Consider the following 47,240-nt stretch of genomic DNA (forward strand, 5'->3'; position numbering starts at 1 on the left):
CGTCGTGCCACACTAGTCATTCTGGCTTATCTCCTTATGCAGGTTGGGAACCTACACACAAACCATTAGACACTCTCGATCCGGGCAACCATGAGATCAACGGCGGCAACGGCTAGCAAAAAATACGAAATTTTTGTGTAACCGAATAAAGCAAAGACCCCTGAAACCACAAGCACCGCAATCCCAGCAAAGCCAATCAAACGACTCATCAGAAAAACACTCCACAATATGGTTTGCCAGTAAACTTCTCCTTAATTCTATCCGAACGCTGAGGGGTCAAGTCCAGTATGCTCGGCAGGAACCACGCGCCCTCTACAATGGCCACCATGGATGAACAGAAACTGCACGACCTGCAACGCTACGGCACTTGGGAGCGAATGACCGGTGGGCAGTGGCACCTGCCGGGCATGGGGGACATCGATAAGGAGCACCAGCGCACCTTTGGGTTGATTGGGCAGTTCAACGATCTGCACAACACCGATAAGGAGCAGGCGCAGGCAATCTTGCGGGAGATCCTTCCGGAGGAATCACACGTGCCGGGGGCGCACGCGCCGCTGAATATGGAATACGGCTGCAATATCGTCTGTGGGGAAGGCGTCTTCATCAACTTTGGCAGCAGCATTTTGGCCCAGGCCAAGGTCACATTCGGTGACCGCGTGCTGATTGGGCCCAACTGCTCGTTCATTACGGTGGGCCACCCCGTCAATGATCACGCGATGCGCGAGGGCGGGTGGGAAATCGCCCACCCCATCACCGTGGGGCGCAATACCTGGTTTGGGGCCAATGCCACCGTCATGCCGGGGGTTACCATTGGTGAAAACTGCGTTATTGGTGCCGGCACGCTGGTGACCAAGGATATTCCGGATAACTCGCTAGTCCTCGGCACGCCCGGCCGCGTGGTGCGCACCCTGGACGACGATGAGGATTCGTGGGAGCGCAAAGATTTGGACGGCCCCGTGGAAGGTTTTGGGGCCGCCAACTAAATGTTCGATCTCGCCAGCATCGGCGCGGGGCTGCCCGTAGCCGAGACCATCGATTCGCTGCCTCGCACCGGAAACGTCGTCATTCAGGCACCGCCCGGCACGGGTAAAACCACGCTCGTGCCACCAGCACTAGCCAATCATTCCGCAGGGCGCGGCAAGGTCATCGTCACCGCCCCGCGCCGCGTGGCCGTGCGCGCGGCCGCCCAGCGCTTGAGCACTTTCAGCGGCACCCCGGAGAAGGTCGGTTTCGCCATCCGCGGCGAATCCCGCACGGGAAGCGAGGTCGAATTCGTCACCCCGGGCGTGCTGCTGCGCCGCCTGCTAAAGGATCCGGAGCTCGAGGGCGTGGCCGCCGTAGCCATCGATGAGGTCCACGAGCGCCAGCTGGATACGGATCTGGTGCTCGGCATGTGCCTAGAACTGGCCGAGCTGCGCGAGGACTTCCGCGTCATCGCCATGTCCGCCACGGTAGACGCACAGCGCTTTTCCCAGCTCATGGGCGCGCCCGTCCACACCACCGAGGCGGTGACCTATCCCCTGGATATCCAGTACGCGCCGCAGCCGGGGCGCGCGGCGGGATCGCGGGAGTTTTACGGGGGCATCGCCAAGCAAGCGGCCCGCCAACACGAATCCACGCTGGTCTTCGTGCCCGGCGTGCGCGAGGTCAACCTGGTGTGCGAGGAGCTGCAGGGCCATAATGTTTTCCCGCTGCACGGCAAGCAGACCACCGCGGAGCAGGATGCCGCGCTTTATACCGATGAGCAGCGCATTGTGGTGGCGACATCCATCGCAGAGTCTTCGCTGACGGTGCCTGGCGTGCGCGTGGTGGTAGATGCGGGGCTGGCCCGCGTTCCCCGGCGCGATGCGCAGCGCGGTATGTCCGGTTTGGTAACGGTCTCCACGTCGAAGTCGAGCGCGGACCAGCGCGCGGGCCGTGCCGGGCGTGAGGCGCCAGGTACGGTCATTCGTTGCTATTCCCAGGACGATTACCAACACTTTTCCCCGCACACCACTCCGGAGATCCTGTCCGCGGATCTCACGCAGGCTGCGCTGTTTTTGGATTGTTGGGGCGCGGGCCCGGATTTCCCGCTGCTCGATCCGCCGCCCGCCCAGGCCCTTGCGGCCGCGCGCGCCACCCTCGAGCGCATTGGCGCGACGCAGGAGCTCGCCCTCCTGCCCACCGATCCCCGCCTCGGCGCGGCCCTTATCCGGCACGGCAGCCAGGCGGCGCCCACCATCGCCGCGCTTGCCGATGCCCCCACCAATACCACCGATCTCACCCGCCGCCCCGCACCGCAGAAGGAAGTCAAGCGCCTGTCCCGCCTGGTGGAGGATCTCGGCCCCGCAGACCCCGGCGAGGTCGTCGCCACCGCCTATCCCGAGCAGGTGGCCAAGCGCGTGGGTGAAGACTATCTGCTGGCCAGCGGCACTCGCGCCCGGCTGCTGGATAACTCCGGGCTGGCAGGCTCGCCGTGGCTCGCCATCGCGGAGGTCACCCTCTCCAATGCCGGAAACCCCATCATCCGCACCGCCGCGCGCATCGCAGAATCCGCCGCGCTGGATGCCATCGGCGTGACCGAAGAAACTCGCGCCTTCCTGCGTGGGGGCCGCGTGCGCGGGGTCAAGGTCCGGGCGGCCGGGGCGATTGTGTTGTCCGAAACCCCGGTCAAGGTCACTGGCGATGCCGCTGCGCAAGCCCTAGCCGCCGGCATCCGCGAAGAGGGCCTGGGCTTATTTACCTTCAGCGAGAAGGCCCAGAGCTTAAAAGATAGGCTCCGCCACCTGCACGCGCACTACGGCGATCCGTGGCCGGATGTCGATACCGCCGATCCCGCCGAGTGGCTCGGGCCCGAGCTGCACCAGATTGCCGCGGGAACCCCCACCGCCAAGATAGACATGTACCCCGCCCTGCAGCGCCTGCTCCCCTGGCCCGAAGCCACCCGCTTAGACGAGCTCGCACCTCAGCGCCTCCCAGTGCCCTCCGGCCGCGATGCCAAAATCGACTGGTCGGGCGAGCGCCCCGTGGTCCACATCAAGTTGCAGGAGTGCTTCGGCCTGGCCGAATCTCCGGAGTACTGCGGCAACCGCGTGCAATTTCACTTGCTCTCCCCCGCCGGCCGCCCGCTGGCGGTCACCGATGATCTTGCTAGCTTCTGGTCCGGCCCCTACGCCGGGGTGCGCGCCGATATGCGCGGACGCTACCCCAAGCACCCGTGGCCCGAGGATCCGTGGAATGCCATCGCCACCGCGCGGACCAAGAACCGGATGTAGCCTAACCCCACTGCTGCCAGGATAAATAGCAGCTCATGACCACTACCAAGGTAAGCAGGGCATAGCGGATAAACTTCGTCCCGCCGCTGAGCACCGTCCGCGCGCCCACCTGGGCGCCGAGGATATTGGCGGCGGCCAACGCGATACCAAGGGTCCACCACACGTGGCCGCCAAGGATAAAGGTCACCAGCGCGCCAAGGTTCGTGGCGGTATTGACCACCTTGGCCATCGCCGCGGATTTTAAGAAGTTCTGGGAGAAGATAAAGGTAAAGGCCATGATCAGGAACATGCCGGTTCCCGGGCCAAAGATGCCGTCATAAAAGGAGATGGCCGCGACCGCCACAAGCCCCGCCCAGGTGCGCCATCCGCCGCGGATGCCGGGTGACTCGGTGGTGCCGAAGCTCGGCTTAAAGGTCACGAAGACGCCCACCACCACTAACAGCACGATAATGAGCGGGCGCATGATGTCGCTATTTAGATTCGCCGCCACACTCGCGCCCAGCCCGGCGCACACGAGGGCGATGAGGGCGTAGCGAACGAGCTCTCCTGCCGGCGGGCCCACCCTGCGCGCCAAGGTCACGGCCGCCGATGCCGTGCCCGATACCGCCGCGAGCTTGTTGGTGGCCAGCGCCGTTGCCGGTGCCAGCCCCGGCACGACGGCAAGCAATAGCGGAATAAGCACGAGGCCTCCCCCGCCAATGACCGCGTCGATCCAGCCTGCCCCCGCCGCTCCCATAAGGAGCACCGCCCACTGCGCCACGTCGATATCCATGAGGAGATCATAAACCCCGCGGCGGGGAGGTCTAGACTCGATCGAGGACGAGCAGAAGATGGGAGAATACGTGGCTAAACGGCACTGGGGAATAAGCGTAGACACCCACACCATCCTGCGGTGGGGCATCGTCGTCCCCGTCTCCATCCTCTTGGGCTGGCTTTTTAGCATGTGGCACGTGCCGGCCGCGTGGATTTTGGCCGCGATCATCGCCTCTGGAGCCATGGCCCTTATCACCGGCGAAGACCTCAAGGTCAACCGCAAATTTTATGGTCTATCGCGCGGATTCATCGGCATCATGGCCGCGCTGCCGCTAACGGTGGTCTCCTTTGGCCAATTGGTGGGATACCTGCCGGCGGCCATAACCATGTCCTTTGTCACCATCGCGCTGGGCATCTTCTGCGGCGTCATGCTGCACCGCCAGCAGCCACGGGACGTCTCCTCCGAAACCGGCATCCTGTCCATGCTCCCCGGGGGTGCCTCGCTCATGCCCGCGCTTGCCGATGAACTCGGTGCCGACTACCGCTACGTCGCGCTCACCCAATACCTGCGGTTATTGATCGTTTCCGTATCCCTTCCCGCCGTCGTGACCTTCCTCGATACGCCTGCAGGAAGGGGCGGTGACTTAAGGCTGGAGGCGGAAACCACCTGGTGGATCATCGCACTAGTGCTCGTTATCGCGCTGGTCGGCGAAAGCCTTGGCAAATTCCTGCACCTGCCCGCCGCTGCGGTCCTCGGCCCGCTGATCTTGACGGTGCTGGCCTCGTTCTTCCTGCCGGAGGGCCATACGTTAGAGCCGATCTATGCCTTTAAGGTCATCGCCTTTTTATCCATCGGTTGGGTCTGCGGCGGCGGGCTGTCTCTCCCATCGCTCAAGGCCTTTGCTAAGCAGCTTCCCGCGACGATTCTTTTTATCGCCGCGGTCCTCGGCCTGTGTGCGGCCACGGCGTGGCCGCTGATGCACTGGCTCAATATCAGCTACTTCGAGGCCTACCTAGCTACTAGCCCCGGCGCGCTAGAGACCGTGCTCGCGCTCTCCGCGGAAGGCGGGGCTGGCCCCGTGGTTATCGCGGTGCAGCTTACCCGCCTCATCGCGGTGCTGGTCATTGCGGGGTACCTGCCGCAGCTCATTAGGGCCGTCGGCAAGTTTGCTAAAAGGCGCTAGCCGGCGCGTTTAGTTATTTAGCACGGCCTCGCGCAGCACCGACATGGGCACCGAGCCAAGAGCCAAGGCCTCGGAGTGGAATTCGCGGGCGCTCATGTCCTGCTCCTCGGCGGCGGCGCGGGTTTCTTGCCACAGGCGCTGGCCCAAGGCATAGGACGGGGCCTGGCCCGGCCAACCCAGGTAGCGGTTGACCTCAAAGTTGAGGTTCGCATCATCCATGGCGGTGTTTTCGCGCATGTAGGTCTTCACGTGGGCCTTATCCCACGCGCCGGATACGGTGCAGTCCGGTAGCTTCTTGCCCAGGTGCAATCCGATGTCCACCACGACGCGGGCCGCGCGCAGGCGCTGGGCATCGAGCAGCCCCATCCGCACGCCAGGATCGTCCATGTAACCCAGCTCGGCCATGAGCTGCTCGGCGTATAGGGCCCAGCCCTCGCCGTGGCCGGAGTTCCAGGTCACCGCGCGGCGCCACAGGTTCAGATCCTCTTGTACCAGGGCAGAACCCAGCTGCAGGTGGTGGCCCGGTACGCCCTCATGGTGCACGGTGGTCAGCTCCTGCCAGGTGTGGAAGGTGTCTTGGCCCTCCGGCACGGACCACCACATGCGGCCCGGGCGCGAGAAGTCATCGCTCGGCGGGGTGTAGAAGATGCCACCGGTACCCGCTGGGTCGATGCGGCACTCGATCTCTTCGACTTCTTCCGGAATGTCGAATTCCTTGCCGTTGAGCTCGGCGATGACCGCATCGGCCTTGCTCTGCATCCACTCCACCAAGGCATCAGTACCGCGCAGGGTATAGCGCTCCTCGTGGTTCAGCTTGCGCATGGCAGAGCGCACCGAGCACTCCGGGCCATAAAGCTCGTGCGCGATCTTTTCCTGTTCCCCGCGCAGGTAGCGCACCTGGTCAAGGCCCCATTCATAGGCCTCGTCCAAGTCCACGGAATCGCCAACGAAAAGCTTGGAAAAGCGCTCGTAGCGCTCGCGGCCCACCGCGTCCTTATTAGAGGACTGCGGCTGCAGATCATTAGACAGCCAATCCGAGAACTCGCCAAAGGCCTCCTTGGCATTCTTCACCTCGGCGGAGTCGGGGGCGAGGCCGAGGCCCTCGAGCATGGAATCGGCATCGGCAAGCCGCTCGCACTGCACAATGACCTCAGAGATCTGGCGGTGCGGTGCCACCATGCCGTGGGAGGCCGCTTCCTTCAGGGACTCGCGGTAGCCATCGAGGGAGCCCTTGACCTTGGACAGACGGGAGCGAATGGCCTCGCGGTCCTCCTGGGCCTCCTGCGGCATAAGCAGCAGGGAATCCCGGATGGTCTGCACGGGCGAGGCAATATTATTAAGGCTGCGAATATCCTCGCCGTGGTGGTGCAAATCCAGATCTAAGCAGAGACGATCCCGCAAGACGGCGGCGGTGACATAATCCACGTCATCAAAGTCATCCTCATCATCGGATTCATCGGTGGTGTCATCCAAGGCATCCAGATCCGCAACCATATCGCGGGTGCGATCAGCGACAGCCTCAAAATAATCGGGGGAAAAATCCTGCAATTCGCCTTCAAAACCGTCAATGCCCCACGCGGTTGCATCTGTTGGGGATAGTTCGGCTAGGTCGTGAACGAAGTTATCGCACGAAGCGTCCAGTAGAGAGGGCTGGCGCTTAGCGGTCTGCTCAGAACTCATAAGAGGGAAGTCTAACCCTTTATCTTGTTGATAGGCCACCCAGCCCCACCCAAATGTTGCAAACTTGTTAGCTAATCGTTGTTCCACTTCGTGCCTGGGTAGTGCCACTGGGCAAAACCATCCAGCACGGCCGCGGGATTTTCCTCTATGACCAGCGCTTTTACAAAGCGGGGCAGGATGAAGCCCGCCTCGGCCATGGCGGCATACATGTCATAAAAGGGCTGCCAAAAGCCCTCCACGTCAACCAAGCCAACGGGCCCGCGAATGCTGCCCAGCTGTTGTTGGGTCAGTACCTCTGTTACTTCCTCCAACGTGCCCACGCCGCCGGGCAAACAGATAAAGGCGTCCGCCAGCTGCTCCATCCGGGTTTTCCGCTCGGCCATAGAATCCACTACCTCGAGGCGGGTCAAACCTGGATGGGAAATCTCTAAATCCACCAAGGATTGCGGCATGACGCCAGTGACGGTGCCGCCAGCCTGCAGGCAGGAATTGGCCACCTCGCGCATGAGGCCGATATTTCCGCCGCCATAGACCAAGTTCAGCCCGCGACGGGCAAGCTCGCCGCCCAAGTGTTGTGCCGCTGCGCTATAGGCGGGCGAATTGCCCACGGCAGAGCCGCAATAAACCGCTACTGATCTCATGCGCCCCAGCATAGGGAATTTTTGGCCTACCTCCACCTTTAGACCATTCGGTACATACACCTATGAATAGATTAGACAAAGCAGTCTGTGACACATATACTTTCTTTCATGATCAAACCTGGCCCCGTGTTCACCCGCCCCCGTACACCGGCTGCTAAGTGCCTTCACCTGGTGCGCCTGAACCCGATCATTACCCGTAGTGAGCTGGTAGAAGCCACCGGACTCTCCCAGCCCACCATTACCCGCGCTACCACCGCGCTCCTCAACGCAGGACTCATCCAAGAGCGCACCGACCTCACCCAATCCCAGGGCCGAGGCCGCCCTACGGTCCCCCTCGAGGCCGCGGATAATAACTGGGTGCTCGGCGGCATCGCCGTCGGCACCTCCGAGACCTATATCGGCCTCTATGACATCAAGGGCCGCACCATTTCGGAGGAAGAGATTGCCACTCCTGTCGCCCGCCTGACGGAGGAAGACTTTCTTGAACACATCATGGCCGGCATCAACCGCATGATGACGGGCCTGGATCGCCGCCTCGTGGCCTTGGGGATTACCACCTCGGGCACTGTGGACGAAGAGGGCCTGGTCACGGCGGATAATCTGGGATGGCACGGCGTGGATATCGCGGAGCGCTTGCGCTTCCAATTTAGCGTTCCCGTGGTGGTTACCTCCGCCATTTCCGCCATTTTGGGCTCGGAGACGCAGGCCGCCGAGATTGGTACGAACGAGCGCGTGCTCCTGCTCTTCGCGGATGATTCTTTAGGATCGGCGCTATCCGCCGATGACGAGGTAAATTCCATCATCCCACTGCCACAAACCCGCTCTGACCTACTGGGGCACGGCGCTTCCGAACACCTCTTGGCCACCCAGTCCATCCTGGAGGCCGTGCGCCGGCACGGCATCGAGGTCAACACCCTGCCCGAGGTCGCGACCATCGCCGAATCCAATTCAGCCGTGCGCGCCATTTTGGATGAGCGCGCCCGCCAGCTGGGCCAGATTACGGCGGAGATGGTCCGCGAATACTCGCCGAAAACCGTGGTCATTGCCGGCGGGGCCTTTACCGGCGATTCCCGCGCGCCCCAGCTTTTTGCCTCCACCGTCCGCGATTCCACCTCGGATGAACTGGAACTGCGCATGATCCCAAGCCACAAAGAAATCGTGCGCGCCGTCGCCCGTACCGTGGCTACCGATCAGCTATTGCGCGAACCATTGGAGCTGGGCCGCTCACTCCAGACCGCGTAAAACCTCGCGCGCGGAGTCGATCCCGGTAAACAGGTGGGCTTGCAACCCGCAATAAGTGGCGCCCTCGATGTAGTCGATGCGGTCATCGAAAAAATGCGTGTCCTTGGGCTGCGCCGCTAGCGCGTCTACCGCCACTCGGTAGGCCTCTGGGTGCGGCTTGGCCACCCCGATATCGCAGCTCAACGTTACCGCCGCGCACTCTGCCAACCACGGGTGCTGCGCGCGCACCTGTTTCGCCAAGGTCGTGGGGATATTGGATAAAATCCCCACGCTAAAGCCCTCCCCGATGAGCCCTCTGACCAGCGCTACCACCTCTGGGTCCGCCTCAAGCAGGTACTGGTTCTCGCAGGCCACGGCCCCAGCGCAGTCAATGGGCCCCATTCCCGCGCGGGCGGCTATCTCATTCCAGTAGTGACTATCACTAAAAATTCCGGCATCGTAATCCGGCCGGAAATAGTTATAGGCCTCCCAGAAGGCCTCCGGGTTCGCAGGCTCGAGGAAGCGCTCTAGTTCAGCGTGCGCTTCCGGCGTGGCGGGGCGCAGCAGCACGCCGTATAGATCAAACAGCAACTTCGGCATAATGCGTCCAGTTTATGCGCGCCTAGTAGCTTGGGTCTGCACGGCCACAATCCCTACCGCGGTGCCGGCGATAAAAATCACCAGCGCCAGCGTCGCCTGCGCCATCGGCAAAACGATGAGCACGGCCAGCGAAGCCAAAATCAGCATTCCACTCAGGGAATATAGGGAGCGGTTGACCAGCCCGCGCTTACCGATGACCCCACACGCCAGCATCACCACCCCCGCAAACGGGCTCAGCATAAGCGCTGCGGTGGTCAAAAAGATGCCGAGGGTGACGTGGCTTGAGATGACCGCAGCCCCAATGATGAGGCTTAATGCCAATACCGCCAGGGTGGCGGAGAGGGTTGTTTTGAGGTGTCCAGACATACGTCAATCCTCCCACAGCAGCGCAGTGCCATGGGAGGATTGATTTAAATCTTGATGTGTTTGTTATTCACAACTTAGGAGTTGCGGTTAGCCAAACGGGAATCGATGCGCAGCAGGCCAGCGCCATCGTTGCCCACCAGCTTGATCTGGTCGATGATCTCAGAAACGGTGTCCTCTTCCTCGATCTGCTCAGCCAAGAACCAGTCAATGAGCTGACGGGAGTCCAGGTCCTGGATGTCAAGGGCAACGCGGGCGATCTCGCGGATCTGCTCGGAGACCTTCTGCTCGTGTGCCAAGGAAGCCTCGAACGCATCCAGCGGGGTGGCAGCCTTGATGGAGCCAACCGGGATATCGTTGAGCTCTACGCGGTAGCCGCGTGCCAAGAGGTGATCCGCAAGCTTCTGTGCGTGAACGCGCTCTTCGCCAGCCTGAGCCATGAACCAATCGCGCATGCCCGGGAAGGACAGGTTGTCCATCTCGTAGGCCAGCTGGGTGTAGACCATAGCGGCGCCGTGCTCGTTAATGACCTGATTGTTTAGCAGGGTTTGCAGCTTCTCATCCATTGCTAAATCCTTTCTGTAGGAATCAATTAATTGGTTGTAGGCACTACAATACCCAAATAAAATCTCCCGTCTAGCAAGGCATGCTTAATCAAACCCGCACCTCAGGGGCATTTTTCAGATTGGATCACCTAAGTTAGTTAAGACAAAGCTGCTCCACGGCCCGAAGTTAATATCGCCTAATAGTTCGAGGTCATCGCCCTAAACGGCCAACCTCGCCGCGCTAGCCCACTCCATCCGACCCCCTGCAGCCAGTACGCCCCCGCATATCAGATTTGCAATGTGATATTAATCACCCAGTTGCCCACTCAGGCGTTCTAGGCGCTGCGCGCTCGCCCCATCGAGGCCCCGAAACTCCACCTCAATGCCGCGATCCGCGTACTTTTTCTGCACCGCATCCAGCGTCGCCACCGTCGAGGCATCCCAGACCTCGGCATCGGAAAGGTCCACCACCACGAAGTCCGTATCGAGCGTGTAATCGAAGGCGTAGACCAAATCATTCGAGGAGGCGAAGAAGAGCTGGCCATGCACCACGTAGGTATATCCATCTACCAACTCAACCTCCACGAGGTGTGCCACCCGGCGGGCAAAGCCAACCGATGCCGCCACCACGCCTAATACCACACCCACCGCGAGGTTATGCGTAGCCAGCGTGCCCGCGACCGTCAGCAGCATGACGAGGATTTCAGAAAGCGGCATCAACTTCAGCGTGCGCGGGCGGATGGAATGCCAATTCACCGTCGTCGCCGCCACGAGGATCATCACCGCGACCAGCGCGGCCATCGGAATGCGGCCTACGGCCTCGCCAAAAAGCAGGCACAGCACGAGGAGGAAGGCGCCGGCGAGGAACGTCGACAAGCGCGTGCGCGCCTGGGATACCTTGACGCCGATCATCGTCTGGCCAATCATCGCGCACACGCCCATACCGCCAATGGCTGCGGCCAATATATTGCCAATGCCCTGGCCAAAGGACTCGCGGGTCTTATCGGAATGGGTATCCGTGATGTCATCGACAAGCTTTGCCGTTAGCAGCGATTCCATCAGGCCCACCAGCGCCATCCCAAAGGCATAGGGCGCAATTACCTGCAGGGTCTCCAGGTTCCACGGAATATCCGGAATGAAAAGGCCCGGCAGCGTCGTGGGCAGCTCGCCCTGGTCCGCCACATCCGGCACCTTCCACCCCGCCGCGACGGCGATGAGGCTTACCACCACGATGGTCACTAGCGGCGCCGGAATTACCTGGGTAAACCGCGGCAAAACGATCATGATGGCTAGGCCTATAGCCACCAGCACGTAGACCATCCAGGGGACATCGATAAGGTGCGGCAGCTGCGCGGTAAACATCATAATTCCCAGCGCATTGACGAATCCGGTCATCACCGAACGCGGGATAAAGCGCATGAGCTTGGCGATGCCCACCCACGCCAACAGCACCTGGATGATACCGGCCGCAAGCACCGCCGCCACCACGTAATCATGCCCATATTCGTGCGCGAGCGGGGCCACCACCAGGGCTACCGCGCCCGCCGCCGCGGAAATCATGGCGGGCCGCCCGCCGGTAAAGGCGATGGCCATCGCCATAATCACCGAAGAATACAGCCCCACCCGCGGGTCGAGGCCGGCGAGAATGGAAAAGCTTAAAACTTCCGGGATCAAAGCAAGCGCCACCGCCAGTCCGCCAAGGACCTCCTTGCGCAAACGCGCAGGTGAGGAAAATGCAAAGCGGAAACTGGCGATGACGCCGGTGGGTGCAGGCTGCTCGTTAATCACGCCTGCACATATTAGTAGCTACTACGAGCCTTCCTGAAAGGAGCCATCCGCCGTGATCACCGGCAGCACCGACCAGGCAAAGTTGATCCACTTATCCGTCTTCTTCCACGAATAATCCGGCTCAAAGATGGTCTTCGGCTTGGTATAGACCACAGCGGAACGCACCTCATCGGCGGTTTCTTCCAAAAAGTTCACCACTAGATCCAGGGTCTTGCCGGAATCGGCCACGTCATCAACGACGAGCACCTTCTTACCCTTAAGGGAATCCGTATCCAACTGCGGGGACAAGATGATCGGCTCATCCAAGGTCTGGCCAATATCGGTGTAGAACTCCACGTTGATAGCGCCCATGGCCTTGACCCCGATGGCATAACCAATGGCACCGGCTGGGATCAGTCCGCCGCGGGCAACACCCACGATCAAGTCAGGAAACCAACCGGATTCCACGATTTGCTCCGAAAGATTCCGGCTCGCTTCGCCGAAGACTTCCCAGGTGAGGTTCTCCCGGTCCGGGTGGATCCAATTCTCAGTCACGATTGCGCGGCTCCTTTTGCGTCATGGGCTTTCTTTGTAGTTTAACTAGCGATACCTACCAAGGGAAAGCAGCTACCGGAAAGGAACCTCTCCCAACGTGCGCCGCAGCTTGCGCGTGCGCAGGCGCTCCGGGTTTTCTGCCAACTGTTCCACCGCGCGCACCGCGCACATGACGTGGGCTTCCTTGGAGTTGGAATAAAACGCCTGGGCCTGCGCCGGCAGCTTCGGCACGGCGTGCAGTGGCAGATCCGATACGGATAGCAGCGTGCCATAGGGCACGCGGTAGCGGTACCCATTTGCCGCCAAGGCGCACGATTCCATGTCCACCGCCACCGCGGTAGAAGTGCGCAACCACTCCCACAGATCCCGGCTGGTGCGCCACTCCCAATCGCGGTCATCGGTCGATAGCACCGTGCCGGTGCGCATGAGCGAATTATCGCTGCCGTAGACCTCATCCACGGCCGCCTCCAGCATGCGCTGAACCTCTGGAATAGCCGGAATTGGCGTGGAAGAAACCACCTGCCGGTCCAAAATGTGGTCGTGGCGCTCGTAGGCATTGCCCAAGATCAGGTCACCGATGCGCATGCGCCCATCCATGCCGGCGCAGTGACCAATCATGATCCAGGCCTCCGGCCGCAGCACGGCCAAGCAGTCTGTAATGGTCTTCGCATTCGAAGGCCCCACCCCGATATTGATCATCGTGATTCCATCGCCACCTGCGGTAATGAGATCGAACCGGGGCATCTGAAAGCGCGAGGTCAGCGTCAGCCCATCCAGGTCGAGGTCCACCGCATCATTGGGGTGAATGGTCTCCCCATTGGGCAATACGAGCGCCGTATATCGCGAATCTTCCTTGGTCAGCTCGCGCAGGCCAAATTTCACGAATTCCGTGGTGTGCATCGCGTAATTGGTAAACAGGATGTATTTCTGCACCGTATCGACCTCGATGCCGGTGTAGTGCTCAATGCGCGCACAGGCAATATCGAAACGCTGCGCCCCGAAGTGAAAGAGCGGCTTTTCCCCGCCGTGAAAGGCGTCCCACTCGCCATCAATAATCGCATCGTTGACCTCATCCAAGGTCGGGCGCGGGATGGGACCGCGCTCCTGCGGCGCCGCCGGGGCATCCTTGATGTATTCCGGCGGGATGCGCTCATCCGATTGGCCGACGAAGATATCGCACGGATAGTTATTAGTCAGCCGCGTCAGCTGCTCGTGCAAGTACTCCCGGATGATGTGCGGCTTGGAGACGACCGCAGAATACTTGCCAGCCTCGTCCACATAGCCAAAGGGCTCGGAGCGGTCAATCGGCTGCCATTTACGAATCTCCACTGTCACCTTGGGATAGACCACGTGGCGATAATCATCGAGGGTGCCGGAGGCAAGGGCCTCGCGCCCCAACACACACGAGGTTTCATAATGTTCAATTAAGCGAGTCACCGCTTCATCTACGGAGTGGACATGCTGCAGATCGGTCATACCGGCGAGTTTAGCGGGGACCGAGCAGCACGGCAGCGGAGTCTTTTCTACCCTGAATCCTAAACGCCCACTTGGTATCGTTAGCTCTATGCCTGCCACTAATATTGGGGTGGAGCTTTTTGCCGCCACCCGTGAATTTCCCGTTGATCTTCCCATTCCCCCGCATGAGGATGAAGCACCCGCCGCCTGCTTCGACGACTAACCCTCCCGAGGCATAAACGAAGGCCCGCCGACTGCGCATCGGCGGGCCCTCTCCCCATGACTAATCTCTGGCACTTAGCGGCAAGGAGTGGAGCGCCCTACGCCGTAAGCACCGCCCGTGATTAGGCAAGCCTAAGTTTACAAAGATTGTGGCGTGAGGTCAAGGGCTTGCCCATAAATTTCTTCAACTTTTCCAAAGAGGCCATTTACCTGCATTAACGCGTATGATTGGAAGGCATGGCTGTCGAATCTCTTGCAGAGTTGAAAAGCATTATTTCTGAACAACTCCTCAAGTTCGGGCGCGTGAACGAGGAAGATGCACCCGAAGAAAAAGATTCGCCTCGCCTTGGCATCGCCTCCCCGGCCGCGGCCAGTGCTTTGCAGGATGACGTTGCCGATGAGATCGTTGACCGCCTCAAGGCCGAAAAGGATAAGTCCAGTCCCGGCGATTCCGCCCTCGACGCCGATGCCGCTAGGACGCTCCCTCTCGGCGCACGCACGAAGCCGCGCGGCGTTTTCGAAGACGATTGGGGCGCCCGCCCGAGCGACGAGCGCCCCTGGCCGGTCATCCTGGTCCACGGCACCTGCGATACCAAGGGCGTCTGGCAGATTATGGGCAATATCTTGCGCCAAGACGGTTGGGCGGTCTTTGCCCCTGACTACGGTCACCGCGCCACGCAGACCATCCCGGAATCATCCCAGCAGCTTGGCGCGTATATCGATACCGTGCTCGCCGTCACCGGGGCAGAAAAGGTCATCTTAGTAGGCCACTCCCAGGGCGGACTGCTCGCGCGGTACTGGATGCGCATGGACGGCGGCGCCGAAAAGGTCATCCACCTCATGAGCATCAGCGCGCCTAATCATGGGACGACCCACGGGGGCATCGCCAGTCGCCTCATTCGCACCCAACGCCAAGAGGCGGTGATCCGCTCCATTATCGATGGCTGGTTTGGCCCCGCCGGCATGGACCAGGTGGTAGGCAGCGAGGTGCTTCGCGATGTCAACCGCGACGGCGACCTCGAATCCGGCGTGAGCTACACCTGCATCGCCACGCGTTCCGATGCCGTCGTCGTCCCGCCCGAGACCTGCTTCCTCGACCCCGAGGGCGCGCCCGAAGGTGCGGTGCGCAATATCTATATCCAAGATTTTGACCGCCACGCCGTGGTCATGCACGAAGATATGCCCATGGATAAGCGCGTGCACGCCATCGTGCGCACGCTGCTCAGGATGGTCGAGCACACGCCGCGATAATTAAATCTCCAGCTCATCGAGCAGGGCATCAAAGGCCGGGCCCACCTGCGTGCGCCACAGCGTATCCACCTTCTTGTCCCCGCGGCCAGGCCCACCGTTAATAACGGCCACGCGCTTGCCCTGCTTCTTTGCCTCAAGCACAAAGCGATATCCACTCATCACCGCCAGCGAAGAACCGGCCACCAGCAGCGAATTAGCCTCGTTCAAGAGCGCAAAGGCCGCATCCCGCCGCGTGGCTGGCACGGGCTCGCCAAAATACACCACGTCAGGCTTGAGCAACTCCGATCCGCAACGCTCGCAGCCAGCCATTCGAAACGCCGCGACGTCTTTCTCATCCAGCGTCACGTCACCATCCGGGTTAACTTGGTCCCTTTCCACCACTAGGCGCTCCAGGTAGCCCGGGTTCGCGGCAGCCAATCGCGCATCGAAGTGCCCGCGATCCTCATAGTGACCACACAACAGGCAGACCACGGTTTCCATATCGCCGTGCAGCGTGACCAGCCTGTCCGTACCCGCCCGTTTATGCAGACCATCCACGTTCTGGGTCACCACACCATTGACCAGCCCGGCGCGCTCCAACTCCACGAGCGCATAATGCGTGCGATTGGGTGCCGCGGAATCCATCACGCGCCAGCCCACGAAACTGCGCGCCCAATACCTATGGCTAGCGGCCGGGTCGTGGCGAAATTCCTGATACGTCATCGGCCGGTGCCTGCTCAGCGAGCCCCGCGGTCCGCGATAATCCGGCACCCCCGATTCCGTCGATACCCCCGCCCCGGTCAGTACCATCACCGGCCCTTCTCGCAGCTGCTTGGCGATGTCCCCCAAAGCCTGCCCCGCCTCCGTATGCGGAGCTGTCTCCTCCACGACGCGCGCAATCGATCGCAGCGCAGACTGATGTGCGTGGGCTACGGCGGGATCCATACCCACCAATCTAATCAAGCGATTGCGAGTTTTTACCAAATTTCGCAAGTAGGACGTACCAAATCTCTAAAGTAGAGCGCACAAAATTTCGCAAGTAGATTTACCTATCCCCAGCTCACGGGTATTTTTTAATAGGAAAAGGAGCCGCCTGCCTTGCGGCAGCGGCTCCTTATCTTGGTAGTGCTAGCTCTCTGGTAGCTGCTCTACGTATAACCACTCAGAATCTAGCTCCCCGTGGCGCGAGCACTTGGTATGCCAGCCATCGGGGCGCACCTGGGCCACCATGCGGCGGCCGCAGATCTGGCAGTAGCGCGGCACGTCGAGGCCGGCAGCTGCAGCAGGGTGCAGCGTGAAGACCTCTTCGATCGGCTTGCCGGTATTGGGGTGGAAAATTGGCTCGTCCCCGGCCAGGACGGCGGTTGCCAACTCAGAGTTCGGCTCGGACACTACAGAGCCTTGATCGGGAGATCGATGCGGCCCAGCATGTCCACATCCTTTTCGATTTCCTGACCCAGGGTGGTCAAGTAATTGCCGGCAATGATGGCGTTGATGCCGCCGAGCAGACCGCGCTCGGTGCCGTCATCGCCAAGCGAAAGCTCGCGGCCGCCAGCGAAGCGGAGGGTGGTGGAGGGCATCGCCAAGCGGAATGCAGCAACGGCGCGCAGGCCCTCACCCAGCGGAACCAGCGGGCGATCAGCGAATGGGGTGCCCGGGCGAGGGTCGAGGAAGTTCATCGGAACCTCGCACGGATCGATCTCTGCCAGCTGGGCTGCGAACTCGGCGCGCTGCTCCAGGGACTCGCCCATGCCGATGATGCCGCCACAGCAGACTTCCATGCCTACCTCGCGCACGTAGTCCAGGGTCTTCTTGCGCTCTTCCCAGGTGTGGGTGGTGACCACGTTGGGGAAGTAGGAGCGGGAGGTCTCCAGGTTGTGGTTGTAGCGCTGTGCGCCCATGTCCTTCAGGCGCTGTGCCTGCTCGCGGGTCAGGGTGCCCAGGGAGCAGGAAATCTCGATGTCAACGGCATCATTAATGGCGGCGATGGCCTCGCCCACCTGGTCCAGCAGGCGGTCATCCGGGGACTTCACCGCAGCGACGATGCAGAACTCGGTAGCGCCGGTCTTGGCGGTCTTCTGCGCCGCCTCCACCAGCTCAGGGATGTTCAGGCGCACTGCGCGCACTGGGGACTCGAAGAGGCCGGACTGGGAGCAGAAGTGGCAATCTTCTGGGCAACCACCAGTCTTGATGGAGATAATGCCTTCCACCGATACGTCCGGGCCGCACCACTTCAGGCGGGTCTGGTGGGCGATATCAGCAATTTCTTCCAGCTGGGAATCTGGAACCTGCAGTACTTGTAGTAGTTCTTCCTGGTTAAGGCCTTTGCCTTGCTCCAGAGCTTTCTCACGGGCGATGTCGATGATGCTCATGCAGTGAACCATACTTGAACGCCGTTCAACTTTGGCCAAAATCACAAAATTTTTTTCGCGGGATTACCCTAAGGGGCATGACGCTTTACAATGACACCCTCGAACTCCTCCAAGAACTCATCCGCAATGCTTGCGTGAACGACCTCACCCCGGATTCCGGCTTTGAGGTGCGCAATGCCGATACGCTAGAGAACTTTTTTGCCGGCGAAGACGTCTCCATCGAGCGCTTTGAATCCCACCCGGGCCGCGTCTCCATCGTGGTGACCGTCCCCGGCGATCCCGCCAAGGAACCACTCACTCTTATGGGGCATACCGATGTCGTGCCCGTCGACGAACCCAAGTGGACCAAGCCGCCCTTCGAGGCACTCATTGAAGACGGCAAGCTATACGGCCGCGGTTCCGTAGATATGCTCTTTATTACCGCCACCATGGCCGCCGTCACCCGCGAGGTAGCGCGCGCCGGCAACCCCGGCGGAACGCTTGCCTTCGTGGGCATGGCCGATGAAGAGGCCCGCGGTGGCCTGGGCGTGCGGTGGATGGCAGAAAACCACCCCGATGCCTTCTCCTGGAAGAACTGCCTCTCCGAGACCGGCGGTAGCCACCTGCCCGGCGCGGTGGGCTTCAACGTGGGAGAAAAGGGCGCTGGCCAGCGCCGCCTCCACGTCACTGGCGATGCCGGACACGGCTCGACGCCCTACGGCAAGGACTTTGCCATCGTAAAGATTGGCGAGGTCGCCCGCCGCATCGCCGAGGCCGAGCCACCCACAGCCTCCAACGAGATCTGGGAGGGCTTCGTCCGCACCTTCAAGTTCGATCCTGAGACCGAAAAAGAGCTTATCGATGGCACCGGTGACTACACCAAGTTCGGCAACCTCGATGCCTACGCCCACGCCTTTAGCCACACCACCATCGCCGAGACCGTCCTGCGTGCCGGCGGGGCCATCAATGTGCTGCCTTCCCACGCCTACCTTGAGATGGATATCCGCCCCTTCCCTGGGCAAACCCAGGAAGACTTGGACGATTTCCTCCGCAGCGCACTGGGCGATCTTGCCGATGAGGTAGAAATCGAACACCTCATTACCGAAAACGCCACCCAGTCCTCCACCGATACCGAGCTCTGGCGCACCATTGAGGCCACCGCCAAAGAGTTCTTCCCCAATAAAGACGTCGTCCCCGTCCACGCCACCGGTGGTTCCGACCTCCGCTTCGCCCGCCGCAAGGGCGGCAATGCCTATGGCTTTGCGATGCACGCCGAGGGCCGCGATATGGCCAGCGCCAACTCGCAATTACACAGCCACGATGAGCACCTCTACCTCGAGGACCTAGATCTCACCGTGCGCGCCTACCACAGCTTGGTCAACCGCTTTTTGGGTCTGAACCAGTAGCACTCTCCCCTCGCTTTTACGCGGTGACCTGAAAATAGATCCCGGCATGCGCACTGCAGCCGGGATTAAACATATGCCCACACTTCGGGCATGCCTCGACAGAGGAATACAGCCGGTAATCCATCTCGAGGCCACAGGAACCGCAGAGGGCAGCGGGGGCATCGACAAGCATGGGCCCAAACTCATGATCCGTCAGCTCCGCATGGCACAGCGCGCACGCGAAGTACTCGCCGCAGGTCGCGCACTTATTGGCCACCACGTCGAGCGGGGAATGCCAATGCTTGCACCGGCCCTCCGCATCAATCGCGCCGCGAATCTTCATGGTTCTGCCACTCCTTCTTCTTCGCCTCCGACTTCTTTGCATTGCGCACCGCCATCACCCCAAAGGCAATGGCAATAACTATAGGCATCCACACCCTGCTGTAATCCATAAGGAAAACCACCCATTCCGGAGGTACAAAGTGCACCGCAAACTGCGGCGCGGGCAAGGTAATCTGCGGTGGCTCCGGCAGGTTCGGCAAATTTGGCAGCGGAAGGTAAATCTCTGGGAAATCTACATCTGGCAGCTCCCAATCCGGCAGCAAGCGCGAGAGGATGCGGCTAATAATAGGAGCCAAAACAATCATCGCGATGGCCCACCCGGACTTCCCCAGCCCACCGAGCAGTGGATACAGCACGCGCTTGAAGGGGCTTTCTTCCATTGCCCGGCGCCGCTTTTCACCCAAGGAGCCCGGCGGCGGATCAAAGGCCACGGCCTCCTCCCCATCGCGGTAGTAGACATCCTGTATCTCCCCGAAGGGCGTGGCTTGGATATCTACATAAGGCTTAGTCAGCGGCGCACTATTCTCACTGAATGAGAGATCGTTTTCCAGATTCTTCTGCAATGAATAACGGCCGCCACGCGGCTTGTCGTGCCGGCTGCGAACCTCGCCATTGACCACGATCTGCATGCGGGGTGCAGGATTCTTGCGCCAGAGCTGGATGCGGTGGATAAAGGGGGCATCGCCAAGCACCGGCGTAAATTCCTTCGGCTCCTTGGGCCATTCGCCCTGCTCAGCGAACTCGGCATCGTAGCCGCGCTCAACCTCGAGCAGGCCAGCCTCAGGGTGGTCCAACCGCCAGATTTCCATCAGCGCTTCCTCAACTTGGCGCCCAATTTGCTAGCACCCAACGCCAAAAGGACCACTACCGGCAGGTAAATCCATGTCCCCTCGTTGAAGTACATCTCCATGGCCGCGAAATAGGCGATGCCCGCAACCCAGAAGATGGTCCATGAGTAGCGGAATGTGGCGGCATCGATAAGAGCAATAAGCACGGTAAGCCCACCCATGATGCCGAGCAGCGTCGTTCCGGAAACCGCCTGGTAAATCGCCGGCGGGAGCACCAGGAAGTTAGCGATCATCGCCAAAGGCGCCCACCACTGCCACCACGCGCGGCCGGGTTCTTCCTGCGTTTCCTGCTCCTGGCTCATACCCTCCTCAAGCTAGCACATAATTTTGTTTTTTGAGCCGGTTATCCTGACGGAAGAATATGCATTCCTACCTGCGAAAACGCGTTAAAACAGGCGAATGTCCGGCGGGTGTTCTATAGTGTTTTTCGTACACACGTTCACAACACAAATTTAGGTTTTAAGCGCCATGGAAGATCCATACTTTTCCACGACCAACACCAAAGACCCCACTACACGCTTAGCTTTTGAGATGCGAAAATCTGAATACGAGTTCTGGACTGAACAGATCCCCGATCTCGATTCTGATTTCGAATTAGTCACCCAATCCCTTTACCGCACCACCGGAGTTAATCAGGGGCGAATCGGCCATATTCTGATGGCCCTGTATCGCCTAGAAGAGCTCCCGCAGCTGAAAGAGCTGCAGCACCAGCTTTACCACTTAGATTTAGACCGCCTCATTGCCATCAATAAATCCCTTAACCGCCTGGGCAACCCGGCCCCGGAGGTAGTCGCGCGCATCGATGAGCAGCTCACCGCCTACCTCACCCCCACCCGCGCCAACCAGGCCATGCGGACGCAAGCGCAGATTAAAAGGAAGATCAACGAGCTCATCAACCTCGAAGATGACACCCTTGCGGTCAAGAAGGGGCCGACCCAGCCGCGCTACACCATGGAGAATTGGGGAAACAATACCGCAGCAATGACGCTGAGCGCGGATCCCTCGGTGATGGCGTGCGTAGATAAGTGCATCAAGGAGACTGCGCTCAAGCTGGATTGCTCGCTTGCCGATGCCGCCATTTCCCTCCTCACCGGCAATACCGAAGCACCCCAGGTCATCCTGAATGCCTACAAGGCAACCGATGTCCCCAACTCCCCCGCATTCATTGAATCCGTTGGGTGGCTCGACCCGGCGCGCTCCAACGCCCTGCCCTACTCCAAGATCCGGGAACTGAACCCGGATAAAGAGGTAAAGGGATATGTCACCCCGCCGGATATGGCAGCCTACCTCGAAGGATTCGACGGCACCTGCCGCTACCCTGGCTGCAACCGCCCTGCCACGGTGTGCCAGAAGGATCACCGCATCAACCACGCGGATGGCGGGCCGACGACTCCCGCAAACCTTGCGTGCCTGTGCCAACACCACCACAACATAAAGACCGATGGCCGGGCCTTTTACGTCATGGATCCGCACACCCGGGACATTATTTGGTTCTTCGAGGACGGCACCTGGACCGTCACCGAGCCCTCCGGCCCGCTGGCGGAAAAGAATAAGAATTGGGTGCAGACTTTTGCACAAACCATGACCGCCCACCGCGCACGGGCCTACGAAGAGGCCCACGAAGCACAGGAAAAAGAAAAAACCATCCCAAGGAAGGAGGATTAAAAACGCCCACTGCCATACATTGGTTGGCATGATGCAAAAATTATTCACGCTCGACGAGCTGATCATTTCCCAGACCAAGTCCCTCCTCAAGGATCGATTCATGATTTCTGATGTCAACGGGACCCCAGTGGGCACCATCGTGCAATCCACCAGCCTTAAGGAGATGGTGTTTAAACCCTCCCGTAGCTTGGAGGTCGCACTCACGGATGCCGAAGGCAACCCCCAACAAACAGTCATGACGATCTCGGATCCGCCGAATTTTTTGCGGGATACCTACGAGGTACACCTACCGGGAATTGAACAGCCCATGGCCGTTATCACCAAGCGCTTCTCCATGTTCAAAACCAAGATGGAATTAACAATGGGGGGCTTTGCCGACGTCGAAGTGCACGGCGATTTCTGGGATTGGAACCTCACCATCACCTCCCAGGATCGCCAGCTTGCCGATGTCTCCAATAAATGGACCGGCATGGGCAACTACTTCATGGGTAAAAACACGTATCTCCTGCGGATCGCGCCAGGCCTCAACGAGCAACAGCACGCCGCCATCATCGGCGCCGTAATGAGCATGGACATGCTGCGCACGAAGAAAAAGAAAAACAGCAACTAGGTGCGCGCATGGAAATCATTGCAAACGGTGTTTCAGGACTGGCCCTACTGTAAGCACCGAGGTTCCAATTCCGGATACGGCAAGTGCCGCTGCCGGGCCGATGGCACTTACGATAGGCGCCCCGATAATGTATCCGATAAGCATCGCAGAGCTATTTATCGATCCCATCGTAGAAAGGGCTTTGGGCTTCACCCCATCAGGTACGGTTCCCACCACGATGATTCGCAGTGCGGCCACCTGAATGGCATTGCATACTCCGCCAAGGAATGAAGTGCCCCGAGTTTTGTTCCTAGGCATTTGCCTTGATTTCTATTATTGCCTGTGGCGGGTTCTGCTTCCAAAACTCGGTTTCCACCTCGGCTGGGGTTCGGTATCCCAAGCTTTGGTGGAGCCTTACCTCGTTCCACCATGACACCCACTCGAACGTCGCAATTTCTGCCTCGATAACATCATTCCACCTGCGAGTATGGATGAGTTCGTTCTTATGAGGGGCCGTTAACGTTTTCAGCCAGTGCATTGTCATATAAGTCACCACACTTCCGGTGGAAGCAGTGATCCCGTGTTGGGCAAGTCGCTCGTTGTAGACCACGCTGACATACTGCGATCCGTGATCCGAATGGTGAATGAGACCTGTTGTTTCCTCAGCACACACGATCGCCTGCTTAAGAGCTTGCAGCGGCAGTGCTTGAAGTCCGCATCGAATCTGATAACGCCCACCCAACGATCCGTCGGGAGTAAACGTCGGTGACAAACGCGGCATACACAAAGCCTTTCTTCGTGCGCACATACGTAATGTCGGCCACCCACAGCTTATTCGGGCCCCGGGCTTTAAATTCACGCTCGACCAAATCCGGGCGCAGATCCGGCACGTTGAGGTGTACGCGTTGTGATTGGTGATCCGCCTGTGCCTGTGCCAGAAACACCAGCCAGGCGCATCAGCCGAGCGGTTTGTTCACGCCCGATATCAATTCCTTCACGGCGAAGAGCATGCCACATTTTCCGCACGCCGTAAACACCGTAATTATCCCGATGAACAGCACTAATGCGTTCAACCAACGCAGCATCGCGAAGTCGACGAGCACTTAACCCACGGGCCTTGGACTGGCGATACCCACGCGAGGTGATAAACCCACCAGCCCGGTTATTTTTCAACGTCTTACAAATGAACTCGACAGAGAAATAATTCCGGTATTCATCGATGAACCGGATCATAACCGAGGCTTGGGGCCTGGTCATGAGGCGAAAAAGCTGAGGCAGCCTTCAGCAGCTCATTAGTGTCGCGTAGCTGGTGATTTTCACGGCGCAGCCTCGCGTTTTCGGCGGCCAAATCTTCACACACAGGTTCTGGGATGTTTCCCGAACGGCGGGCCTGCTGGGTCCATTGACGAGCCGTGTGCCATGAAACCCCCAACTTTGGAGCTACTGCCTGGCACGCGGGGTGCATCGACATTTTTTCCGCCACGATGCGATCTTCCACGAGACGGACCACACGATCCTTTGCATCCTGGTCAAATTTTCTCGGCACGTTCCAGATTTTCCCATCTACTCAAACGGAACAAAACCTGGGACACTTCACACCAACGCCGTGTCCACTACTCGGGGGACACCCCCGCCCACCTCGGCACTCAACCCTGCTGTGGGGGTTACTCGTAGCGAAGCGAGCTGAACATCCCGGTTTCCAGGTGATAGGCGTTATGGCAGTGAAATGCCCACTCACCGGGGTTGTCAGCGATCAGGTCGGCGATCATGGTTTCACCGTGGCGGAGAAGGACGGTGTCCTTGCGTAGCCCGCCGCTGCCGGGCAGCGCCCACGTGTGGCCGTGGATGTGCATGGGATGGGGCATCATGGTTCTGTTGCGCATGACCATCCGCAGGCGCTGGCCCTCCTGCACGGTCGCGGAGGAGGATTGGCCGTCGGTGAGAATGCTCCATTCATACGGCATCATCTGCCCGCCCAGGTCGATACTGACTTCTCGGTCTGGTGTGTCCTCGGGCAGGAGTGCACGGTCTGCTGGCTTCAGGGAGGACAGAAGCAGTCCGGTGGACGACAACTCGGGGAAGTCGACATCGGGGTGGGGGGCCTGGCCGCCGGCGGTGCGGATGACGGCGAAGGCGCGGTCGTCCTTACCCACCGCCAAAGCCGTGAGCGGGAAGATGCCGTCGCCGAGGATGACCTCGACGTCGACACGCTCGCCCATCGACAGGTAGATCGATTCGGTCTCCCGAGGCTGGACGGGGAAGCCGTCGGTGTGGGTGACGGTCATGCGGTGACCACCGAGGGCCACCTTGAAGATGGTGTCACCGCCGGAGTTGATAAACCGCAGGCGGGCCTTGTCGCCCGGGCGAGCCTCGAAGGTCCGGTGAGCACGGGGGATACGTCCGTTGATGAGGTAGTGCGGATACATCACATCGCCAGCATCCCCGCCCAGTACCCGGTCCGGGGTGCCGTGCATCATCTGGCCGTGACCTCCCATTCCCTTCTTCCCGTTATGGTCGCCTGAACCCATTCCGGTGAGCTTGTCGAGCTCATCGTCGGGAGTGCCCTGAATGCCATCGACCCAGTCGTCGAGCACGATGGTCCACTCGACGTCCTGGTCCTCAGCGTCTTGCGGGTCACGGACGATCAGTGGGGCGTGGAGGCCGCGATCAAGCTGCAGGCCGGAGTGGGAATGGTAGAAGTAGGTGCCACTGTGGGGGACTTCAAAAACATAGGAGAAAGACTCGCCAGGTTCAATGGGGTCCTGGGTCATGCCGGGCACACCGTCGGCTGCGTTGTGGAGTGCGATACCATGCCAGTGGATGGAGGTGCTCTCAGGAAGTTCATTGGTGATATCGACCTGGAGGACGTCGCCGGCGGTGGCCTCAATGGCCGCATCCCCGGTGTCAGAGACGTACCCCCACGTCTTGGCTTCGATGCCGCCGATATCCAGAGAGAGGGGCCGGGCGGTCAGTGTCCGGCGCACCGTCGGCTCACCGAGCGCAGTGGGGGTGGGAGTGGGGCGAAGAGAGGAACCTGGTGCTGAGGCAGCGGGTCCAGGGTCGCTGGTGCAGGCGGCCACGGCCCCGGTGCCGGCGAGGACGAGCCCGCCGAGCAGAAACTGTCGTCGGGAAAAACCGTTCATCATGATTTAACCTTCCTTGGTGTTAGATTTCAGTGACACGGGAGACAGGCGCAGGTGAGGACCCTGCTGAGCCATCACGTCAGGTGCAGGTCTGTGACACAGGTGGCACCATCGTCGGCGGTGGAAAACTCCGCGGTGCCGGTACGCCCCTGGTAGCTGACCTCAATCAGGCCGGTGGCATCATCGGGAAGCCAGAAGCCAATAAACCCGTTGTCGAAGGTGGTTGTCGCCTCGTCCACCAGCACCTCACCGGTCGCCTCATCGGTGATCGTGATCTGGATATCCTCATTGTCGAGTTCCCCCAGGCAGGTCGTGAGGCTGTGGTAGAAGCAGTCGTGGGTGGAGGTGAGATAGGGCGCGATCGAGACATACGTCTGATTGTCGGGAAGATCGACCACGACTTCCTGGTCATCGCTCGAGAGCAGCAGTTCATCGGCACGCACTGAAGCGATCAGATCCGTGGGACGCTCAGTGACCTTCTGCCGGTCGAGGTGATCAATGATCTCCACCGCGTCCATGGCGGCCAGGCCATGGGTAGTCAGGAATGTATCCCGGGACACCGTCCCGTCGGCGGTGGGTTCCGGGTCGGCGGCCGAACACCCCGTGAGGGCGAGGGCAAGGGCGGCGGCTGCGATCGCTGCTCGTTTCACGTCAATCTCCTTGGATCGTGGTAAGACCGTGAGAAGACACCGCCTCAAGGTCGATGTCATACCTTTATCTAGCACGGGTGCCTGACGGACTAGAAATCAAAAGCCCTGCTCACAGCCTTATAACAGGGCGAAAAGGGGGTGGATTCGGTGGGCTGGGTCACCACCGGGACACCACCCCACAGCCGTGGGCGATGTCCTTCTACCCGCCCCGGGTATGCGGTGCAGGCAGTGAAATCCCTGGTGGCGCCTGCTGAACCGACCAGGGGAGGCGATGCCGCCGGCCCGGGGTGGGGCACAAGGGTGACGGCAGTCGAAGGGTGATGTTTGAAGATTTGATGAAGATTGCCCCGCCGGGCACTGAGCGAGGGTGGTATTCCCCCCTGACCGGAGCAATACTGGGGCCTATGGCTGACCGCACACCGACCACCGCCACGCCCCCGGGGCGGGTGCTGGTCGTCGATGATGAACAACCCCTGGCTCAGATGGTGGCCTCCTACCTCATCAGGGCCGGCTTCGATACCCGCCAGGCTCACACCGGCACCCAGGCCGTGGACGAGGCTCGTCGCTTTTCCCCTGATGTTGTGGTGCTGGATCTGGGGCTGCCCGAACTCGACGGCCTGGAGGTGTGCCGACGGATCCGCACCTTCTCGGACTGCTACATCCTCATGCTCACCGCGCGTGGCAGCGAGGACGACAAGATCAGCGGTTTGACCTTGGGGGCGGATGACTACATCACCAAACCTTTTAGCATCCGGGAACTGGTGACCCGGGTGCATGCGGTGCTGCGCCGCCCGCGCACCAGCACCACCCCACCGCAGGTGACCACCCCCTTGATCGTTGGTGACCTCATCCTTGACCCCGTCGCCCATCAGGTGCGGGTGGGGGAGACGACCGTGGAGCTCACCCGCACGGAGTTCGAGCTGCTGGTTGCCCTGGCCCTGCGCCCCAGCCAGGTGCTGACCCGCCACGACCTGGTCACCGAGGTCTGGGACACCACCTGGGTCGGTGATGAACGCATCGTCGATGTCCACATCGGCAACTTGCGTCGCAAGCTCGGCACCGACACCCGGGGCCGGGGGTTTATCGACACCGTGCGTGGCGTGGGCTACCGGGTGGGGCAACCATGAATCACGGACCCGGCCTGACCTTCCGCTTCCTGGCCGCCCAGGTGTTGGTCGTGGTGATTAGCCTGCTGGTGGCCGCGGCCGTGGCCACGACGGTGGGTCCGACCCTGTTCCATGATCATATGTTGATGACCGGCCAGGAGGACCCCTCGCTGGAGCTGTTCCATGCCGAGCAGGCCTACCGGGGCGCCAACCTGATCACCCTGGCCGTCGCCCTGCCCACCGCCTTGATCAGCGCCCTGCTGGCCAGCCTGTGGTTATCGCGTCGTCTGCGCACCCCCCTGCAGGATCTCACCCGCGCCGCTACCAGCCTGACGGCCGGCAACTCCCGTATCCGCGTGCCCGCCGGAAAAGCAGGCCCCGAGGTCACCACCCTGGCGCATGCCTTCAACACCATGGCCGATCGGCTGGAACACACCGAACAGGTCCGCCGCCAGATGCTCTCTGATCTGGCCCACGAAATGGGCACCCCCTTATCGGTGCTCACGGTCTACCTCGATGGTCTCCAGGACGGGGTCGTGGACTGGAATAATGCCACCCACACGATCATGGCTGACCAACTCACCCGCCTGACCCGGTTGATGGAAGACATCGACGATGTCTCCCGGGCCCAGGAACACCGGATCGATTTGGACCTGGCGGAGGAAGGGCTCGGGGATCTGCTCCATACCGCCGCTGCTGCCGCGGGGGAAGCTTATGCTGACAAAGGCGTCGATTTACAGATCGAGACCATTACACACACCGCCCGGGCGCTCGTGGACCGGCAACGCTTCGGCCAGGTGATGAGCAATCTCCTGTCGAACGCGCTACGACACACCCCGGCCGGCGGGCAGGTCCGGATCAGCGTCCACCGACAGGGGGCGTCCACCGCACTCATCCACGTCGCCGATGACGGCGAGGGCATCCCGCCTGACCAGCTCAGATACATCTTCGAACGCTTCTACCGGGGGGATGCCGCCCGCAGCCGGGACGACGGCGGGGCCGGTATCGGTCTGACCATCTCCAAGGCATTGATCGAGGCCCACGGCGGCACTCTCACCGCCACCTCCCCCGGACCCGGTCGCGGAGCGGTGTTTGCCCTCCGCCTCCCGCTGTCCCCTCCCGACAGTGAGGAGGCTGCTCGGTGACCACACCCTGCCCCGCATGAGAGCCGCGCCCTCCACCCATTGAAAATATACCCCTGGGGGGTATATGCTAGAGAGTGGCATCGCCGCATCCCACCGACTCGTAGGAGCTTTCCCATGATCACCTCCCCGCCCCGCCTCTTGCCGATGGCCTCCCACGGCTGCAGCTGTTGCGGACCTGCCTCACGTGCCGACACCGCCTCCACCCCTGCCACCAGCGACTCGTCAGCAGGAGGGTCCTCCCCTAGCTACCAGGTCACCGGCCTGACCTGCGGGCACTGCGCGAAAAGCGTGACCCAGGCCCTTCAGGCCCTCCCCCAGGTCGACGACGTCCAGATTGATCTCGCTGCTGGTGGAGTTTCCACCATCACGGTCACCGGTGCCGTACCTCCGGAGATGGTTCGCCGGGCCATCGAGGAGGTCGGCTACACCGTCTTATCCTGATCAGTTTTACCCATCATCTCGACCCCGACCGGGTTGAGCGAAAGGAACGTCATGAGCACTCCCCACCATTCGGGTGATCACCATGGTGATCACCCCGCTCCGGAAACAGACCACACCCACCACCCGGATCATGCCAGCCACGAACACCACGCAGATGCCGACCCCCACGGCCAGGCAATGCCCCACGATCACCCGCATTCCGCCCCGGACGAAGACCACCACGTTCATGGTCACGGCGAACACGCCGGACACAGCACCGCAATGTTTCGGGACCGCTTCTGGTGGTCGCTGATTTTGTCCATTCCCGTCGTTATTTTCAGCCCCATGGTCGCCCACCTGCTTGGCTACCACCTCCCGGCATTCCCCGGATCCACCTGGATCCCCCCGGTGCTGGGCACGATCATCTTCGTCTACGGCGGAACGCCTTTCCTCAAGGGCGCATGGAAAGAACTGAAATCCCGCCAACCCGGGATGATGCTCCTGATCGCCATGGCCATCACCGTGGCGTTTGTCGCCTCCTGGGTCACCACTCTGGGGCTGGGTGGTTTTGACCTGGACTTCTGGTGGGAGCTGGCCCTGCTGGTGACCATCATGCTGCTGGGCCACTGGCTGGAGATGCGCGCTCTCGGGGCCGCGTCCTCCGCGCTTGACGCGCTGGCTGCCCTGCTGCCGGATGAGGCCGAGAAAGTCATCGACGGGACCACCCGCACCGTGGCCATCTCCGAGCTGGTCGTCGACGACGTCGTTCTGGTGAGGGCCGGTGCCCGGGTGCCGGCCGACGGAACCATCCTCGACGGAGCCGCCGAATTCGATGAGGCGATGATCACCGGCGAATCCCGTCCCGTCTTCCGCGACACCGGTGACAAGGTGGTCGCCGGTACTGTGGCCACCGACAACACCGTCCGCATCCGGGTGGAGGCTACCGGCGGGGACACCGCCCTGGCTGGGATCCAACGCATGGTTGCCGACGCCCAGGAGTCCTCCTCCCGGGCCCAGGCCCTGGCGGATCGGGCGGCGGCGTTGTTGTTCTGGTTCGCGCTGATCTCCGCTCTGATCACCGCGGTGGTGTGGACCATCATCGGCAGCCCGGACGATGCCGTGGTGCGCACGGTTACGGTGCTGGTCATCGCCTGTCCGCACGCCCTGGGCCTGGCGATTCCGCTGGTCATTGCGATCTCCAGCGAGCGGGCCGCGAAATCCGGGGTGCTCATCAAGGACCGGATGGCGCTCGAGCGGATGCGCACCATCGACGTGGTGCTCTTCGACAAAACCGGCACCCTGACCGAGGGTGCGCACGCGGTCACCGGTGTCGCGGCAGCTGTCGGCGTCACCGAGGACGAGCTACTGGCCCTGGCCGCCGCTGCGGAGGCCGACAGCGAGCACCCCGTGGCCCGCGCCATCGTGGCGGCCGCGGCCGCCCATCCCGAGGCCTCCCGTCGGCAAATCCGTGCAACTGGTTTCAACGCCGCCTCCGGCCGGGGAGTCCGGGCCACTGTCGATGGCGCTGAGATCCTCGTGGGCGGGCCGAACATGCTGCGCGAGTTCAACCTCACCACCCCGGCCGAGCTCACCGACACCACCAGTGCCTGGACCGGGCGTGGGGCCGGTGTGCTCCATATTGTCCGCGACGGTCAGATCATCGGTGCGGTGGCCGTCGAGGACAAGATCCGCCCCGAATCCCGCGCCGCTGTGAAAGCCCTGCAGGAACGCGGGGTGAAGGTCGCGATGATCACCGGCGACGCGCAACAGGTGGCCCAGGCGGTTGGTCAGGACCTAGGCATTGATGAGGTCTTCGCCGAGGTCCTGCCCCAGGACAAAGACACCAAGGTCACGCAGCTGCAGGACCGGGGTTTGAGCGTGGCCATGGTCGGTGACGGTGTCAATGACGCCCCCGCTCTGACCCGCGCGGACGTCGGTATCGCCATTGGTGCCGGCACGGATGTGGCCATGGAATCTGCCGGGGTGGTCCTAGCCAGTGATGACCCGCGGGCAGTGCTGTCGATGATTGAGCTGTCCCAGACCAGCTACCGCAAGATGATCCAGAACCTGATCTGGGCCTCTGGCTACAACATCCTCGCCGTGCCGCTGGCTGCCGGAGTGCTCGCCTCGATCGGGTTCGTGCTGTCCCCGGCCGTGGGCGCGATCTTGATGTCTGCCTCGACCATCGTGGTGGCCCTGAACGCCCAGCTGTTGCGCCGCATTGATCTGGAGCCGACTCACCTGGCTCCGACCGACGGGAAGGAGGAACACAGTAGGTCGATATCCCCCGTAACCGTTACTGACTGACCTTGTCTCTCGACCCCTAACTCACACCACCTTTGAAAGGAACGCTCATGAAACGCAGCATTACCCTCGCCGCCTTGGTACTGACCTCCACCCTGGCGCTGACCGCCTGCAGCGACGCCACCGACAACTCCGACGATGCCGACACCACCAGCACCACGACGGCAACCGCAGAGACCAACGAGACCCACCAGGAAGACACCACCACTGCCGACGAAGAGCACGGCGGGCACGACCACCCTGCCGACGGCGGGGCACCGCCGGCAGGCATTGAAGAGGCCGAGGATCCCACGTACCCGGTGGGCACCGAGGTCATCCTCACCGCTGACCACACGCCCGGCATGGACGGGGCCACCGCCACCATTTCCGGGGCGTTTGACACCACGACCTATTCGGTCAGCTACACCCCCGCCGAGGGTGGGGCCCCGGTTACCGACCACCGCTGGGTCGTCCATGAGGAGCTCGTCGATCCGGGTCAGGCCCCCCTGCCCGACGGGGCGAGCGTTGTCCTGGATGCCGAGCACATGTCCGGCATGAAGGGTGCTGAGGCCACCATCGATTACTCCACCGAGGAGACGGTCTACATGGTTGATCTCACCGTCGACGGGATGACGATGACCAACCACAAGTGGGTCACCGAGAGCGAGATCCAACCCGCCGAATAGTCCACCCACCCTGAACCGCGAGACCAGACAAGGCACCCGCTCCAGAGTCGGTCATCAATCGCTGCCGACCATGCCGCAGCACACCAGCCACACACGGAACCTGCACGCCCACAGGGCCCACGCTGAGGTAGACCTTCTGTGTCACTGCTTCTCTTAGTCAGGGAAATATGCCCTGGAATGACCCTGGTGACAGGAGTTCATTCCAGGGCTTTGGGTGCTGTTGCAAAGTTGGGGCAGTAGGAAGAGCGACGTGAAATAATCACAGCCATGGGTATCTTCTCCGGTCGTCATTTCCCCCGTGACGTCATTCTGTGGGCAGTGCGGTGGTACTGCCGCTAGGGGTGAGCTACCGAGACTTGGAGGAAATGATGACTTCAGCGGGGTGTGCCGGTTGATCAACCACGATCTACCGCTGGGTCCAGAAATACGCCCCTGAGCTGGACAAGCAAACACGGTGGTACCGGCAGGTACCTGACTGGCAGGCCAGTTCCTGGCGGGTGGTGAGACCTATATCCGGATCGGCGGCAGGTGGTGCTACCTCTATCGGGCGATCCCCGCCGGTGGCCAGACCCTGGACTTTTACCTCTCTCCGAAGCAGAACGTGGCCGCAGCGAAACGTTTTCTGGCCAAGGCTCTCAGATACAATGCGTCAGCCGGGTATCCCAGAGTGATCAACACCGATAAAGCATCCTCCCTAGCCAGGGCAATCGCCGAGTTGAAGTCAGGGGGAACCTGCCCGCCAACAGTGGAACACCGACAGGTGAAATACCTCAACAACATCCTAGAAGGCGACCATGGTCGACTGAAGCGGATCCTCGGGCCGAAAGGTACGTTTAAGAACCGGACATCTGCATATCGGACGTTGAAAGGGATGGAGGCGATGCACTCATTGCGGAAAGGGCAAGGCACTGTGTTTGACCTCACGGGCAACCGAACCCGGACGCGGTGATCGTCAACAGGGTCTTCGAGACGGCCTAACAACGCCCACACGCAGCGGCCATCAGGGAATGAGAAACTGAGTCTTCGCTACTCTCCGCCCAACTTTGCAACAGCACCAATCAAAAGGAGTCCAAATTGTGCAGCCACCCGACGATGACGTCTTCGGCCGCACCTTCGTAGTTGCCGACCCTGATGGAAACCTGTTCCGCGTCAGCCCAGTCGTTTAATTCTTAAATTGGGATTCAACAACTAGGAAATCCTCCAACAGCCCAAGGAAAACATCTCAGTTGGAGGATTCCAATTGCCCCGAAGCGGGAGCTAAAGCCAGAACGTCAGATCAAAATAACAAACAAAATGACTTGTTGACACCATCGAAAACAAGAGTTCGACAGAAGAGAGCGGGAGTTAGGATGTAAATTCCCACACTTGCAATCCTCAACCGCCAAAGTTCAGAAAAACAAAGAAACCGAAGGTCACGAACCCTTTCGAGTTTGTTACCTCCGGTGTCGCAGTTTGTTCAACTGCTCTTTGTGCCCGGGGCGGGACTTGAACCCGCACGTCCTTATCGAACACTGGCACCTGAAGCCAGCGCGTCTGCCAATTCCGCCACCCGGGCAGGGTGTGGTTGTCAGTGCGACTAGATAAAGATAGCACAGGGAGTGCATACAATTACAAATCAGCAGGAAAAGCGGATTATTTTGCGCATTTAATGGCGAAAAACTAGGAACTTTCGCGCCGCCGTCTACGTTTGAAAGGGGTATACAAACTATAATGGCTACTACTGATCACTACTGATCGCTGTATAGCGGAAAGGAGCAAAATTCGTGGCGTTTTTAGAAAGGCTGGCGAAGCTCGATTCCGCTATGCAACGCGGCCTTGATAACGGCATGGCTTTTGTCTTCGGCGGCAAGGTCGTTCCTGCAGAGATTGATGAGCTTTTGAAGCAAGAAGCCCAGGACAATCTCGGCCACGGGGACGATGACAAACTCTATAGTCCCAATGTCATGACTGTAGGTGTCTCCTCCAAGGATTTGGAGAACTTGTCGCAAGACCCCGATTTGCCTGCCGATTGCGCAGACCAATTATCTCGCTTTATCCGCAATAACGGATGGTCCCTCGCTGGTCCCGTCATTGTGCGGATAGCGGAGGAATCGGGCCTGCGCACGGGCCAGCTTCGTGTGTCCTCGTTTATAGATCACGAGCCCACAGAAGAGACCGGTTTCGAGGCGATTTTCCACGACTTTGATGGTCAGGAGGACCAGATGACCAACCCGCACGAAAATAATGCGGATGACGCAGCTACTACCGCTTTCATTGCGCAAGATGACCAACCCGCGCCGCAAACGCAGGGCCCCGCTGTCAATTTGATGTTGCAGGATGGCTCTTCCCGCGTCTACCACGTGCAGGAAGGGTCAAATATTATTGGCCGCAGCAATGATGCGGATTTGCGCCTGCCGGATACGGGCGTGTCCCGCCAGCATGCGGAAATCACGTGGAACGGTGAAGATGCCGTATTGGTGGATTTGCAGTCCACCAATGGCACCACGGTCAATGACACTCCTATTGATAACTGGCTGCTTGCCGATGGCGATGTGATCACCATGGGCCATTCCCACGTCGAGGTCCGCATTACGGGCCTTGATTCGCATAGTTACTAATTCACACTGAGGAAGGGAGGCCGCCATGGATGCAGTCATCATGCTGGCGCTTCGCATCGGCTTATTGGCTCTTTTGTGGGTATTTGTCCTGGTGGCCTTGAATGCCATGCGGCGGGATACCAATAAATCCGCAGGTGCTATGCCACAGTCGTCAAAAATGGGTGCGTCCCCGCGCAGTCACGCTGCGGTAAAGCAGCTTTCTATTGTGGAGGGCCCCTTGCAGGGATCCCACATGGATTTGGGCACGCTCGAGGAATGTACCTTGGGACGTGCCGCCGACTGTGATTTTGTCACTGGGGATGATTACTCCTCCGGCCATCATGCACGCCTATTTCGCCGCGGCAGCGAGTGGGTAGTGGAGGATTTGGAATCGCGCAACGGAACCCTCGTCAATGGTGTGCGCATCGACCAACCTGAGGTAGTCGGCGCGAACTCCGAAATTAAGCTAGGCCGCACTACCGTGAGGTTGAACGCATGACACTGAAGCTAAACTTTTTTGCCAAGTCGGACCGCGGGCTTATCCGCGGAAATAATGAGGACTCCGGATACGCCGGATCCCACCTGCTGATTTTGGCCGATGGCATGGGCGGGCATGCCGCGGGTGAGGTCGCCTCCCAACTCATGGTCAACCACCTCGAAATCTTGGATCAGGATCCGGGTAAGGAGGACACGGAGGCGCTCCTTGCGGCTGCTGCCGATGACGCCAATGAGGCCATCAGCGAGCACGTCACCGCCCACCCTGAGACCGAAGGCATGGGCACGACGCTGTCCACGATGCTGTTCAATGGCACCACCTTTGGTGTTTGCCATGTGGGCGATTCGCGCGCTTATTTGCTGCGCGATGGCAAGCTCGAGCAAATCACCAAGGACGATACCTACGTGCAGTCCTTGGTGGATAAGGGGGAGCTGGCTGCAGAAGATGTTTCTTCCCACCCACAAAAGTCCCTCATCTTGAAGGCCTATACCGGCCGTGCGGTGGAGCCGACGCTCTTCACGTTCGAAGCCAAGGCGGGTGACCGCATCCTGCTGTGCTCGGATGGACTGTCTGACCCGGTTACGGCTTCCACTATTGAAACCGCCCTTGGCCAGGGAAGCATCGAACAGGCGGGCTCCACCCTCGTGGATCTCGCCATACGTTCGGGCGGACCGGACAATGTCACGGTCGTCATCGGTGAGGTTACGGAAGAAAAACCCGCCACCCACGAGCCTTTTCGCGTTGGTGCGCTGGCGGGTTCGGTAGAAGAGCCCACTCACCCGGATTCTTCTGCATCACGCGCCGCCAAACTCACCCGTAAACCCCAGGTGATTCCGCCGGCCGTTATGGCCGATGAAGACAACGCGGCTTCGGACTCCGATGAAGAAGAGGCAGAGGACGAGCCCCCTCGACGAAAAATTGGGTGGAAGGTCCTCATCGCCCTCATCATCATCTTGGCGCTCGTTATCGGCGCAGGGCTGTGGGTCAAGAATTTCTTGTCCAATAACTATTATGCCGAGACCAACGACGCACAAGAGATCACCATCCTCAAAGGCGCGGACTATTCCCTATTTGGCAAGGATCTAAGCTCCACGCACCAATACGTGTGCATTAATGACAAGAACTCCTTGCTGTTTTCTGCACAGAAGTGCAAGGGAGACTTCACCCCGTTGAAGGTCTCTGACCTGCCCGAGTCTGAGCGCGGCGCGGTAAACCACATTTCCGCCGGTGACCTGAGCGAGGTTCAGGATCAGATTAATGACTTGGGTGAAAAGGCACTCAAGCCATGTATCACTGCGCCGAGCCAAAAAGATAATAAAGACACCAAGGAAAACAAACCTGGGGTCACTTGTAGGGAGGTGTAGCTGATGCAGAAGTTTTTTAGCCGAAGAATCGAACTCGGCCTCCTTATTCTCGCCGCGGTCGTCTTTGCCATTACCTTGGTCAGTTTGGAGCTGTCGCAGGATAATGCGCTCACGACGGACTTGATCTACCTCATCGGTGGATTCATTGGTGTCTTTACCATTGCCCACTTGGCAATGTGCTTCTTGGCGCCCTACGCGGACCAGATCATGTTGCCTATCGTTGCCATCCTTAATGGCATTGGGCTTATCGTTTTGGCCCGCCTGGATTTGGTCAATGACCGGGGACTCGCGGTCCGCCAGGTCATGTGGACCGTCGTTGGCCTCGTGCTCTTTGTGCTGGTCCTGGCGGTTGTCAAGGACCATCGCTCACTCACCCGCTATTCCTATATCTTGGGCGCGGCTGGCCTCGTACTGTTGGCGCTGCCGTTAGTATGGCCACAACCTGATGACGTTGAAGCTCGCATTTGGCTGAACTTCGGGCCCTTTTCCATCCAGCCGGGTGAGTTCTCCAAGATCATGCTGATCTTATTCTTTGCCATGCTGCTGACGCAGAAGCGATCCCTCTTTACTGTGGCTGGGTATCGCTTCCTAGGGATTTCCCTGCCCCGCTTGCGCGACCTCGCCCCCATTCTCATCGTGTGGGCCATCGCCATCATCATCATGGGAATTTCCAATGACTTTGGTCCGGCGCTGCTGCTCTTCAGCACGGTGCTGGGCATGCTATTTATGGCTACCGGCCGGGTCAGTTGGCTATTTATCGGCCTCATCCTCGTCGGTATCGGCGGCTTTGGCATTTACCAAGTTTCTGAAAAGATCCAGCAGCGTTTCTCCAACTTCTTGGATCCGCTAGCAAATTATGATGTCACTGGCTTCCAACTGTCCCAGTCCCTTTTTGGTATGTCCTCTGGCGGTATTTCCGGCAGCGGCCTGGGCCAGGGCCATCCCGAATTGGTACCGGTGGCACACTCAGACTTCATCCTCGCCGCCATCGGTGAGGAATTGGGGCTGATTGGTCTAGCTGCCGTTTTGATCCTCTTTGGCATGTTGGTTACCCGCGGATTCAATACCGCGTTGCGTACCCGCGATACCTACGGCAAACTAGTCGCCTCAGGCCTTTCTCTTACTTTGGCGGTACAGGTCTTCGTCGTCACCGGTGGCATTTCCGCCCTGCTGCCGATGACCGGCTTGACCACTCCTTTCATGTCCGCCGGTGGTTCCTCTCTCATGGCTAACTATGTACTGTTGGCGATCTTGCTGCGGATCTCTAACGCGGCACGCCGACCCATGCAGGAGAACTCGAGCGCTGCTCCGAGTGACACCTCCATGTTCCCGTCGGTTCAGGAGGCTTACCGATGAATAAATCCATCCGCCTAGTATCCCTATTTGCCATCATTTTGACCGCTATCCTGTTGGTGAATCTGACGGTCATTCAGGCATTCTCGGACGATAAATACGCGCATAATGCTAAGAACTCGCGCGGATTTATAGAGCTGCAGACCACCCCGCGCGGCCAGATCTATTCCGGCAATACGGTGCTGGCACAATCCACGGAAAACCCGGATGAGACCTATTCTCGGTCTTATCCCATCGATTCGCCCGCTTTTGGCAATATCACCGGCTATCTGTCCGAGCAATTTGGCGCTTCGGAATTGGAATCTTCGCAAAATGACATTCTCAATGGCACGGATGATTCCCTGTTCAAACAGCACTGGCTGGATACCATCGCGAATAAACCCACTCAGGGCGCCAATGTAGAGGTCACCATCGACCCAGCATTGCAGCAGGCCGCGTATGATCAACTGGCCGGTCCGGGATACGAAGGATCGGCGGTTGCCATCCAGCCGTCGACGGGCAAGATCCTGGCCATGGCCTCCAACCCAGGTTTTAACCCGAATTCCCTGCTGGGCGAGTCCGCTAATGAAGCGTGGACAGGATTGCAGGAGCAAGCGGGCCAGCCGCTCGTCAACCACGCAGCGGCGGATACTTTGCCACCGGGATCTATTTTCAAGATCATTACGACTGCGGCTGGATTGAATAATGGATTCAATCCCTCGTCGAGCCTGACCGGCTCCAATGTGATTACCTTGCCGGATGCCGTCACGGAGCTGACGAACTACGGCAATGAAAAGTGCAACGGCCAAGATTCCGTCACCCTGCAAACCGCATTCGCGCTGTCGTGCAATACCGCATTTGTGCAGATGTCGGAGCAGATTGGCGCGGATGAGCTGCGCAAATACGCGGATGCTTTCGGCATCGGCAAGAAATACGATCTGGGAGTTTCTTCCTCCGCGGGTACCTTGGGCGACCTGCCGGATGGTGCGGCGACGGCGCAATCGGCCATCGGCCAGCGCGATGTCACTATGTCCGCGTTGCAAGCGGCAGTCATGGCCGGCACCGTGGCTAATAAAGGCACGCGCATGGAGCCTTACCTGGTCAATCGCATTACCGATGCCCAGATGAAGGACATCCGCACCACCAAGCCCAAGAAAGCCGGAGAGGCCGTCACGGAAGAGACCGCATCGACCATTCAGGATTTGATGTTTGCCTCCGAGCGTTCTTCGTGGGGCTACGATGGCAATGGCTTCGCGTCTAAAACCGGTACCGCCGAGCACGGCGAAGGCTTAGCTCCGCACGTGTGGTACGTCGCCTTTGACCCGGACCGCGATATTGCCGTCGGGGTCGTCGTTAAGAATGGCGGTAACTTGGGTGAATCCGCAACGGGCGGCAGGGTCTCTGGCCCAATTGGTCGTGCCATCTTGCGCGCATACCAGGGGGAGCAGTAATGAAGAATACCGAAAATAAGGACCATCTCCAGGAACTCATCGGCAGCGACTACGAACTGCAGTGGATCATTGGCCACGGTGGCATGTCCACGGTGTGGCTTGCCGATGATATTCGTAATGACCGCGAAGTAGCCATCAAGGTTTTGCGGCCGGAATTTTCCGATAACCAGGAATTCCTCTCCCGCTTCCGCAATGAAGCGGAATCCGCCGAGTCTATCCAGTCCGATAACGTGGTGGCCACGTACGACTACCGCGAGCTGGAAGATAATGGCCGTAAATTCTGCTTCATGGCCTTGGAATACGTGCGGGGCGAATCCCTCGCGGACCTGCTCGCGCGCGAGAGCACCTTACAGGAAGAACTCGCGCTGGATGTGCTCGAGCAAGCAGGCCACGGCCTCTCCATTATCCACCGGATGGGCTTGGTGCACCGCGATATTAAGCCCGGCAACCTGATGATTACCCAAAATGGGCAGGTAAAAATTACGGACTTTGGCATCGCCAAGGCGGCTGCCGCGGTACCGCTCACGCGCACCGGCATGGTGGTGGGTACCGCCCAGTACGTTTCGCCCGAGCAAGCGCAGGGCAAGGAAGTCTCCCCTGCCTCGGATATCTACTCGCTCGGCGTCGTAGGCTACGAGATGCTTGGCGGCAAGCGCCCTTTTTCGGGCGATTCCTCCGTTTCCATTGCTCTTGCCCACATCAACCAGGAGCCAGAGCCGCTTTCGACCACGATTAGCGCCCCGGCGCGCGAGCTCATCCGCATTGCGCTGCGCAAGGATCCCAATACCCGCTATGCCGATGGCAATGAATTCACTGTCGCGGTATCCGATGTGCGCCTGGGCAAGCGCCCACCGCGTCCAAAGTCCATTCCGGCTCACCACCAGGCCCCGGAGCCTTCGCCCTCGGCATCGACCGAAATGCTTGCCGATGTCGCCCAGCCCACCACCATTCATCCGGCGGCGGGCACTGCCGCGCCACAGCGCAAGGCAGCACCGGTACCGGAAGGTGATTCGAAGGGCGGGAAGTCTTTCCTCAAGGGCCTGGGTATCGTCGTGGCCATCGCCCTGCTTGCTGCGGGCGGCTACGCCCTGATGAACCTCATTAGTAGCGAGGGTGGCGACAGCGAGCCTTCGTCTACCCAAGAAACGTCCGTGGTTACTGAATACCGGGATCCCACGACCACGGAAGTAGAAACGCTGGAAGAGGACAAAGGTACGAATGAAACGCAGCCGGAAGTGACGGTAACGGAGACCGAGCCCACGGATCGGGAGGGCAACCAGGCGCCGCGTGATAATCACCGTCAGCCGCAGGCCCCGAACCAGCAGGCCCCGACGCGAAACCAGCAGAGCCCGAATACTCCGCCGCAGCAACGCCAGCCCCAGCAGCGCCAACCGCAGGAGCAGCAGACGCACGTCGAAAATACACCTGAACAGAAAAACACAGTAAACTCCCAGCCCGATGAACTTCCTGGGGATTTATCTGACTTATTAAGACAGGATGGTGACTAAGCCATGGTCAATGACCGGTACCGGCTCGGTGAGATCATCGGCTCCGGCGGCATGTCCGAGGTATTTGCCGCAGAAGACACCACTTTAGGCCGGCAAGTAGCGGTAAAGATGCTGCGCACGGAGATGGCCCGCGATATCAACTTTCGCGAGCGCTTCTACCGCGAGGCACAGAACTCAGGCAAATTAAACCATCCCAATATCGTGGCGGTGTATGACACCGGTGAGACCGAGATGGATGGCATGACCATCCCATATATCGTCATGGAAAGGGTCAACGGGGCCACGCTGCGCGATATTATTCGCGAAGATGGCCCGCTGCCCGCCCAAGAGGCGGCGGAAATCCTCAAGCCGGTTGCTGAGGCTCTGCAGGCATCCCATGAGGCGGGAATCATTCACCGCGATATCAAACCGGCGAATATCATGCTCACCAACACCGGCCAGGTGAAGGTGATGGACTTTGGCATCGCTCGTGCATTGGACGATTCAACTTCAGCGATGACCCAGACTTCTGCCGTTATCGGTACCGCTCAGTACCTCTCCCCGGAGCAGGCGCGCGGCAAACACGCCGATGCGCGTTCCGATGTCTATGCGCTGGGCTGCGTCATGTACGAGGTGCTCACCGGCCGCACCCCATTCGAAGGCGAAACCCCCTTTGCCGTGGCCTACCAGCACGTGCAGGAGGAACCGACCCCGCCTTCGGAGCTTATCGATGATCCCTCGTTGACCCCCACCCAGCGGGTCAATATCGATGCGGTGGTACTGACCGCGATGGCCAAGCACCCCGCGGACCGCTACCAGTCCGCCTGGGAGATGGCCGGCGATTTGGACCGCCTGCGGGGTGGCCAGGTCACCAATGCTGCTCGCATGCACGTAAACGAAGATGATGCCACGACGGCGATGCCCGCACCGGCCACTTCTACTGCCCCTGCGGCTGCGTCCCACCGGGCACCGATCGAATCGACGCGTCCTACCGAAGAGGACGAAAGCGGCGGCTGGATGAAGTGGCTCGCGCTGCTTCTCGTCGCGCTGTTGATCGCCATCTTGGGCTATTTTGCCTGGGATTTCTGGAGTAGCGACGATGACGATAACCGGAACGGTCGAAACCAAACCGAGGTGGCGGAGCACAATAGCGTCATCGTGCCGGAGGTAGAAAACCGCCCGCGCAATGAAGTGGTCAAGGAGCTCGAGGACTTGGGACTTCTCGTCACCGTGAACGAGGAAGCTAACCCCGATATCGATCGCAATAATGCGATTCGCATTAATCCGGCCCCTGGTTCGGAATTGCAGAAGAATGCCTCGGTGACCTTGACCGTTTCTTCCGGCAAGGAAATCATCGATGTCCCAGATATCACCGGCATGAACTTGGATCAGGCCGCGCAGGTTTTGGGAGAGGCAGGCTTGGAGCTGAACTCGGATATTTCTGAGCGCAATGATGAGGCCCCCGCCGGCGAGGTAATTCAGCAGAACCCCGCGGGTGGTACCCAATTGTCCAAGGGATCAAAGGTCCGGGTGACGGTGTCTAAGGGCATCGAAAAGAAGCGCGTTCCTGATGTCGCTGGCTTGAACGAGGAGGATGCGCGCAGCCGCCTCGAAGCCAATGACTTCGACGTCAATGTCCGGGAAGTCGATTCCTTAGAGCCGGAAGGCACCGTGCTTAACGTCTCCAACCAGGGCGCTCAGCTGGAAAAGGGCCAGACTGTCACCATTGAGGTATCCAATGGGATGCTCATGAAGGCACCAGAGATCATGCACAAGAACCAAGGACAAGCCGAGAATGCCCTGCGTCAGGCGGGCTGGGATGGCGAGCTGCGCGTGGGCGAGCCAATTCCCACCGGCGCGTTGGTCGATAGCAATAAGATCGGTTGGGCGTCCACTAATCCCGGCGATACCATCCGCAAGGATCAGGACGTGGAGGTTCGCATCTGGAAATTCGAAGCCTCGGCGCTCCTGCCGCAGCCATAGCTGCTGGTATCGTAATTCATCAGTAAGCACTGAGATAAGAACTGAAATCTAGAGAAGGTCTCTTATGCCAAAGTCAAAGATCACCCAGAGCTCTGCCACCCAGGTATCGAGCTCTTCTGGGGCAAACCGCACCCCGGTCAAAATCAACTCTGAAGGCACCCCGAAATGGTACGTGGCCATCATGCTTGGCCTGATGGTCATTGGCCTGCTGTGGCTCGTGGTCAATTACCTCGCCGGTGAATCCATCCCCTTCATGGCGGAGCTCAGCGGTTGGAACTACGGGATTGGCTTCGGCCTCGCCCTCATTGGCCTGCTCATGACCATGGGCTGGCGCTAGGCCGCTGGTCAAGTCTGTTTGAGTGGTGTTTCTGCCTTTCGTTGAAACAAGCAGTGTTATGGGCTCAGGGGGTCAGCACGTACCCGGTGCTCTAACTGGTTCACGCGACTTCCTTGGAGGTGTCAGCGTCAATGACGTTGACGGTGATCAACGCTTTGGTCTGTTCCAGGCTCGTTAGCGACATGTAGCGGTTTTGCTGAATCCAGTCATCATGTTGTTCAGCCAAGACCGCACAGACAAGGCGCACCACAGCGTCAAGATTGGGGAAGATGCCGACGACATCTGTACGTCACCAGATTTCACGATTGAGCCGTTCAGCGGGATTATTCGGCCAGTCTTTCTTCCACACTGATGCCAGCGCGTTTGTAAACGCCAATAGTTCGTCGAGGGCTTCTTCCAGGTAGTTAGCAACGTGTGGAACTTCTGCTGGCAAAACGCCACGACCTCTGTGGCTTGGGACCACACCGATTCCGAATCTTGCTGCTGGAGTACCGTATGAAACATCGCCGATAGGGTTGGCCACTGCGTCTTGGGCACCATCGACGATAGGTTTTTGGCGAAATGGGTTCGACATCGTTGCCAGGACGCATTCAGTAACACGTCACTAATCGCGTGCTGGATACCTAAATGGGCATCACTGGTAGTGAGGTAGACATCATCAAGTCCGCGGGTGGGCCAGGCTGGTTTTTAAGACCGGGCGGTTTGAGTGCCTTCCTGGGTTTGGTGCCATTGGTTGGCGTACTCAGTCGGCGGGATAAACCCTAGGCTCGAATGAGGATAATAGGTATTATAGCGCTTCGACCACAGTCGCAGGCAACGCGACGCATGGGCGGGGTCGTCGAACATCTCGTCCTCTCACAGCTCGTCGCGTAGCCGGTTGTGGAAGGACTCCACAAACCCGTTATGCCATGGCATCCCCGGTGGGATGAACGCCTCGACAGTGTCTTGCTTAGCAGCCCAACTAGCCAGCTCACGGCTGATGAACTCCGGGCCGTTATCCATACGTAACACCCGAGGCCTGCCACGCACAGCAGCTCACGTTCTACACAAAGCCTTTCTTCGTGCGCACGTAGGTAATGTCGGCCACCCACAGCTTATTCGGTCCTTGAGCTTTAAATTCACGCTCGACCAAATCTGGGCGCAAATCAGGCACGTTAGCTTTTCGGATTGTGATTGGTGATCCGCCTTTGCCTTTGCCAGAAACGCCAGCCAGGCGCATCAGTCGGGTAGCGTGTTCACGGCCGATATCGATTCCGTCACGGCGGAGAGCATGCCACATTTTCCGCACGCCGTAGACACCGTAATTATCTCTATGAACAGCACTAATGCGTTCAACCAACATAGTATCGCGAAGGCGACGAGCGCTTAATCCACGGGCCTTGAACTGGCGATAACCACGCGAGGTGATAAACCCACCAGCCCGGTTATTCTTCAACGTCTTACAAATGAACTCGACAGAGAAACTGCTCCGGTAGTCATCGATGAACCGGATCATTTCTTAACGTTTCGGGTCGAGTCATGAGGCGAAAAAGCTGACGCGGCCTTCAGCAGCTCATTAGTGTCGCGTAGCTGGTGATTTTCACGGCGCAGCCTCGCGTTTTCGGCGGCCACATTTTCAGGCACAGGTTCTGGGATGTTTCCCGCACGGCGGGCAGGCTTAAGTCCATTGACGAGCCGTGTGCCATGAAACCCCCAGCTTTGGGGCTACTGCCTGGCACGCGGGGTGCATCGACATATTTTCCGCCACGATGCGGTCCTCTACAAGACGGACCACTCGGTCCTTTGCATCCTGGTCAAATTTTCTCGGCATGTTCCAGATTTTCCCATCTACTCAAACGGAACAAAACCTGGGACACTTCAAACAGCGTGCCAGAAACTGCGCACTCTTCCCTATCCGGTGACACATGCTGGGACGCACTCGCTAAATTCATAGCATGCTTTCTAAAAATAACCTTCCAGTTGCTAACCCCGCTCTGACACGCGCACTCTGCAAGGCACTCGTGGCAGGAGGGGAGGGAATCTCAGCTACGGAGATGCATAATGTCTTCGCCGCGGCCGGTATCACGGTGCTCGAGGGTTTTTCCTCCAAGACTGATATCGCCTACCACGCCTTGATGAACGAGCAACAATCCGCTGAGTCGAGCGGGCCACTGGCACGTTTTGTTTCAGAGGCTCTAGCTCCAGCCCGGTTCTTGAAGGGGCCACAGAAGCGTCAACGGATCATCTCCGACGTCGACACAATCCTTCGCACCTATCGGTTCAGCGTCACCGAGGAGGGGCACATCGTCCCTACAGGTGAAGGCGTCATCGGCGCCGACGCCCTGACCAGGCGGATAAAAGAGAAGCTTGTCTTGCGCGGCACTCATCCCGAGGCGCTGAGATTTTGTGAAGAAGAACTGATTAATCAGTCGATGTTCCATGCTGTAACCGAAGCGACAAAGTCACTGATGGAACGTATCCGGCCCGCAGACTGCGCGCTTGACGGAGAGAAGCTCACTCAGTACGTGTTCGGTACACGCAATAACCCTGGGCCACGATTCATAAACGATTTCTCCAGCCCAGCAGATGAGGCCGAGCATTTCGGATTCATCCATCTACTCAACGGAATCTACGGACACCTTCGTAACGATCGCGCCCATCGCGCACGTCTGGGATCGGAAGAAAAGGGACAAGATTTTCTCGACGCCATGGCGATGATCTCCTATGCACACCGGGTCATCGACAGGAGTTGGCTGAAGGGCCAAGCCTAAGCTGCGGATGGTCGAATTACCGCCACCCCTAAGGCAATATGTCAGGGGTGGGAGGCGGTGGCGTCCCTGACAGCCGGCCAGTTACGCTTTCTTCTTGACGCTCGTGGGGGCAGCCCCGCGGATTGCTCCTTGTCCTTGTCCGGAACAGAGGCCTCGGCCGCCTGAGTGACCCTTGCGGCAGCCTGCTGTTCATAGACGAACGAATTCGACACAGACAGTACCGAAGGATGCTGGTGTCCCACACATCACCGTCGGGCCGACGTTCGCCCCTCGTTGCAACAGTTCAGCAGACGCTGTATAGTCCAGTACATGCTGACTATTGCTTCGCGCTTGGACGTGATGAACCGATTGGGTCGGGCGATGGCCGATCCCACCCGATCCCGTATTCTCCTGACCCTGCTGGGCGGCCCGGCCTACCCGGCCGCTCTCGCCCGGGAACTGGAACTGACGCGGTCAAATGTGTCGAACCACCTCACTTGCCTACGGGACTGCGGAATTGTGGTCGCAGAACCGCAGGGGAGGACGACCCGCTACGAGATCGTCGACGCCCATCTTGTCCAAGCGTTGAACTCACTGCTAGATACCACTCTGGCTGCCGACGAAAATGCCCCGTGTATTGACTCGGCATGTGACGTGCCCGGGTGTGCCACCGGAGAGGGGAACAGGTAAGTGGTAACTGGTCTCCTGGGGGCGGTTGGTCTGTTTATCGCCACCAATATCGACGACATCATCGTGCTCTCGCTGTTCTTCGCCCGTGGGGCCGGCCAAGCAGGGACCACACTTCGGATCCTGGCCGGGCAGTATCTTGGTTTCGCGGGCATCCTCGCAGCCACGATTCTGGTCACCCTAGGGGCGGATGCCTTCCTGCCCACCGAGGCGATCCCCTACTTCGGGCTAATCCCCCTGGCCCTGGGGCTGTGGGCGGCCTGGCAAGCCTGGCGGGGAGACGATGACGACGATGACGCGAAAGTCAGCGGAAAGAACGTAAGCGTCTTGACCGTCGCCGGGGTGACCTTTGCCAACGGTGGCGACAATATCGGCGTCTATGTCCCGGTTTTTCTCAACGTGGATACCGCCACCGTTATCATCTACTGCGTTGTCTTTCTGATTCTGGTGGCGGGCCTGGTCCTGTTGGCGAAGTTCGTGGCCACCCGTCCGCCCATCGCGGAGATTCTCGAACGCTGGGAGCATGTGCTGTTCCCTATCGTCTTGATCGGCCTGGGTACCTTCATCCTCGTCAGCGGCGGCGCCTTCGGCCTTTAATAAACTCATCCCCCGTGCTGCTAGGGCCTCTCTAGGTTTCCGATGTGATGTCTAGTGACTTTTTGGACTCGGAGTCCATTGACTTTTTGGACTCGGAGTCCAGTTAGTTTTTTGACGC

Annotated in this window: 49 protein-coding genes, 1 tRNA gene and 4 pseudogenes; 26 read left to right on the forward strand and 28 right to left on the reverse strand. The window is 59.7% G+C overall.

Features of this window, described 5'->3' with window-relative positions; translation table 11 throughout:
- Window positions 1-65: 65 nt before the first annotated feature.
- Window positions 66-209: a hypothetical protein gene (locus ABRP86_RS08995; RefSeq protein WP_349863825.1), complete on the reverse strand. Its 144-nt coding sequence runs from the start codon at window positions 207-209 to the stop codon at window positions 66-68.
- A gap of 108 nt (window positions 210-317) precedes the next feature.
- On the opposite strand from ABRP86_RS08995, the gene ABRP86_RS09000 reads away from it, so the two are divergent.
- Both ABRP86_RS09000 and ABRP86_RS09005 read left to right on the forward strand, forming a co-directional pair.
- A complete protein-coding gene (locus tag ABRP86_RS09000; RefSeq protein ID WP_349863846.1) occupies window positions 318-983 on the forward strand; it encodes a sugar O-acetyltransferase in 666 nt (221 codons plus the stop codon).
- Window positions 984-3,254, forward strand: a complete 2,271-nt coding sequence (locus ABRP86_RS09005) for an ATP-dependent RNA helicase (protein WP_349863827.1) — start codon at window positions 984-986, stop codon at window positions 3,252-3,254.
- Window position 3,255: 1 nt separating this feature from the next.
- Here the strand turns inward: ABRP86_RS09005 and ABRP86_RS09010 are convergent, their stop codons facing one another.
- Window positions 3,256-4,026, reverse strand: coding sequence for a TSUP family transporter (locus tag ABRP86_RS09010; protein WP_239269672.1), 771 nt, complete (start codon window positions 4,024-4,026; stop codon window positions 3,256-3,258).
- Between the two features lie 58 nt (window positions 4,027-4,084).
- Between ABRP86_RS09010 and ABRP86_RS09015 the strand changes: the two genes are divergently transcribed.
- The gene (locus tag ABRP86_RS09015; protein ID WP_239269673.1) at window positions 4,085-5,191 is read left to right on the forward strand and encodes an AbrB family transcriptional regulator; all 1,107 of its coding nucleotides are present in this window, start codon (window positions 4,085-4,087) and stop codon (window positions 5,189-5,191) included.
- 9 nt (window positions 5,192-5,200) lie between these two features.
- Here the strand turns inward: ABRP86_RS09015 and ABRP86_RS09020 are convergent, their stop codons facing one another.
- Complete coding sequence (locus ABRP86_RS09020) at window positions 5,201-6,871, reverse strand: DUF885 domain-containing protein (RefSeq protein ID WP_349863830.1); 1,671 nt, start codon at window positions 6,869-6,871, stop codon at window positions 5,201-5,203.
- A gap of 71 nt (window positions 6,872-6,942) precedes the next feature.
- Window positions 6,943-7,512 carry an LOG family protein gene (locus ABRP86_RS09025; RefSeq protein WP_349863832.1) on the reverse strand — a complete coding sequence of 190 codons (570 nt, stop codon included), beginning with the start codon at window positions 7,510-7,512 and terminating at the stop codon, window positions 6,943-6,945.
- A 108-nt stretch (window positions 7,513-7,620) separates the two neighbouring features.
- On the opposite strand from ABRP86_RS09025, the gene ABRP86_RS09030 reads away from it, so the two are divergent.
- Complete coding sequence (locus tag ABRP86_RS09030; protein ID WP_239269676.1) at window positions 7,621-8,754, forward strand: ROK family transcriptional regulator; 1,134 nt, start codon at window positions 7,621-7,623, stop codon at window positions 8,752-8,754.
- Here ABRP86_RS09030 and ABRP86_RS09035 read toward each other — a convergent pair.
- From ABRP86_RS09035 to amn, 6 genes are all read right to left on the reverse strand, one after another.
- Entirely contained in the window at window positions 8,737-9,333 is a 597-nt protein-coding gene (locus ABRP86_RS09035; RefSeq protein WP_239269677.1) for an HAD-IA family hydrolase, read from the reverse strand. The genes ABRP86_RS09030 and ABRP86_RS09035 overlap by 18 nt on opposite strands.
- A gap of 12 nt (window positions 9,334-9,345) precedes the next feature.
- Window positions 9,346-9,699 carry a hypothetical protein gene (locus ABRP86_RS09040; protein WP_239269678.1) on the reverse strand — a complete coding sequence of 118 codons (354 nt, stop codon included), beginning with the start codon at window positions 9,697-9,699 and terminating at the stop codon, window positions 9,346-9,348.
- Between the two features lie 74 nt (window positions 9,700-9,773).
- Entirely contained in the window at window positions 9,774-10,262 is a 489-nt protein-coding gene (locus ABRP86_RS09045; RefSeq protein WP_023016464.1) for a ferritin, read from the reverse strand.
- Window positions 10,263-10,547: 285 nt separating this feature from the next.
- Window positions 10,548-12,029, reverse strand: coding sequence for a SulP family inorganic anion transporter (locus ABRP86_RS09050; protein ID WP_239275735.1), 1,482 nt, complete (start codon window positions 12,027-12,029; stop codon window positions 10,548-10,550).
- Between the two features lie 21 nt (window positions 12,030-12,050).
- On the reverse strand, window positions 12,051-12,563 hold the full coding sequence (locus ABRP86_RS09055; protein WP_005276176.1) for a phosphoribosyltransferase: 513 nt from the start codon (window positions 12,561-12,563) through the stop codon (window positions 12,051-12,053).
- A 72-nt stretch (window positions 12,564-12,635) separates the two neighbouring features.
- Window positions 12,636-14,039 (reverse strand): AMP nucleosidase, encoded by a 1,404-nt coding sequence (amn, locus tag ABRP86_RS09060; protein ID WP_239269680.1) that lies wholly within the window; start codon window positions 14,037-14,039, stop codon window positions 12,636-12,638.
- Window positions 14,040-14,477: 438 nt separating this feature from the next.
- Between amn and ABRP86_RS09065 the strand changes: the two genes are divergently transcribed.
- A complete protein-coding gene (locus ABRP86_RS09065) occupies window positions 14,478-15,491 on the forward strand; it encodes an esterase/lipase family protein (RefSeq protein WP_298694520.1) in 1,014 nt (337 codons plus the stop codon).
- On the opposite strand, the gene ABRP86_RS09070 is transcribed toward ABRP86_RS09065, so the two are convergent.
- The 3 genes from ABRP86_RS09070 to bioB all read right to left on the reverse strand — a co-directional run bounded on the left by ABRP86_RS09070 (window position 15,492) and on the right by bioB (window position 17,842).
- Window positions 15,492-16,415 (reverse strand): Sir2 family NAD-dependent protein deacetylase, encoded by a 924-nt coding sequence (locus tag ABRP86_RS09070; RefSeq protein WP_239275733.1) that lies wholly within the window; start codon window positions 16,413-16,415, stop codon window positions 15,492-15,494.
- 183 nt (window positions 16,416-16,598) lie between these two features.
- Window positions 16,599-16,862: a biotin synthase auxiliary protein BsaP gene (gene bsaP / locus ABRP86_RS09075; protein ID WP_023024778.1), complete on the reverse strand. Its 264-nt coding sequence runs from the start codon at window positions 16,860-16,862 to the stop codon at window positions 16,599-16,601.
- A complete protein-coding gene (gene bioB / locus ABRP86_RS09080; RefSeq protein ID WP_005276160.1) occupies window positions 16,862-17,842 on the reverse strand; it encodes a biotin synthase BioB in 981 nt (326 codons plus the stop codon). Before bioB ends, bsaP begins: the two co-directional genes overlap by 1 nt.
- 77 nt (window positions 17,843-17,919) lie before the next feature.
- Between bioB and ABRP86_RS09085 the strand changes: the two genes are divergently transcribed.
- Window positions 17,920-19,227 carry a M20/M25/M40 family metallo-hydrolase gene (locus ABRP86_RS09085; protein ID WP_239269683.1) on the forward strand — a complete coding sequence of 436 codons (1,308 nt, stop codon included), beginning with the start codon at window positions 17,920-17,922 and terminating at the stop codon, window positions 19,225-19,227.
- Window positions 19,228-19,243: 16 nt separating this feature from the next.
- On the opposite strand, the gene ABRP86_RS09090 is transcribed toward ABRP86_RS09085, so the two are convergent.
- Genes ABRP86_RS09090 through ABRP86_RS09100 form a run of 3 tightly spaced genes read right to left on the reverse strand, consistent with a single transcriptional unit; the run spans window position 19,244 to window position 20,698 of the window.
- The gene (locus tag ABRP86_RS09090) at window positions 19,244-19,549 is read right to left on the reverse strand and encodes a CHY zinc finger protein (protein ID WP_239269684.1); all 306 of its coding nucleotides are present in this window, start codon (window positions 19,547-19,549) and stop codon (window positions 19,244-19,246) included.
- A complete protein-coding gene (locus ABRP86_RS09095) occupies window positions 19,527-20,357 on the reverse strand; it encodes a hypothetical protein (protein WP_239269685.1) in 831 nt (276 codons plus the stop codon). The genes ABRP86_RS09090 and ABRP86_RS09095 overlap by 23 nt, the downstream gene beginning before the upstream one ends.
- Window positions 20,357-20,698, reverse strand: coding sequence for a heme transporter (locus tag ABRP86_RS09100; RefSeq protein ID WP_239269686.1), 342 nt, complete (start codon window positions 20,696-20,698; stop codon window positions 20,357-20,359). Before ABRP86_RS09100 ends, ABRP86_RS09095 begins: the two co-directional genes overlap by 1 nt.
- 229 nt (window positions 20,699-20,927) lie before the next feature.
- On the opposite strand from ABRP86_RS09100, the gene ABRP86_RS09105 reads away from it, so the two are divergent.
- Window positions 20,928-22,061: an HNH endonuclease signature motif containing protein gene (locus tag ABRP86_RS09105; RefSeq protein ID WP_239269687.1), complete on the forward strand. Its 1,134-nt coding sequence runs from the start codon at window positions 20,928-20,930 to the stop codon at window positions 22,059-22,061.
- Window positions 22,062-22,089: 28 nt separating this feature from the next.
- Window positions 22,090-22,671: an LURP-one-related/scramblase family protein gene (locus tag ABRP86_RS09110; RefSeq protein WP_239269688.1), complete on the forward strand. Its 582-nt coding sequence runs from the start codon at window positions 22,090-22,092 to the stop codon at window positions 22,669-22,671.
- 289 nt (window positions 22,672-22,960) lie between these two features.
- On the opposite strand, the gene ABRP86_RS09115 is transcribed toward ABRP86_RS09110, so the two are convergent.
- From ABRP86_RS09115 to ABRP86_RS09140, 6 genes and pseudogenes are all read right to left on the reverse strand, one after another.
- A complete protein-coding gene (locus ABRP86_RS09115) occupies window positions 22,961-23,431 on the reverse strand; it encodes an integrase core domain-containing protein (RefSeq protein ID WP_349863834.1) in 471 nt (156 codons plus the stop codon).
- The gene (locus ABRP86_RS09120; RefSeq protein WP_349863836.1) at window positions 23,334-23,594 is read right to left on the reverse strand and encodes a DDE-type integrase/transposase/recombinase; all 261 of its coding nucleotides are present in this window, start codon (window positions 23,592-23,594) and stop codon (window positions 23,334-23,336) included. Before ABRP86_RS09120 ends, ABRP86_RS09115 begins: the two co-directional genes overlap by 98 nt.
- Window positions 23,506-23,883, reverse strand: coding sequence for an IS3 family transposase (locus ABRP86_RS09125; RefSeq protein WP_349863838.1), 378 nt, complete (start codon window positions 23,881-23,883; stop codon window positions 23,506-23,508). Before ABRP86_RS09125 ends, ABRP86_RS09120 begins: the two co-directional genes overlap by 89 nt.
- Window positions 23,864-24,221, reverse strand: a pseudogene (locus ABRP86_RS09130) (transposase). Before ABRP86_RS09130 ends, ABRP86_RS09125 begins: the two are co-directional and overlap by 20 nt.
- Before the next feature lie 93 nt (window positions 24,222-24,314).
- Entirely contained in the window at window positions 24,315-25,796 is a 1,482-nt protein-coding gene (locus ABRP86_RS09135; RefSeq protein ID WP_023028062.1) for a multicopper oxidase family protein, read from the reverse strand.
- 71 nt (window positions 25,797-25,867) lie between these two features.
- The gene (locus ABRP86_RS09140) at window positions 25,868-26,443 is read right to left on the reverse strand and encodes a CueP family metal-binding protein (protein WP_023016447.1); all 576 of its coding nucleotides are present in this window, start codon (window positions 26,441-26,443) and stop codon (window positions 25,868-25,870) included.
- A gap of 404 nt (window positions 26,444-26,847) precedes the next feature.
- Between ABRP86_RS09140 and copR the strand changes: the two genes are divergently transcribed.
- The 7 genes and pseudogenes from copR (at window position 26,848) to ABRP86_RS09175 (ending at window position 33,249) form a co-directional block, all read left to right on the forward strand.
- Entirely contained in the window at window positions 26,848-27,570 is a 723-nt protein-coding gene (gene copR / locus ABRP86_RS09145) for a two-component system response regulator CopR (protein WP_239269691.1), read from the forward strand.
- Entirely contained in the window at window positions 27,567-28,694 is a 1,128-nt protein-coding gene (gene copS, locus ABRP86_RS09150; RefSeq protein ID WP_239269692.1) for a two-component system sensor histidine kinase CopS, read from the forward strand. The genes copR and copS overlap by 4 nt, the downstream gene beginning before the upstream one ends.
- Window positions 28,695-28,808: 114 nt before the next feature.
- Complete coding sequence (locus tag ABRP86_RS09155) at window positions 28,809-29,135, forward strand: heavy-metal-associated domain-containing protein (protein WP_239269693.1); 327 nt, start codon at window positions 28,809-28,811, stop codon at window positions 29,133-29,135.
- A gap of 51 nt (window positions 29,136-29,186) precedes the next feature.
- Window positions 29,187-31,421: a copper-translocating P-type ATPase gene (locus ABRP86_RS09160; protein WP_349863840.1), complete on the forward strand. Its 2,235-nt coding sequence runs from the start codon at window positions 29,187-29,189 to the stop codon at window positions 31,419-31,421.
- A gap of 47 nt (window positions 31,422-31,468) precedes the next feature.
- Window positions 31,469-32,083 carry a YdhK family protein gene (locus ABRP86_RS09165; protein ID WP_239269695.1) on the forward strand — a complete coding sequence of 205 codons (615 nt, stop codon included), beginning with the start codon at window positions 31,469-31,471 and terminating at the stop codon, window positions 32,081-32,083.
- A gap of 267 nt (window positions 32,084-32,350) precedes the next feature.
- A pseudogene (locus ABRP86_RS09170) lies at window positions 32,351-33,061 on the forward strand (IS6 family transposase).
- A 65-nt stretch (window positions 33,062-33,126) separates the two neighbouring features.
- The gene (locus tag ABRP86_RS09175) at window positions 33,127-33,249 is read left to right on the forward strand and encodes a VOC family protein (protein ID WP_005276107.1); all 123 of its coding nucleotides are present in this window, start codon (window positions 33,127-33,129) and stop codon (window positions 33,247-33,249) included.
- Between the two features lie 304 nt (window positions 33,250-33,553).
- Here ABRP86_RS09175 and ABRP86_RS09180 read toward each other — a convergent pair.
- A tRNA-Leu gene (locus ABRP86_RS09180) sits at window positions 33,554-33,638 on the reverse strand.
- 208 nt (window positions 33,639-33,846) lie between these two features.
- Here ABRP86_RS09180 and ABRP86_RS09185 point away from each other — a divergent pair.
- The 8 genes from ABRP86_RS09185 (at window position 33,847) to crgA (ending at window position 43,109) form a co-directional block, all read left to right on the forward strand.
- On the forward strand, window positions 33,847-34,680 hold the full coding sequence (locus ABRP86_RS09185; protein ID WP_005276103.1) for an FHA domain-containing protein: 834 nt from the start codon (window positions 33,847-33,849) through the stop codon (window positions 34,678-34,680).
- Window positions 34,681-34,705: 25 nt separating this feature from the next.
- Entirely contained in the window at window positions 34,706-35,158 is a 453-nt protein-coding gene (locus ABRP86_RS09190; protein WP_239269696.1) for an FHA domain-containing protein FhaB/FipA, read from the forward strand.
- A complete protein-coding gene (locus ABRP86_RS09195) occupies window positions 35,155-36,519 on the forward strand; it encodes a PP2C family protein-serine/threonine phosphatase (protein ID WP_298695347.1) in 1,365 nt (454 codons plus the stop codon). Before ABRP86_RS09190 ends, ABRP86_RS09195 begins: the two co-directional genes overlap by 4 nt.
- Before the next feature lie 3 nt (window positions 36,520-36,522).
- A complete protein-coding gene (locus tag ABRP86_RS09200; RefSeq protein WP_349838035.1) occupies window positions 36,523-37,875 on the forward strand; it encodes an FtsW/RodA/SpoVE family cell cycle protein in 1,353 nt (450 codons plus the stop codon).
- Entirely contained in the window at window positions 37,872-39,302 is a 1,431-nt protein-coding gene (locus tag ABRP86_RS09205; protein WP_298695344.1) for a penicillin-binding transpeptidase domain-containing protein, read from the forward strand. The genes ABRP86_RS09200 and ABRP86_RS09205 overlap by 4 nt, the downstream gene beginning before the upstream one ends.
- On the forward strand, window positions 39,302-40,810 hold the full coding sequence (locus tag ABRP86_RS09210) for a serine/threonine-protein kinase (protein ID WP_298695342.1): 1,509 nt from the start codon (window positions 39,302-39,304) through the stop codon (window positions 40,808-40,810). Before ABRP86_RS09205 ends, ABRP86_RS09210 begins: the two co-directional genes overlap by 1 nt.
- Before the next feature lie 3 nt (window positions 40,811-40,813).
- The gene (gene pknB, locus ABRP86_RS09215) at window positions 40,814-42,772 is read left to right on the forward strand and encodes a Stk1 family PASTA domain-containing Ser/Thr kinase (protein WP_023024718.1); all 1,959 of its coding nucleotides are present in this window, start codon (window positions 40,814-40,816) and stop codon (window positions 42,770-42,772) included.
- Between the two features lie 64 nt (window positions 42,773-42,836).
- Window positions 42,837-43,109: a cell division protein CrgA gene (crgA, locus tag ABRP86_RS09220; RefSeq protein ID WP_023024716.1), complete on the forward strand. Its 273-nt coding sequence runs from the start codon at window positions 42,837-42,839 to the stop codon at window positions 43,107-43,109.
- 100 nt (window positions 43,110-43,209) lie between these two features.
- On the opposite strand, the gene ABRP86_RS11705 is transcribed toward crgA, so the two are convergent.
- The 5 genes and pseudogenes from ABRP86_RS11705 to ABRP86_RS09240 all read right to left on the reverse strand — a co-directional run bounded on the left by ABRP86_RS11705 (window position 43,210) and on the right by ABRP86_RS09240 (window position 44,965).
- Window positions 43,210-43,335 (reverse strand): hypothetical protein, encoded by a 126-nt coding sequence (locus tag ABRP86_RS11705; RefSeq protein ID WP_441303173.1) that lies wholly within the window; start codon window positions 43,333-43,335, stop codon window positions 43,210-43,212.
- A gap of 188 nt (window positions 43,336-43,523) precedes the next feature.
- Window positions 43,524-43,730: pseudogene (locus tag ABRP86_RS11710) on the reverse strand (transposase); the annotation flags it as partial.
- 234 nt (window positions 43,731-43,964) lie between these two features.
- The gene (locus ABRP86_RS09230) at window positions 43,965-44,111 is read right to left on the reverse strand and encodes an integrase core domain-containing protein (RefSeq protein ID WP_349863848.1); all 147 of its coding nucleotides are present in this window, start codon (window positions 44,109-44,111) and stop codon (window positions 43,965-43,967) included.
- A 40-nt stretch (window positions 44,112-44,151) separates the two neighbouring features.
- On the reverse strand, window positions 44,152-44,604 hold the full coding sequence (locus ABRP86_RS09235) for an IS3 family transposase (protein WP_239269703.1): 453 nt from the start codon (window positions 44,602-44,604) through the stop codon (window positions 44,152-44,154).
- 162 nt (window positions 44,605-44,766) lie between these two features.
- Window positions 44,767-44,965 (reverse strand): annotated as a pseudogene (locus ABRP86_RS09240) (hypothetical protein).
- A gap of 78 nt (window positions 44,966-45,043) precedes the next feature.
- On the opposite strand from ABRP86_RS09240, the gene ABRP86_RS09245 reads away from it, so the two are divergent.
- The 3 genes from ABRP86_RS09245 (at window position 45,044) to ABRP86_RS09255 (ending at window position 47,122) form a co-directional block, all read left to right on the forward strand.
- The gene (locus ABRP86_RS09245) at window positions 45,044-45,859 is read left to right on the forward strand and encodes a TIGR02391 family protein (RefSeq protein WP_023024709.1); all 816 of its coding nucleotides are present in this window, start codon (window positions 45,044-45,046) and stop codon (window positions 45,857-45,859) included.
- A 309-nt stretch (window positions 45,860-46,168) separates the two neighbouring features.
- Window positions 46,169-46,528 (forward strand): Cd(II)/Pb(II)-sensing metalloregulatory transcriptional regulator CmtR, encoded by a 360-nt coding sequence (gene cmtR / locus ABRP86_RS09250; RefSeq protein WP_349863844.1) that lies wholly within the window; start codon window positions 46,169-46,171, stop codon window positions 46,526-46,528.
- A complete protein-coding gene (locus ABRP86_RS09255; protein WP_239269705.1) occupies window positions 46,529-47,122 on the forward strand; it encodes a cadmium resistance transporter in 594 nt (197 codons plus the stop codon).
- Window positions 47,123-47,240 lie beyond the last annotated feature (118 nt).

Origin of the sequence: Corynebacterium sp. KPL3927, from assembly GCF_040225835.1 — a bacterium.
In the GTDB taxonomy this organism is placed as follows: Bacteria; Actinomycetota; Actinomycetes; order Mycobacteriales; family Mycobacteriaceae; genus Corynebacterium.

Excerpts from the sequence above, each read along its gene's own strand:
- ABRP86_RS08995 (WP_349863825.1), bottom strand. The coding sequence starts at position 209 with ATGAGTCGTTTGATTGGCTTTGCTGGGATTGCGGTGCTTGTGGTTTCA.
- ABRP86_RS09000 (WP_349863846.1), top strand. The coding sequence starts at position 318 with ATGGCCACCATGGATGAACAGAAACTGCACGACCTGCAACGCTACGGC.
- ABRP86_RS09005 (WP_349863827.1), top strand. The coding sequence starts at position 984 with ATGTTCGATCTCGCCAGCATCGGCGCGGGGCTGCCCGTAGCCGAGACC.
- ABRP86_RS09010 (WP_239269672.1), bottom strand. The coding sequence starts at position 4,026 with ATGGATATCGACGTGGCGCAGTGGGCGGTGCTCCTTATGGGAGCGGCG.
- ABRP86_RS09015 (WP_239269673.1), top strand. The coding sequence starts at position 4,085 with ATGGGAGAATACGTGGCTAAACGGCACTGGGGAATAAGCGTAGACACC.
- ABRP86_RS09020 (WP_349863830.1), bottom strand. The coding sequence starts at position 6,871 with ATGAGTTCTGAGCAGACCGCTAAGCGCCAGCCCTCTCTACTGGACGCT.
- ABRP86_RS09025 (WP_349863832.1), bottom strand. The coding sequence starts at position 7,512 with ATGAGATCAGTAGCGGTTTATTGCGGCTCTGCCGTGGGCAATTCGCCC.
- ABRP86_RS09030 (WP_239269676.1), top strand. The coding sequence starts at position 7,621 with ATGATCAAACCTGGCCCCGTGTTCACCCGCCCCCGTACACCGGCTGCT.
- ABRP86_RS09035 (WP_239269677.1), bottom strand. The coding sequence starts at position 9,333 with ATGCCGAAGTTGCTGTTTGATCTATACGGCGTGCTGCTGCGCCCCGCC.
- ABRP86_RS09040 (WP_239269678.1), bottom strand. The coding sequence starts at position 9,699 with ATGTCTGGACACCTCAAAACAACCCTCTCCGCCACCCTGGCGGTATTG.
- ABRP86_RS09045 (WP_023016464.1), bottom strand. The coding sequence starts at position 10,262 with ATGGATGAGAAGCTGCAAACCCTGCTAAACAATCAGGTCATTAACGAG.
- amn (WP_239269680.1), bottom strand. The coding sequence starts at position 14,039 with ATGACCGATCTGCAGCATGTCCACTCCGTAGATGAAGCGGTGACTCGC.
- ABRP86_RS09065 (WP_298694520.1), top strand. The coding sequence starts at position 14,478 with ATGGCTGTCGAATCTCTTGCAGAGTTGAAAAGCATTATTTCTGAACAA.
- ABRP86_RS09070 (WP_239275733.1), bottom strand. The coding sequence starts at position 16,415 with ATGGATCCCGCCGTAGCCCACGCACATCAGTCTGCGCTGCGATCGATT.
- bioB (WP_005276160.1), bottom strand. The coding sequence starts at position 17,842 with ATGAGCATCATCGACATCGCCCGTGAGAAAGCTCTGGAGCAAGGCAAA.
- ABRP86_RS09085 (WP_239269683.1), top strand. The coding sequence starts at position 17,920 with ATGACGCTTTACAATGACACCCTCGAACTCCTCCAAGAACTCATCCGC.
- ABRP86_RS09090 (WP_239269684.1), bottom strand. The coding sequence starts at position 19,549 with ATGAAGATTCGCGGCGCGATTGATGCGGAGGGCCGGTGCAAGCATTGG.
- ABRP86_RS09095 (WP_239269685.1), bottom strand. The coding sequence starts at position 20,357 with ATGGAAATCTGGCGGTTGGACCACCCTGAGGCTGGCCTGCTCGAGGTT.
- ABRP86_RS09100 (WP_239269686.1), bottom strand. The coding sequence starts at position 20,698 with ATGAGCCAGGAGCAGGAAACGCAGGAAGAACCCGGCCGCGCGTGGTGG.
- ABRP86_RS09105 (WP_239269687.1), top strand. The coding sequence starts at position 20,928 with ATGCGAAAATCTGAATACGAGTTCTGGACTGAACAGATCCCCGATCTC.
- ABRP86_RS09110 (WP_239269688.1), top strand. The coding sequence starts at position 22,090 with ATGATGCAAAAATTATTCACGCTCGACGAGCTGATCATTTCCCAGACC.
- ABRP86_RS09115 (WP_349863834.1), bottom strand. The coding sequence starts at position 23,431 with ATGCCGCGTTTGTCACCGACGTTTACTCCCGACGGATCGTTGGGTGGG.
- ABRP86_RS09125 (WP_349863838.1), bottom strand. The coding sequence starts at position 23,883 with ATGATCCGGTTCATCGATGAATACCGGAATTATTTCTCTGTCGAGTTC.
- ABRP86_RS09135 (WP_023028062.1), bottom strand. The coding sequence starts at position 25,796 with ATGATGAACGGTTTTTCCCGACGACAGTTTCTGCTCGGCGGGCTCGTC.
- copR (WP_239269691.1), top strand. The coding sequence starts at position 26,848 with ATGGCTGACCGCACACCGACCACCGCCACGCCCCCGGGGCGGGTGCTG.
- copS (WP_239269692.1), top strand. The coding sequence starts at position 27,567 with ATGAATCACGGACCCGGCCTGACCTTCCGCTTCCTGGCCGCCCAGGTG.
- ABRP86_RS09155 (WP_239269693.1), top strand. The coding sequence starts at position 28,809 with ATGATCACCTCCCCGCCCCGCCTCTTGCCGATGGCCTCCCACGGCTGC.
- ABRP86_RS09160 (WP_349863840.1), top strand. The coding sequence starts at position 29,187 with ATGAGCACTCCCCACCATTCGGGTGATCACCATGGTGATCACCCCGCT.
- ABRP86_RS09165 (WP_239269695.1), top strand. The coding sequence starts at position 31,469 with ATGAAACGCAGCATTACCCTCGCCGCCTTGGTACTGACCTCCACCCTG.
- ABRP86_RS09190 (WP_239269696.1), top strand. The coding sequence starts at position 34,706 with ATGGATGCAGTCATCATGCTGGCGCTTCGCATCGGCTTATTGGCTCTT.
- ABRP86_RS09195 (WP_298695347.1), top strand. The coding sequence starts at position 35,155 with ATGACACTGAAGCTAAACTTTTTTGCCAAGTCGGACCGCGGGCTTATC.
- ABRP86_RS09200 (WP_349838035.1), top strand. The coding sequence starts at position 36,523 with ATGCAGAAGTTTTTTAGCCGAAGAATCGAACTCGGCCTCCTTATTCTC.
- ABRP86_RS09205 (WP_298695344.1), top strand. The coding sequence starts at position 37,872 with ATGAATAAATCCATCCGCCTAGTATCCCTATTTGCCATCATTTTGACC.
- ABRP86_RS09210 (WP_298695342.1), top strand. The coding sequence starts at position 39,302 with ATGAAGAATACCGAAAATAAGGACCATCTCCAGGAACTCATCGGCAGC.
- pknB (WP_023024718.1), top strand. The coding sequence starts at position 40,814 with ATGGTCAATGACCGGTACCGGCTCGGTGAGATCATCGGCTCCGGCGGC.
- crgA (WP_023024716.1), top strand. The coding sequence starts at position 42,837 with ATGCCAAAGTCAAAGATCACCCAGAGCTCTGCCACCCAGGTATCGAGC.
- ABRP86_RS09230 (WP_349863848.1), bottom strand. The coding sequence starts at position 44,111 with ATGGATAACGGCCCGGAGTTCATCAGCCGTGAGCTGGCTAGTTGGGCT.
- ABRP86_RS09235 (WP_239269703.1), bottom strand. The coding sequence starts at position 44,604 with ATGATCCGGTTCATCGATGACTACCGGAGCAGTTTCTCTGTCGAGTTC.
- ABRP86_RS09245 (WP_023024709.1), top strand. The coding sequence starts at position 45,044 with ATGCTTTCTAAAAATAACCTTCCAGTTGCTAACCCCGCTCTGACACGC.
- cmtR (WP_349863844.1), top strand. The coding sequence starts at position 46,169 with ATGCTGACTATTGCTTCGCGCTTGGACGTGATGAACCGATTGGGTCGG.